General features: G+C 41.5%; 38 protein-coding genes and 1 pseudogene. 17 read left to right on the forward strand and 22 right to left on the reverse strand.

All coding sequences use genetic code 11. The features are described from left to right. Positions 1–146: 146 nt before the first annotated feature. Positions 147–551 carry a hypothetical protein gene (locus tag BLS03_RS13550; RefSeq protein WP_093274879.1) on the reverse strand — a complete coding sequence of 135 codons (405 nt, stop codon included), beginning with the start codon at positions 549–551 and terminating at the stop codon, positions 147–149. Between the two features lie 232 nt (positions 552–783). Between BLS03_RS13550 and BLS03_RS13555 the strand changes: the two genes are divergently transcribed. Together BLS03_RS13555 and BLS03_RS13560 are read left to right on the forward strand one after the other, a co-directional pair. Next, positions 784–1,146 (forward strand): hypothetical protein, encoded by a 363-nt coding sequence (locus tag BLS03_RS13555; protein ID WP_176765590.1) that lies wholly within the window; start codon positions 784–786, stop codon positions 1,144–1,146. A gap of 10 nt (positions 1,147–1,156) precedes the next feature. Continuing rightward, complete coding sequence (locus BLS03_RS13560) at positions 1,157–2,341, forward strand: site-specific integrase (RefSeq protein ID WP_176765591.1); 1,185 nt, start codon at positions 1,157–1,159, stop codon at positions 2,339–2,341. Between the two features lie 40 nt (positions 2,342–2,381). Here BLS03_RS13560 and BLS03_RS13565 read toward each other — a convergent pair whose 3' ends face one another. From BLS03_RS13565 to BLS03_RS13575, 3 genes are all read right to left on the reverse strand, one after another. Continuing rightward, positions 2,382–2,747, reverse strand: a complete 366-nt coding sequence (locus BLS03_RS13565; RefSeq protein ID WP_093274887.1) for a type II toxin-antitoxin system RnlB family antitoxin — start codon at positions 2,745–2,747, stop codon at positions 2,382–2,384. After that, positions 2,748–3,818 carry a type II toxin-antitoxin system RnlA family toxin gene (locus BLS03_RS13570; RefSeq protein ID WP_093274889.1) on the reverse strand — a complete coding sequence of 357 codons (1,071 nt, stop codon included), beginning with the start codon at positions 3,816–3,818 and terminating at the stop codon, positions 2,748–2,750. A gap of 1,106 nt (positions 3,819–4,924) precedes the next feature. After that, a complete protein-coding gene (locus BLS03_RS13575; RefSeq protein ID WP_093274892.1) occupies positions 4,925–6,544 on the reverse strand; it encodes a DUF4942 domain-containing protein in 1,620 nt (539 codons plus the stop codon). 407 nt (positions 6,545–6,951) lie between these two features. Between BLS03_RS13575 and parS the strand changes: the two genes are divergently transcribed. Together parS and BLS03_RS13585 are read left to right on the forward strand one after the other, a co-directional pair. After that, positions 6,952–7,392, forward strand: a complete 441-nt coding sequence (parS, locus tag BLS03_RS13580) for a type II RES/Xre toxin-antitoxin system antitoxin (protein ID WP_093274894.1) — start codon at positions 6,952–6,954, stop codon at positions 7,390–7,392. Beyond that, the gene (locus tag BLS03_RS13585) at positions 7,392–7,865 is read left to right on the forward strand and encodes an RES family NAD+ phosphorylase (RefSeq protein WP_093274897.1); all 474 of its coding nucleotides are present in this window, start codon (positions 7,392–7,394) and stop codon (positions 7,863–7,865) included. The genes parS and BLS03_RS13585 overlap by 1 nt, the downstream gene beginning before the upstream one ends. A 222-nt stretch (positions 7,866–8,087) precedes the next feature. Here the strand turns inward: BLS03_RS13585 and BLS03_RS13590 are convergent, their stop codons facing one another. The 3 genes from BLS03_RS13590 to norR all read right to left on the reverse strand — a co-directional run bounded on the left by BLS03_RS13590 (position 8,088) and on the right by norR (position 11,844). Continuing rightward, the gene (locus tag BLS03_RS13590; RefSeq protein ID WP_093274899.1) at positions 8,088–8,636 is read right to left on the reverse strand and encodes a class I SAM-dependent methyltransferase; all 549 of its coding nucleotides are present in this window, start codon (positions 8,634–8,636) and stop codon (positions 8,088–8,090) included. Positions 8,637–8,771: 135 nt separating this feature from the next. Continuing rightward, a complete protein-coding gene (gene hmpA, locus BLS03_RS13595; RefSeq protein ID WP_218122006.1) occupies positions 8,772–10,082 on the reverse strand; it encodes an NO-inducible flavohemoprotein in 1,311 nt (436 codons plus the stop codon). 211 nt (positions 10,083–10,293) lie between these two features. Further along, on the reverse strand, positions 10,294–11,844 hold the full coding sequence (gene norR / locus BLS03_RS13600; RefSeq protein WP_176765592.1) for a nitric oxide reductase transcriptional regulator NorR: 1,551 nt from the start codon (positions 11,842–11,844) through the stop codon (positions 10,294–10,296). A 219-nt stretch (positions 11,845–12,063) separates the two neighbouring features. Between norR and norV the strand changes: the two genes are divergently transcribed. The 3 genes and pseudogenes from norV to BLS03_RS13615 all read left to right on the forward strand — a co-directional run bounded on the left by norV (position 12,064) and on the right by BLS03_RS13615 (position 15,108). Next, positions 12,064–13,563, forward strand: a complete 1,500-nt coding sequence (gene norV / locus BLS03_RS13605; RefSeq protein ID WP_093274903.1) for an anaerobic nitric oxide reductase flavorubredoxin — start codon at positions 12,064–12,066, stop codon at positions 13,561–13,563. Positions 13,564–13,573: 10 nt separating this feature from the next. Continuing rightward, positions 13,574–14,716: an NADH:flavorubredoxin reductase NorW gene (norW, locus tag BLS03_RS13610; protein WP_093274905.1), complete on the forward strand. Its 1,143-nt coding sequence runs from the start codon at positions 13,574–13,576 to the stop codon at positions 14,714–14,716. 57 nt (positions 14,717–14,773) lie between these two features. Further along, a pseudogene (locus BLS03_RS13615) lies at positions 14,774–15,108 on the forward strand (TehB family protein). 572 nt (positions 15,109–15,680) lie between these two features. Here the strand turns inward: BLS03_RS13615 and BLS03_RS13620 are convergent. From BLS03_RS13620 to BLS03_RS13630, 3 genes are all read right to left on the reverse strand, one after another. After that, on the reverse strand, positions 15,681–16,271 hold the full coding sequence (locus BLS03_RS13620; protein ID WP_093274907.1) for a hypothetical protein: 591 nt from the start codon (positions 16,269–16,271) through the stop codon (positions 15,681–15,683). A gap of 30 nt (positions 16,272–16,301) precedes the next feature. Beyond that, positions 16,302–17,753, reverse strand: coding sequence for a phosphoadenosine phosphosulfate reductase domain-containing protein (locus BLS03_RS13625; RefSeq protein WP_093274910.1), 1,452 nt, complete (start codon positions 17,751–17,753; stop codon positions 16,302–16,304). Between the two features lie 294 nt (positions 17,754–18,047). Further along, the gene (locus BLS03_RS13630) at positions 18,048–18,230 is read right to left on the reverse strand and encodes a hypothetical protein (protein ID WP_093274913.1); all 183 of its coding nucleotides are present in this window, start codon (positions 18,228–18,230) and stop codon (positions 18,048–18,050) included. 658 nt (positions 18,231–18,888) lie between these two features. Between BLS03_RS13630 and BLS03_RS13640 the strand changes: the two genes are divergently transcribed. Continuing rightward, a complete protein-coding gene (locus tag BLS03_RS13640) occupies positions 18,889–19,254 on the forward strand; it encodes a hypothetical protein (protein WP_093274919.1) in 366 nt (121 codons plus the stop codon). A 73-nt stretch (positions 19,255–19,327) separates the two neighbouring features. On the opposite strand, the gene BLS03_RS13645 is transcribed toward BLS03_RS13640, so the two are convergent. Genes BLS03_RS13645 through BLS03_RS13655 form a run of 3 tightly spaced genes read right to left on the reverse strand, consistent with a single transcriptional unit; the run spans position 19,328 to position 21,029 of the window. Continuing rightward, positions 19,328–20,092 (reverse strand): hypothetical protein, encoded by a 765-nt coding sequence (locus tag BLS03_RS13645; RefSeq protein WP_093274921.1) that lies wholly within the window; start codon positions 20,090–20,092, stop codon positions 19,328–19,330. 15 nt (positions 20,093–20,107) lie between these two features. Continuing rightward, positions 20,108–20,362, reverse strand: a complete 255-nt coding sequence (locus BLS03_RS13650) for a DUF4258 domain-containing protein (RefSeq protein WP_093274924.1) — start codon at positions 20,360–20,362, stop codon at positions 20,108–20,110. Then, positions 20,355–21,029 (reverse strand): hypothetical protein, encoded by a 675-nt coding sequence (locus BLS03_RS13655; protein WP_093274926.1) that lies wholly within the window; start codon positions 21,027–21,029, stop codon positions 20,355–20,357. Before BLS03_RS13655 ends, BLS03_RS13650 begins: the two co-directional genes overlap by 8 nt. Before the next feature lie 290 nt (positions 21,030–21,319). On the opposite strand from BLS03_RS13655, the gene BLS03_RS13660 reads away from it, so the two are divergent. Continuing rightward, entirely contained in the window at positions 21,320–21,847 is a 528-nt protein-coding gene (locus BLS03_RS13660) for a hypothetical protein (RefSeq protein WP_093274929.1), read from the forward strand. 328 nt (positions 21,848–22,175) lie between these two features. Then, a complete protein-coding gene (locus BLS03_RS13665) occupies positions 22,176–23,384 on the forward strand; it encodes an IS256 family transposase (RefSeq protein WP_093274931.1) in 1,209 nt (402 codons plus the stop codon). Between the two features lie 57 nt (positions 23,385–23,441). Here the strand turns inward: BLS03_RS13665 and BLS03_RS13670 are convergent, their stop codons facing one another. Then, on the reverse strand, positions 23,442–28,001 hold the full coding sequence (locus BLS03_RS13670) for an AAA family ATPase (RefSeq protein WP_093274933.1): 4,560 nt from the start codon (positions 27,999–28,001) through the stop codon (positions 23,442–23,444). Between the two features lie 828 nt (positions 28,002–28,829). On the opposite strand from BLS03_RS13670, the gene BLS03_RS13680 reads away from it, so the two are divergent. After that, the gene (locus BLS03_RS13680) at positions 28,830–29,756 is read left to right on the forward strand and encodes a glycoside hydrolase family 5 protein (RefSeq protein ID WP_093274936.1); all 927 of its coding nucleotides are present in this window, start codon (positions 28,830–28,832) and stop codon (positions 29,754–29,756) included. Positions 29,757–30,108: 352 nt separating this feature from the next. After that, entirely contained in the window at positions 30,109–31,101 is a 993-nt protein-coding gene (locus BLS03_RS13685) for a hypothetical protein (protein WP_093274939.1), read from the forward strand. A gap of 294 nt (positions 31,102–31,395) precedes the next feature. Here the strand turns inward: BLS03_RS13685 and BLS03_RS13690 are convergent, their stop codons facing one another. After that, the gene (locus BLS03_RS13690; protein ID WP_143015629.1) at positions 31,396–32,100 is read right to left on the reverse strand and encodes a hypothetical protein; all 705 of its coding nucleotides are present in this window, start codon (positions 32,098–32,100) and stop codon (positions 31,396–31,398) included. Between the two features lie 230 nt (positions 32,101–32,330). Here BLS03_RS13690 and BLS03_RS13695 point away from each other — a divergent pair, with 230 nt between their 5' ends. Continuing rightward, entirely contained in the window at positions 32,331–32,891 is a 561-nt protein-coding gene (locus tag BLS03_RS13695; RefSeq protein ID WP_093274944.1) for a hypothetical protein, read from the forward strand. A 102-nt stretch (positions 32,892–32,993) separates the two neighbouring features. On the opposite strand, the gene BLS03_RS13700 is transcribed toward BLS03_RS13695, so the two are convergent. From BLS03_RS13700 to BLS03_RS13720, 5 genes are all read right to left on the reverse strand, one after another. Next, entirely contained in the window at positions 32,994–33,581 is a 588-nt protein-coding gene (locus BLS03_RS13700) for a restriction endonuclease subunit S domain-containing protein (RefSeq protein WP_093274946.1), read from the reverse strand. A 33-nt stretch (positions 33,582–33,614) separates the two neighbouring features. Then, the gene (locus BLS03_RS13705; RefSeq protein ID WP_093274949.1) at positions 33,615–33,821 is read right to left on the reverse strand and encodes a hypothetical protein; all 207 of its coding nucleotides are present in this window, start codon (positions 33,819–33,821) and stop codon (positions 33,615–33,617) included. Positions 33,822–33,928: 107 nt separating this feature from the next. Next, entirely contained in the window at positions 33,929–34,591 is a 663-nt protein-coding gene (locus tag BLS03_RS13710) for a hypothetical protein (protein ID WP_093274952.1), read from the reverse strand. 57 nt (positions 34,592–34,648) lie between these two features. Beyond that, positions 34,649–35,038 (reverse strand): hypothetical protein, encoded by a 390-nt coding sequence (locus BLS03_RS13715; RefSeq protein ID WP_093274955.1) that lies wholly within the window; start codon positions 35,036–35,038, stop codon positions 34,649–34,651. A gap of 880 nt (positions 35,039–35,918) precedes the next feature. After that, complete coding sequence (locus BLS03_RS13720) at positions 35,919–36,920, reverse strand: hypothetical protein (RefSeq protein ID WP_093274956.1); 1,002 nt, start codon at positions 36,918–36,920, stop codon at positions 35,919–35,921. Between the two features lie 451 nt (positions 36,921–37,371). On the opposite strand from BLS03_RS13720, the gene BLS03_RS13725 reads away from it, so the two are divergent. Continuing rightward, the gene (locus tag BLS03_RS13725; RefSeq protein WP_093274959.1) at positions 37,372–39,015 is read left to right on the forward strand and encodes a glycoside hydrolase family 5 protein; all 1,644 of its coding nucleotides are present in this window, start codon (positions 37,372–37,374) and stop codon (positions 39,013–39,015) included. Between the two features lie 179 nt (positions 39,016–39,194). Here the strand turns inward: BLS03_RS13725 and BLS03_RS13730 are convergent, their stop codons facing one another. Further along, positions 39,195–39,791, reverse strand: coding sequence for a tyrosine-type recombinase/integrase (locus tag BLS03_RS13730; protein ID WP_093274961.1), 597 nt, complete (start codon positions 39,789–39,791; stop codon positions 39,195–39,197). A gap of 247 nt (positions 39,792–40,038) precedes the next feature. Next, positions 40,039–40,347, reverse strand: a complete 309-nt coding sequence (locus tag BLS03_RS13735) for an NIPSNAP family protein (RefSeq protein ID WP_093274964.1) — start codon at positions 40,345–40,347, stop codon at positions 40,039–40,041. A 310-nt stretch (positions 40,348–40,657) separates the two neighbouring features. Between BLS03_RS13735 and BLS03_RS13740 the strand changes: the two genes are divergently transcribed. The 3 genes from BLS03_RS13740 to BLS03_RS25655 form a co-directional block, all read left to right on the forward strand. Continuing rightward, positions 40,658–41,350, forward strand: coding sequence for a hypothetical protein (locus BLS03_RS13740; protein WP_093274966.1), 693 nt, complete (start codon positions 40,658–40,660; stop codon positions 41,348–41,350). Continuing rightward, positions 41,343–42,377 (forward strand): hypothetical protein, encoded by a 1,035-nt coding sequence (locus BLS03_RS13745; RefSeq protein ID WP_093274969.1) that lies wholly within the window; start codon positions 41,343–41,345, stop codon positions 42,375–42,377. The genes BLS03_RS13740 and BLS03_RS13745 overlap by 8 nt, the downstream gene beginning before the upstream one ends. Next, a partial coding sequence (locus BLS03_RS25655; protein ID WP_176765593.1) for a hypothetical protein occupies positions 42,361–43,184 on the forward strand: 824 nt, incomplete at its 3' end. The genes BLS03_RS13745 and BLS03_RS25655, both read left to right, overlap by 17 nt.

Consider the following 43,184-nt stretch of genomic DNA (forward strand, 5'->3'; position numbering starts at 1 on the left):
GAAACTACATCATGCAGGAAGTTAGGCAGGATAAGCCTTAGAGAGAGATTACAGGGCCAGTCTGATGTGACCGACCCAGCGATCTAGGATTTTAGATTGGGAAATGTGAGTTGATATTGGGTGGTGGTGAAATGTTCTAAATTTAATTATTTCCCATTAATGCGGCGATTAACAAACGATGCGTTCGTCGCATAGGAAATGGCTATTTGCACATCTGTCTGCCCATTCTTACGGCGTTCACGCATATCATTAAAATCGTGTTGGTTAAAATCTGAGACATTGTCCTGAATCTTAGCAGCTAACTCGTCCATACGACGCTGGTTGTCTTTCATTTCTACCATTGTATCTAGCATAGCTTGAGGATTGTCACCACTATTACGGGCTAAATCTAACGCCATAGATTGTTGAGTCCGTTCATATTGAGCCTGTGTATCACGCATTTGCGCCATCGTACGCTGACTGTAAGTGTTTTGTTCACTTTCTTGTTGCTGCTGATAGCTGGAATCAGAAACACCACTATCGCCACTATTACTACCAAAAATATCACCCATGATTCAATCTCCGATTCAGCCATCAATAACTATAAGAATTTATAAGTAAAAAATAAATTTTAAGTGAATTGAAATTTAATTCACCATTAGAATAGATGTGCCTGTAGTCAGGTGTCAATATATTTTAATGCATTTGTTGCAAGTCACTAGCTAGACCGTGATGCACTAGCCGAATCATAAAGCAAATCAAAAACATATTAACTCTATGATACTGATAATCATGGAGTTTAATATGATTAAGATTACATCTTTAGAAGATTTACCAGCACTACCAATCACCACAACCTTACAAGCACAAGTCAAATCCATCCTCACCGAACCATTTCACGATGCAGCAGAAACCCAACAGGCATGGGATGAACTGCAATGTGAGCTCTGGTTCCTAACATCGAAATCCGAACTCTCTGCTGTCGTCGTCGACGATATCGAAATGCTAAAACGAGCACTGACCTATACCGAATTCGAAGACGAACTAGATTACGGAGCAACACTGACCCTGAGCGTTGTCGAGGACTCTGGTAAGGGTATCTACATGCTGATGCCTAAGACACTACTCACCGAATTACGCCAATATTTCTCCATCGAGAATGACTAAGGAGGCAGCAATGCAATCCCGAAAATTCAAATTCAATAAGCGCCAACTCGACTCACTACCACCGACGCCGACGACGAGCAAAAGTAAGGAAACTGAATACACAGACGAACTCTGTTCTGGCCTCAAGATGATCGTCAACCGCCAAGGCAGGAAGCGTTTCTTGTTCAGGTACACATTCCACGGAACCAAGAAATCTATCCAGCTAGGTGAGTATCCAGCGCTCGACATCAACACTGCTCGTCAGATTGCCAATGACCATAAACGGGAAATTGCTCTAGGTAATGACCCCAAGGCTATTCGTGATGAGAAGCGCAACGTGCTTACTTTCCAGGAGTTCTCTGAGCTGCATTACTTACCCTACGCAATGATGAACAAGCTCACAGCTAAAAGTGACGCAGGTAGTCTCAAGCTTCATTTCTATCCGAAGTGGGGCAAGAAACCTCTCACTGATATCGGTCAGCAGGACATTCAGAAATTGTTGGACGGATTACTAGAAGGTAGGAAGCCTGCAACGGTGAATCGTCTACGTTCCTTAATTCTTCGCATGTTCAGGCTCGCAATGGAATGGGGGTATGTCGATTCTAATCCCGGTCAGTACATCAGGAAGCTTAAGGAAAACAATGTAAGACAGCGGTTCCTATCACGGGCAGAGGTTTCTTCCTTCATCAAGGCATGTAACGAAGAACCCAATCGCACTCAATCTAACGCATTGAAATTCGCACTTCTGACCGGAATGCGCATAGGTGAAATTACCAGTTCGAAATGGGAGTGTCTTACCGTCGACGACGACGGCAATTGGAGCCTATTTCTACCACACACTAAGTCGGGGCTGTCGAGAACGGTCCTACTCAATCATTTAGCTAAAGAGGTCATCCATGATCAACGACGATTTCAACAACCGAAGAACCCCTATATCTTTGCCGGAGATGCACCCGGTAGACCTATCGCTCATCCGAAGAAGGCATTTGCTCGGATCAAGAAAGCATCCGGGATTACTGACAACTTCCGAATTCATGATCTCAGGCATAGCTTCGCATCGATCCTGATCAACAGCGGAAATGCGACTCTCTATAATGTTCAGCACTTGTTGGGGCATCAGTCGCCACAAACTTCGACTCGTTACGCCCATCTCGCTTCTAGTAGGTTGCGAGAGGTAAGCGCTAATGTGGCTGCGTTGGTAGGGGATGTTTTATAGTTCAGATGTAACAGTGTGACTATCTGTCACACTGTTAATATCAAGCAGATTGAAGGCTAAAAAGTTCATCTTGTGTGAATACCGCGTTTTGAGAGTATTCGATGTTACTTATCAACAGGTCGGATTGCTGCTCTAGCAGTTCTTGCGCTAGTTCATCACTATCAATAACTTTTGCACTATTTATTTTAAATAGCCCGTTCTCAAAATCTAAGGACATAAATCTGTTCCACTCGAACCCATTTGAGCACGCAAGGTCAAATAGGACGCGACCGTTAAGAATAGGATCTATCGCTGATTTCAACTCTAACTCAACTTCATTTAGCGCAGACAACGGATTCTCATAGCCGATCGCAGTAACGATAGCCATTAAACCAGTTTTTTTATCTAACACTCTGATATTAAACATTTATATACTATATAGGCTCTTTATTTGTTGCCAAGCTTGAGTTGACTTTGTCATGAGATGTTTCATGTCACTAATCATTCGGCTTGCGTCAACTATTGGCTCCATGTGGAAGAGTCCATGGCGCTCTCTATTGTAAAAATTATAGGCACTTTCTATAACGTTTGTCGTTGCTATATTGGGAAACTTTGCAGCAGATGCAGTGTTTAGCTCCCACTTTCCGTTATTGTGCTCAAAAAACTCACCGAAACCATCTTTACCAACGGTCATGCCAAAGTCTTTCATTTTATCCTTGAGTGCACCCTCTATTGATCTCAGCTCTGGATACAGCAACAAACAGTAATCTGGAAGTTCAGGGGCGGCGAGCTTAACACACAATCCTGATGTGAGCAATTTTTCAACACTCTGATGGATTTTTTCGTATGCATCACCTAAAACAGCTTTCAAATGCGTACGAGCAACTTCTTGTTGAACTATATCTGCTTTTCCATCATCTTGACGGATAAGAACTTTTTCTAGGCCCGCTAAGTCAAGTAGTTCAGAAATATTAAATATAAAAGCTCTGTAGCAAGATAGAGGGCGACCTTGAATATGCAAAGTTCTAGTTGAGTTGTGTAATGTGACAGTTATTTCATCTTGATACTCTTTGGAGAGTATTTTCCAGACCGTTTTTAATTTATCTCTTGAGTGCTCATTAATTTCAATATGTGCTTCCTCACCAGTTACTTCTAGAACAGGAATAAGCATCGTTTCGATAAAGCCTTTTAATACAAGGTTTACTTGTTCAAATTCTGCTGGATTTATTGATTCATACAGATAATCAGCTAACTCTTTACCCAACTCACGATTAGCTCCAGTTAGGTACTTGATGGTTGATACACCTCCTTTGATGAACAAGATATCTACAGTGGCAAAATTTTTTCCTGCATGACCAAACACCACTCGCTTCCCAGCTTGAGTTCCTGGAACATCATCAAACGATTCTAGTGTGTAGCCTCTCTCTGCTATCATTTTTTGTGTTAACTCTTCAATAGCAGCGCGGTCTAGGTTTAAATTTTTATAATTACGTTCCACTAACTTGATTCCCTCAAAAATAAAAAAGTCAATGTATCACATGCAAGTAAATACATATGTGATACGAACTAGCTTCCTTCACCCTCACACCTAAAATCCTAGATCGCTGGGTCGGTCACATCAGACTGGCCCTGTAATCTCTCTCTAAGGCTTATCCTGCCTAACTTCCTGCATGATGTAGTTTCTGTAATTATCGCGACGGCGTCGTCGGTCCGGTCTCTATCCGGTCTTTAGCTGTGATTTTGGCTAGATACCGAGCTGGACACGAACCCTAATGTAAATTTCCTATTTAGGTTTTCCGTCCAGTTTGCCGACGGCGGCGGCAGTAGATATATTTACCCTGTAGTCCTGACAGTTGCGACGGTCATGACAGTGCCGACAATTCTGACAGCCATGGCAGTCCCGACAGTAACCAGCTAGATTCACATCCTATTCGACTAACCCAACTCGACACCCTAACTCATACCAGATTCGCGCTGTAATCCTATGTGCCGTTGGTTTTTCCGGTTCGAGTATGAATACCAGTCCTGTGATTAGCTGCTGTTTCTGGTGCTGTGGTTGAGTGTCGCTTACTGCTGACCTAAATCACTTAAGAGATAACAGACCGATTACCACTGAGGGTAATCGGTCATCATTGATTGCTGTTTTTTCCTGACTGGCTAGTTCTGGGAGCTTTAGGATCATAGGTGTCCTTCCCGCCACTGAACTAGCTATCCATCCCATATCTATATTAATAACTGGACCTAATGGACAGAATGTTGGTTATATTTTTGTTGGTTCCAGCGCGAAGTTTTTCTGGGGTTCGGTTCTGATGTTGAGTGGTATGTATCTGCTCTGATTCGTGTTGTACAGACGAGAGAAGGTTCTGATGGTGGATATCACTCTGAGACAGGAAGTGTGACTCTGTGGTGACTACGTGGCGTGTTTCGGCTGACCGAATGGACCAGAGCTTACCGGAAGTAATCGCAGACCGGATATCGACCGGACCAGAAAAGACAAAGGCCCGTAGATTTCTCTACGAGCCTTATGCAATATGGTGGCCCCTCCCAGACTTGAACTGCGGACCAATCGATTATGAGTCAGTAGTTCTCCAGATGTATTTACGCTTATCGATTTCGTGTGGCTTTCAACATCACGACAGTAACGCTGGTCCCTTCAAACTGGTTTTCAATCGGCTTAGAAAAGCTATATTCAAATCCATCGGGGAGTTCGTAGTTGACTGCGGATGCAGGAAGGATGGCGACTAGGCAACCGGTATAATTGAGCAAGTTTAGTGCTGCAGTGAGGTGGACCAACGCTCGGTTTTCTGAAAACGGTGGGTTCATTGCAATGTTGTCGTATCGATGAGTTGTTTCTTTTGCGTATTTAATGAAGTCATCATTAATCACGTTCTCGAAACCTTTTTCATTGAGGATGCGACAATTGAGCTCGCAGACTTCGACGAGGTGAGAATCTGAAGGTAAGAACTTAGCGATCCCACCTTGACCGGCGCTCGGTTCAAGGGTGAGCTCGTTAGGACCAATATTCAGCATATCAACTGCGGTTTGTGCCAGTTCTTCATTCGTCGGGTAGTACTGGTGAGAGAACTTATCTGGTATTTGACCGGTGCGGATCACTTCGCTGAGTACGTTAGTGATATCGTAGTCATACAGATATGAGCCTGAGCTTTGCTTTTTCCCGCCAATGAGCGTCAGAACTTTATGCATTTCGCGAACGAGATGCTTGTCAACGTCATAGCTATGGAAGTAGTAAGAGTAACCATTTTGCGGCTTGTTCCTACCGCTACTTGGTCTTAGATCGGCCAGCTTTGAGATCACTTCAAGCGGCAGTAAATCCTGGCGCAGTTTAACCTCTTTTGCTTTGCGAACTTTGACTGGTTTGCGGTGTTTTTCTGGGATAGCTGCCCCGTATATTGTTGCAAGTATACTGTTCAGCTGCCAAGCGATATCAGGATGAAACTCGATATGAGCAGTTCCTTTAAGATATCGTCTGATCTTCCACGCGCCACCATCAATTTCATACCATTGTCCATCCTTAGGTACGCGGTTGAGCAATTGGTAGGTATGATGTTCCGTGAAAAACGAAAACTCGCGCTTAGTTAATTGGCAAATTAGATAACGTAAGTCGTGAATGTTCGCTAATCGGCTATCGATGAAAGAGTAATCGTTGTAACTCAACTCAAAGATGCATCGCTTGTAGAAACCTTCTGGTCGGTTCGTTACATGCGCTTTTGACAGGCCAAGAAAACAACCCTCAACTTTTTCAGCGGTGAACTTCCCTTGCTCTTGCAACAAAGCAAATAGAGTAGCTTTGATATTATCTTCGCTAAACTCGATCCAGTCTTTCTGGTTGTTCCATTCGTCTTTGCGCAATTGTGGCATAACATCGTAGATGCCAGTTGTATGCAGGAGACTTTTCCAAGAGCTGATTGTTAGCTGTTTAAGAGCGTCAACTTTGTCTCGAGGATAGAAACGACTCGAGTCGCTTGATACATACTGAAACACTGAGTTGATAATAGACTTTTTGTTGTAGAAAAAATCTATCGCTTCAACACATTGGGTGTAACGCATATGCTCGCGCTCAATTGAAGAACCGTTGATTGCGAGTGAGGTTTTGTTTAATTCATCGTTGCCAAGGTCAAACTTGTAGTTCGCTCTTGCAAGAGATGTTGAGGTAGAAGGTTGAGTTTCATGATCGTTAATAAAATCAACAATATCGATTTGCATGGGTATTTCCTTAGATGTAGTAATGCCGCCGAATTGACGACTGGTAAATGGAGTAGTGCAGGGTATTGCGAGAAAGGAGTGATGCTCAGAGGTTAGTCTGTGACAAATTTATGCATCTAGTTTGTCATGGTGAGCTTGAATCATACATCAAGCCAAGTAGTTTGCAAAAGGAAAACAAGTGCTAAGAGTTGAGTTAGATCGCTTTACTGACCGACGTTGTCGTGTGGCCTCTAGGTCGAGACTTCGCGCCGCGGGTATGTTTGTTTTGCTAATGTAGCCCACATTAAGTGACAATGTCACCTATTCGAGTTGATGATGTTTTGAAGTGCCATTGACTGCATTGATAAAATGGCTCATCTGGTCCATAATGGTAAGGTCATTTGGTCTTATCGAATTAAGGATCGGTTATGAGCACTACCAACATTCCAAGTTTCAAACCAAAACGCACTTCACGAAATAGCTTCTGGACCAGTCTAGGCATTGAAGATAAGTCTCAGGCAGTTCACCAAGGTTTTAACACCACTGTTTATCGAAACATTATCGATAAACTCAACATTTCTCAAAATGAATTCCACAGCATTACACTCATCCCCGTTAGTACGATTAAGCGCCGATTGAAGAACCAAGAAAGGTTCAACGTACAAGAAAGTGACGCGATGTACCGTTTAGCCTTGCTAACCAAGTTGGCAACCGATCTATTCAATGATGAGGACCGAGCACTTGAGTGGATGCGTGAGCGTGTCTATGGGCTTGGTGACAAACGTCCACTCGATATGGTCGCCACATCCGTTGATTTTGAAACAGTGAAAGATTTGATTGGCCGCCTTGAGCATGGGGTATTCTCATAGTGAAGCTGTTTCGTCTTACTCAAAAGAAATTTGGCGCGGCGCCCTTTAACCCGATCGGGGCGAAGTTGTTTGGCGGACGATGGAATTCAAAAGGTACGGAAGCATTGTATTTCGCAGAGTCAGAGTCGCTGTGCTGTCTCGAGGTCTTCGTGCATATCAAGAACGACCCGCAAATCATCGACCAATACGACTTGTATCGAATTGAGCTTCCCGAACGGCTTATCGTTAAACTTGACGAAGAAGACTTGCCAGATTCATGGCGTAACATCCCGGTGAGTGAACAAACGCAAGAAATCGGCGATGAGTTTTTAAATGATTCAGACCCCCAATTCGCCGCACTCCAAGTTCCTTCAGTTATCTCTCCAAGGGATAGAAATTACATCGTCAATGTCCATCATCCCGAAATGAAGGCCATATTTGATGCTCACGAGAAGCTGAGTTTTACGTTTGACCCTAGGATATTTAAGCAGTGAGTTCGACACTAAAATTAGTAATCTCTAGCAAGGTTTTGGACATAAATTTGTTAGAAAATTTTGTCTTTAAAAATTATCTAACAAAATTGCGCCTCCCCATTATGAGTAAAAAAATCAATATCCTAGCATTTTTATTGGTTCATTTTTCCTTGTATTCATTAATTAAAATGAGAAAGTGTTCCCATCCCGACTTCGATCATCATACTTAATTAGATAGCTAGTTCAGGGCTTCAGGCAAGAACTTAAGATATAATGATCGGGACAACCATCTCGATCAAAGTTAACAATTCCAAACCCAGCATCTTTCACTTCTTGTATCGCCATTTCCGGGGTCACACGCGCATTTGACCCTTTAAAATCGACGATCACTACGCGAGCCTCTGGTGTAATTTGTTCTTTCAATTTAGCAAGGAATGTCGCTCTATCTCTGATAAATCGATAGCTATTAGCGAGAAACACGGTGTCCACACCTTCTGGAATATTAGGGTTATCGGCGGTGCATGATCGACAGCTAATTCGAGGCTCTTCGGTAAATCTACTTTCTAAATAAGCAACCATATTAGCTTCGAGATCGATAGCGTATATATGACCAACGTCGGTTCTCGACACAAATTGCTGGCAAAAGTAACCCGTTCCAGCGCCAACATCTGCGATCACCTCATTCTGCTTAATATCCAGTGTTGCCAGAATATGGTCCGTATTTTGCCATTGCTGTCGGTTCTCACCGTCAAATATAAAGGCTAATTTCTCAGGCTCAGCAAAACTTACCATCTTTTTCTCTCTATTCGTGTGTACATACCCAAGCAAATTCAAAGAGTGAAACTCAGGTCTTGAAGTCACTTGGGTCTTTATAATCAATACGGAATTACCCCGGTGTCCCAAGGCTCGGCTGGAAAATCAAATGTACTAAAAACCTCCGGTCCCGAATGTTTCAGCATGTATGTGTTCCTCTTTTACGCCAAGTCCGCGCAGTTCTTCAAAATACCGCTTCATAAACCCTCGAGGGCCACAGATGTAATAATCCATTCGAGTTGGATCCTCAGGCAATAAGTCGTCTAACTTAAACGGCCCTGGTTGTATATCACTTTGAAAATTAGCACTTTCATCGTAAAAATAATTAACTTTCATGCCTCGGCTTGCAAAGTCATCCGTCACATCTTTAAATGCGTGTACGCGTGAATTTTTTGCACTATGTATAAAGTGCGCCTGAGATAGGGCGTTGATTCGATCAAGATGTTCGCTCATCGACATCATCGGGGTGATCCCCACTCCGCCACTGATCATTACAATGGGGCGAGGTAACTGCTCTGCCAAGAAAAAGTCCCCAAATGGTGCAGAGACATCAATGACATCGCCAACTTCAACCTGTGTATGCATCAGGTTAGAAATCACACCTTGAGGCTTATCAGTAGTGTCGGATTCTCTTTTTATCGAGATTCGTAGCGTCTGTTTCCCTGGCGCCTGAGATAAACTGTATTGGCGAGGTTGATATATGCCCTTATCCTCTACATATAATCGCACGGAGACATATTGACCAGGCTTAAAATGAGGAAGGGAACCTTGATCATTGGGCTCCAGATAGAAGGAAGAAATTTCGCTACTTTCTTGTGTTTTTTTCGTTACTTTAAAAGGTCGCCAGCCTGACCAGCCGGCAGCATTTGTTACAGAGTCTTGGTAAAGTCCTGATTCTACGCTGATAAAAATATCAGCCAATTGTTGATATGCAGCAGCCCACGCATCAATGAGTTCATCGCTGGCAGCATCGCCTAATACTTCTTTGATCGAACCTAATAGGTGTTTACCTACAATACTATATTGCTCAGCGCGGATACCAAGACTGGTATGTTTGTGTGCGATACGCTCAACTACGGGCAGTAACACAGAAGGGTCGTTAATATTGTCAGCGTATGCGAGTACAGCCATTGCTAACGCTTGTTGTTGCGCTCCCTGCGCTTGGTTTGCTTGATTGAAAATGTGTTTTAGTTCAGGGTTATGTGTGAGCATGCGATGATAAAAGTGGGAAGTTAAGGCAACCCCACTTTCACGTAAAACGGGAACCGTACTTGAAACTAGCGCCTTTTGCTGGTGGTCCATAATATCTCTCTTTTGATAATTAAAATTACAATCAAACGGTAATTTCTGACTGACTAAGTCCAATTCATTATCTATACCCTGCTCGGATAACAGATAGTTTCTATGATTATTAGAGCCGTTCATCCGCGCCTAGTAGCTTGCATGACGACGGATACTACATAGCATTAGTTATGCCATGTGATTAACTTATTGATTTATAATCAATTAGTCATCGCTAAGAATTTCTAATTATCAAAAAGAGCATATTTCACATACTCATTATGATAATAATATTGTCATAATGAGTATGTGAAAAAAGGGCTGACAACTTTTGGAGAATCCAATTCTCTTGTAGCTATTTCAGGTTCAGGCGTTTCATCAATCGATGTAAGTTGGGAGAATTAACTTTTAACTGCTTGGCGGCGGCACTAAGATTTTTATCGTTTTCCAGATAGGCTCTTTGTACAAATTGGGTCTGAAAACGCTCGACAGCCTCTTTTAGTCCCAACTCTCGGTATTCGGTCATACCACTTTCTGTTTGTGTGTCTGGTTCATAGTCAATTGGCTGTGGAGACGTTGGTTCCCCAGATAAGTAAAAATACTGTGGCAGTAATAATATTTGCTCTGACTGACTGTCAGACTTTGCTATTACAGAAGCCCTGTTTATCGCATGCTCCAGTTCACGTACATTACCAGGCCAGGTGTAAGTCTGGAGAAGACTCAATGTTGCTCCACTCAGGCTGACATTTGTGACACCGAACTTATGTGCGCATCTCTCGGCAAAAAAACCAGCGAGCAGAGTGATATCTTTATCTCGTTCTCTTAATGGCGGAACAAATATGGGGAAGACACTCAAACGGTGATACAGGTCGGCTCTGAAGTGCCCTTTTTTTACTTCTTCGTGCATTACTCGGTTGGTCGCAGCAATAATGCGCACGTTTACCTTAATATTTTTATCATCACCTACTCGTTGTATATCGCCATACTGGAGAGCCCTCAGCAATTTAGCTTGCAACGGCAGTGACAGCTCACCAATTTCATCCAGAAAAAGCGTTCCCTTATCTGCCAGCTCAAACTTACCTTTACGATTACTAATGGCTCCGGTAAAGGCCCCTTTGACATGTCCGAATAATTCACTTTCAGCAACAGACTCCGGAAGCGCGGCACAATTCAGATAAACGAGTGTATTTTCAGAACGTTTGGATTGAGCATGAAGTGCGTTGGCCACAAGTTCTTTTCCCACACCTGTTTCTCCCATAATAAGTACGGAAAGATCGGTATCAGCAACGGCATCAATTTGTGATTTTAAATCCAGCATGGCCGGAGACTGGCCAATGATTTCTCCAAGCTGAATAAATTTTCCCGACGGCCTCGTCTGATTCACATTCACACCTGAAGTTCTTTCCAATTGCTCCATCAACAGTGCGGTATTCAGGCTACTGGCGGCCAATGCACTGATAATACGCAGATCATCATCTTCAAAATTATCAAATTGAGTCGAATCAAATGCATCGATGGTCACTGCACCGAGTAGGCGATCATCAAATAAAAGCGGCAGACCTATACAGGAATGCACTTTGAGTTCTTCTGCATGATTAGGAATAAGGCCATCATAAGGGTCAGGCAAATCACTATCCGAAGGAAAACGAACTATATCACCAGCCCGTGCTATGGCTTCAAGTCTTGGGTGTTGCTCGATGTTAAAGCGACGCCCAAGTACATCAACACTCAATCCGTTTATCGCCAAAGGTACAAACTGTTGATCGCGAAAGAGCAGCAAAGCAGAAGCGTCGCATCTCAATGTATTCCTAATCGTAGAAAGCAACCGATCAAATCTGTCCTGATGAGAAATACCGGAAGTAATATCCAGAGCTACCTGAACCCACTCTTTTCCAACCTGGTCCATAACCATCACTCATTGCACCCCATAACAACTATCTAAGTAAAACTCCAATTTACCATAATGATAATTTATTTGTCAGAATGACAAAAACAAAAGCAGTATCAAAATGATAATTATAGGTAGAAAAAATTCTTATCTAACTGTTATTTAAGCAATAAATAATGTTGGCACGCCTCATGCTCTTTGAAGACAAACATCACATTTAATTTGAGGTAAGAAAGAATGACGATACATGTAAAAAATAACATTCATTGGGTTGGTCAACGTGATTGGGAGGTTCAGGACTTCCACGGTACCGAATACAAAATAACAAAAGGCACCAGTTACAATAGTTACCTTATCCGCGAAGAGAAAACCGTATTGATCGATACTGTGGATCATCGGTTCAGTCAGCAATTTATTCAAAACCTAGAAATGGAAATCGACCTTAAGTCGATAGATTTCATCGTGATTAACCACGCCGAAGAAGACCATTCTGGGGCGTTGTCAGCGTTAATGGAAAAAATACCAACTACTCCCATCTATTGTACCGAAGCGGCCATTGATTCAATTGTTGGTCATCACCATCATCCAGAGTGGGATTTTAAAACTGTAAAAACAGGTGACAATATTGATATTGGTAACGGTAAGCAACTGGTCTTTGTTGAAGCACCGATGCTTCACTGGCCAGACAGTATGATGACTTACCTAACGGGTGATGCCGTATTATTTAGTAACGATGCGTTTGGTCAGCACTACTGCGATGAACGTCTGTTTAACGATGAAGTGGACCAAAATGAGTTAATGGAACAATGCTTACGTTACTATTCAAATATCCTGACACCATTCAGTAGCCTGGTGACAGCGAAAATTAAAGAGGTTCTAAGTTTCAATCTTCCTGTCGATATGATTGCGACGTCTCACGGCATTGTTTGGCGTGATAACCCGGTGCAAATCATTGAGCAGTACCTGGAGTGGGCGGGTGACTATCAAGAAGATCGTATCACCATTTTCTACGATTCTATGTCGAATAATACTCGTATGATGGCGGATGCGATTGCACAGGGTATTCATGATGTGGACCCGGGTGTTGCAGTGAAAGTCTTTAACGTTTCTAAACATGATAAGAACGAAATCCTGGCCAATGTATTCCGCTCAAAAGGTATTTTGGTTGGTTCTTCGACTATGAATAATGTGATGATGCCAAAAATTGCAGGCATGCTGGAAGAAATCACCGGTCTTCGTTTCAAAGCCAAAAAAGCCGCCGCTTTTGGTAGCTATGGCTGGAACGGTGGTGCAGTAGACCGCATTCATGCGCGTTTAACTGATGCAGGATTTGAAACCGCTGTGAGTCTGAAAGCCAAGTGGCGACCAGATGGTAAGGCAATGCGCGAATGCCGTGAGCATGGTCAGAATATAGCTAAGTTATGGGCAAAGAAAACACTGTTAAATTCGGTTGTAGCGCCAGTGCCTGTCGTTGAACAGCCTCAAGTATCTCAACCGGTTGAACAAGTAGTACCAGACGCGGTAGTTAATGTTCAGCCCGGCACTCAAAGCGCACAAGCACACTCTGCTGATTGCCAATGCATGGTATGTACTGTGTGTAACTGGGTATATGATCCTGCGAAAGGTGAGCCAAATCAAGACATTGAGCCAGGAACTGTTTGGAGTGACGTTCCGGACTATTTCCTGTGCCCAGAATGTCACTTGGGTAAAGACGTATTTGTTGAATACAAGGGTTAAGGAGACTGCGATGCAAGCACCAATCGTCATTATTGGTAGTGGTTTTGCTGCTTACCAGTTAGTTAAAACTGTGCGTCGAATGGACGCACATATCCCGATTCAAGTATTTACTGCCGATAACGGAGCGGAATACAACAAACCAGACTTGAGTCATGTGTTCAGTAAAAAACAAACAGCTCTTGATTTAGTCGTAAAATACGGTGAAGAGTTCGCCCAAGAGCAGAATATTGAGCTGTTTGCCAACACTTTAATCGAAAATGTAGATACACGGGCGCAGCAAGTGATGGCAAATGGTCGTTCTTATGAGTATTCAAAATTAGTGTTTGCGACAGGAGCAAAAGCGTTTGTACCCCCTATGTCGGGTAATGCAACTAATGAAGTTATTACGCTGAATTCATTACAAGAGTATCAATTAGCACAAGTAAAAATTAGCAGCGCGAAACGCGTATTAGTTGTAGGAGGTGGTTTGATCGGTGTTGAGATTGTCATGGATCTGGCAAGCGCGGGTAAAGCAGTGACGGTTGTTGAACCAAACCCGCACCTGTTAGCTAATCTCATCCCCGAATTCATTGCGTTACCACTAGAAAATCAGCTTAAACAGCAAGGCATTCAACTGGCGCTGGGTAATAGTGTCGCCGAGTTGAACTGTTCAGAGAACTCGTACGTTGCTACATTGACTAGTGGTCAAGTGATTGAATCAGACGTAGTGATATCTGCTGCCGGCTTACGTACAAATACCCAGTTAGCTATAGAGTCGGGAATTGAAGTAAACAAGGGCATCGCTGTTGATGCTCATCTACAGACCTCAGTTGCCAATGTTTACGCACTGGGCGATTGCGCTGAAATTCAGGGACGCCTGATGCCTTATCTTCAGCCGATCGTGTTAAGCGCCAATGTTCTGGGCAAGCAGCTATTAGGGCAAGATGCACAATTAGCACTTCCGCCTACGATGATAAAAGTGAAAACACCAAGTTATCCCATTCAGCTTGCGGGCAACTTTGACAATATTGTGCTGTGGAATGTGCAGTTTTCTCAGTCTGGCATTGTGGCAAAAGCGGAAAATGAACGTAATCAAATGGCGGGTTTTATCGTAGCTGGCGAACAAATCACTCAAGCATTTTCACTGCTTCGTGAGTTGTCTCAAACGAAATAAAGCCCAGATGCTATAAGTATTAAACTGAATACGATTTAAATCAGAGAGGATATAACTATGTCACATCTACGTATTCCAAAAAATTGGACGATTCAACGCTCAACCCCTTTTTCACTAAAGAGAATGTCCCTCAGGCACTACTTAATCATCACAATACAGCTAAAGGTGTATTTGGTCAGTTATGTGTGATGGAAGGTCAGGTGACTTACTACGGCTTTGCTGATAACACCACTGAACCAGAAGCGGTCGTGGTTATTAACGCAGGACAATTTGCGACCAGCCCACCACAATATTGGCATCGAATTGAACTCAGTGAAGATGCGCAGTTCAACATCAATTTCTGGTCAGAATCGAGTCAAAAACATCAACCCATGTATCACTCAAAATCTTAGTGATTATTGCCGGTTGAGCCTGACAACTAACATAACCCTATCTATGTTTTGAAAATTACGACAACATGATGATTACGCAACGTTGTGCTTGGAATCAGTCTCGCTCTGATAAAAACAGAGTGATTTATTTCTACTTTAGGAACAGAGCAAATTTGATCATTTAATTAATCGAATGTGTATAAGGAAAATGGCTAAAAGCATATTTATTCATTTTGAAAAATATGCTTTATCCTGTTCTAAAGTTTGACACTGGTTGGCTGAATGATTTTGGGGCAAAGGCGTGTTTGCGATAGTTGGTTCGCAACTATCGGTTTGCATCAACTCTGCCAAGTGAACTGACAGAGGAAAAGTGACAAGCTTTATTGTAAATGATCAGACTTTATTGGACTAGAAAGAGATGCGTGAGCTTAAAGAGGTTGGAGATAAAATAAAATCTTTGACAATGAATAATGCGTGTATAGTTATTGGATAATTGCAGTTATCCCAACGCCTAAGCCAGACTAATTAGCCAAAAAAACCGCTAGCATTTCTGCTAACGGTTTCTGGTTTATGATTGGCCACCATCTGGTGGATTAATCTTCAAAGGGTACATGGCTACATTCAACAATTCGAAATCCTGATTTAGCCTTAATTTCTCGTGCATATTTGAAAACACGTAATGCCTCATCTCGAAGTCTCCCCTCAAAATACGCGGTCTGAAATGTTTGGCGCGAAGTTCTTACACCATCAGCGTACTTAGTGCCTTTGATACCGCGGTCAGCATCGCTTCGAGCGGCGACATAGGCGCGTCCATCCGTTTTACTTGTGACATCAGCAATCTCACGCCAGACAACCATTCGTGATTGTGGTGGGAGAGTATTTACTACATAGCAACTCACTACGGTCGTGAATGAGCAACCAAGCAGATCGACTTTGTGGTACGTATAATCGTAGTCTGAGCAGTTACCCACGTTTTCAATGATGAATTTAGAGTCGGTATCGTATTTACCTTTCCCAAAGTTCAAAACTGAGCCGCGAATCAGTCCGCGAGAGACCAGCAATTTTAGAGGCACGTTCGCAGTTTTGCGGTAGATACTGGTTTTCGCACTGATAGAAAACTCTTCATAGATGTTTTCGACTTTATACGTGCATTCTGTTGAAAGATTTAGTTGTGCATTAGACATAGTGTTTTCCTTAGATGTATTTGTAATGGTTTAGCGTGAACAAGCAATGCAGGCGACCGGAGCATCGGTAATATCGATATCGTCCTCAAGCTCGGATTGTGAAGGTTGGTTGTAAGTCATTGAGCTAATGATTCGCCCATACGACTTATCTTGTTCGAGTAGTTTCACCGCCTGTTCCGCGGCCTTTTTAGTGCTAGGGTTGGTAGATTTGAGTTCTTGGTAGAAACCTTCAGTAAGGAGAACTCGTTCGATAACAGCGTTAGTTTTTCGGATTGAATAAAGAGTTTTACGATCATTTTGCCAAGTGTAAATATCTTCTGGGGTTTGCGGGATTTCTTGGTCGAAATCGTCGATTTCCAACTCCAGTATTTGTACTTGCCGGTTTGCGCGTAGTTCTTCTTCGTTGTCGTGGTTCATTTCAAGGGTATGGATACGGTGTAACCAGAAATGCTTTAACGACTTTTTCAGGCCAGCTAGTGATGTCGAGTAGTTAATGATCCGCTCAAAGTAGACAAATGGCTCTTTACACATGCCATAGCAATCACTTTGATACTCATATTCCACAGCAACATAGAGCTTACGGGCTTCGGAGGCGCCGAACAGGTCGAGAACATTATCCTTAACCTTGTTGGTACCGCGTTTTGCTTCGTAAGTCATGGAGACTTCACCTAACCGGCTTGGCCGGTAAAAGCGCATCCAGTTCCTGGCGATGCCCGTAACTTGGCTGACTGTTTTAGGCAGTGCGTTATAGACTTTGACAATGTCTGCAGGAACCTCTTCCATGTTTGCCGCTCGAGTCATCAGCTGTGGGTTTTCATGCCAAGCGGCGATGATTTCACTTCTGCGGGAAAAAATGCAGATCTGGCAACCTGATCGGGACTTTTGCGCATAGTAGCGCGGGAAGCCGATCGCTGCGTCTACAATTTTGTTTACATCCTTTTTTACAAGGCGCAAGGCCTGTAATGGGTAAGATGAAGCAATGTAGTCAGATTGCCAGTCAATACCAGAACGTGTTGGTTCGTCATAACGAAGCCCAACAAACTGGATAAACACAGCATCCTCACCATGCCTTTCTCGCAAAGCGTCATAGAACTTTTTGAAGGGAATAGTTTTAAGTTGTTGAGTGCATGCTCGTTGCCTTTGACTTGGCAGGAAATTACCTGCGTCCTCAATCATCGTAAGCATATCTTTCTTAGGCTTTAGCTTGAGGATTTTACGTCCGGTTAGTCGTTCAAACTGATCTAATGCCTCAGATGTTCCGTTAGCCTCAATACCTGTGTCTGCATGTACGTAAGTTATCGGAATTTCAGGGAAAAGAATTCTCATCACGAGCGCAGTCGCGAAGCTATCGATACCGCCACTAAGTGGACAGATATAGAAAATTTTCTTGTTAGGATCTGGGTGTTTAGGGAGTTGGAAACAGCCTTTATTTAGCAAAGGTTGGATCGTCTGCAAAATAGCAGCAGGTAGCTGATTGGACATAGTAGTTCCTTGGATGTGTATATTAGCCGTGGCTAGATATGAGTAAATTTCGAATGAATCGATAGAAGGAAGTGACGCACCGATAAGCTCGGTTGGCAAAGTATTGCGTCGAATTGCCGAAGGAAATTTGATGTTACCGTATGATGGCTTTTGTTGGTACTACTTTACGAGAAAAGTATTCGGTTTTGTGGTTTGATGAGTTAATGGTGTATACAAACTGTAGCCAGTTGAATACAAAGTTTTGTTATATTGGAATCTTCAAAAAATGTGAAAGCCCCTAATTGGGGCTTCAATCTACTCATCGGCGATTCCAAGAGCAGATGCTACAACGTTTGACACATACTGATGCAAAGGTAACTGTTCTCCATACCACTCATATTTACCGTCAGAATCAAACGTATCATTTAGAATAGGATCGGGTGCACCTTGTATCTGAATCTTGATGTCAACTTTTTGGTGGGGTGTTTGTTTTTTCATTATCTGTATCCAACTTTATAAGCAATTCACTGATATATCTAGATAACTCCTGAGGCTAATTTAATTAAGGCTCAATATCTAGTTCGAATCCCTATAAGTACTGTCTTCACGAATCAGATGCAATTTGCTTATGAGATGATTTTGCAATGTTTTGATTTTGCGCAATTTCCTAATCTTTGTCCTTGCGTCTAGTTTCAGATCTTGGCGATGTTTAACTTTACTTCACATAGTTCGAGTCATCCATCAGCATGCCGCCAAGGTAAAACCTCAACATACAGCATAACGTTGATACGTTTTGTAGCATGTGCCAGTGATAAGCAACTGACTAATTCAGTTGTTTATTAAAGCCCTGAATGTCCCAGGGTGGTTATGTAAATCAGAAGGTTTAGCAATGAACGATAAAGAATTTGAGTGCAATGAAGTCGAACAGGACGGATATGAGTCTAATGAGCAGTTCGACGACAACATACCGCTCGATGGTACCGAGTGTGAATACTGTGAAAGGCCTGCGACATACACTTCCACTGGTCAAGCAACATGCGATGAACACTACGAACCACAATCATTTGATTAACCGTCAATTTAACAAGGCTGCTTATGCAGCCTTGAATAACAATATCCCGCGCCAACCGCTAGCAACCGTTACTGGAGACATTATTTGAATGGCAATAAGAGTGCGTCACGTAGCGCCGAAGTGAAATATGTGGTGTCGCCTGAAGAGTACGAAGGTTACTTTTGCCCGGTACCCGACACACCATCTGTCTTTGAATTTCAGGCAATAGATTGTACAAACGACGAGTTTGCCGAGTGGTATATCTTGAAGCTTGGTATGCACAGTAAAGACTGCGTTGATTACCAATTAACAGCAAGTGGACGCGGCGAGATTAAGCTTTGGGGTGTCGAGCACGGCTTAGCTGTGGGTGAGATAGTGGTGATCACGACTAGTGAAGCTTTTGACGGATGGCGAGACAAAATGGAGCATGATGTGAGACAAGAACTTAACCGTTTATGTCTGTCAAAGTAATCGGAATAGCCCCCAGACAATACCTAGAAAGATACTATCTGGGATGCTGATTATCTTGGAATAATGCGGGCCGTTATGCGGCTTTGATTTTTGTAATTAGAGAGGCCTTTGCTGAATCGAGTTTTTCAGGGTTCGTCTTGATGCTCAAATCTGATTTTGCTTTATTACCTAAGAAATACGCGATCCGCTCTGCGTTGGCCCCGCTTGGGTGGGGTAAACCACTGATCAATTGTTCCGCTCGCAATATTCCTTCGCTTACTAAGTACTCCAGCGCCTCATTAACAGCTGGCCCCAATGGAATCCACAAGCAGTCAGTTCCCAATTCTTTAATTTCCGCGGCTAGATACTCATGCAGCATGCCGCGTAGATATGGGTGTTTGTGCGCTTTAGGGGTACCGTTGTAACCTTTACCGTCAGCTTGTACTACTGGATAGCGCAATGCGCTTGTGTAGTGCACCAGACCTGCATGAGTCGTAAAAAGCTGATCGCATGAATCGATACCAAGTTTTTTGTTCAAACCCACCACATCGAGCATTTCACTTAATGGTTTTCGAAAGCCCTTAAAGCTTGCGGCTTGCTTGGCTTTGGCTTGAACGTCAGGGATGGAAGAACCCGCGACAACACCAGATTTTGCAATGCTCAATGATTCTGTTGCTTGTGTTGCGCCTGGGGTTATACCACACAGCACAACTTTTGCTTTTTTATTGATGTGCTCAAATGGCGCGTAATAGACCGATAAGCGGTCGTCTTTAAACATTTGTAATGACACATCCCATGGTTTGGCAGGGTTGCAATGGGTAACTTCATAGGTGTACTGAGTAAGATTGTTCTTTTCCATTATTTTTCCTACTGATTAGTGATATTTGTGGGCTGCAGTAATGACTTCACCGGTATGGCTGATCACCGTATAAATATTTTTCTCTACAGCTTGTTTGGCTTTATTCAACTTGTTCAACAATTGTTTCTTATCCCTTTTTGAAATCATCAGTTTTTCGGCTTCGTTGTCTTCATTAATCTCGATACCGAAAAGCATTAAGATATCGATGACGGTTGGATCGATGCCGCGTTGCTGGCAGCGCGTTTTGGCATGTTTCGTTAGGTTAGGCATGAGTCACCCCTTTTGTTGGGATGTAATTTCTTGTTCTTGGTAAGCGTTTACGTGCTTCATCTACGGAAATTAATAGGGTTTTGCCAACTTTGGTGGCTTTAAGGGGATCAGTCTTACTGCTGATCTCGTTACGCACGGCACCATGAGATGAGAAGCCGGCAAGGAGGGCATATTCCACCGTGGTGAGTTCAGTATCATGGGCCATTGGAAAGAGACAGAAAGCGCCTGTTACGTCTTCCATATCCCAATTGAAATCGAGCTTCAGTCTTGCCATAAACTTGTAAAGTATAATTGTCCCAGCATAACTGACAGAGCGGCTCTCGAGTCCAAAATCACCATCGTGTAAGAGAACAACCTCGGCAAGTCCTGCGTATTTGTACAGGCCAGAAATAAGGTCAGAGGCCTGAACTTGCGTGATTTCGTCTGCATGTAATCCTTTTTCCGCATATTCCCAGACAAACTTAAATTCTTGCCAAAGGTGTGAATTCAGGACCAACTCACGACCATCTTCATCCATATGGTCACAATATCGGTCTGGAGATATACCCGTTCTTCCTACCTGAGATAGATAATCACAGTGATAGAGGACGTAATACACGTATTCCATTACTTCATCTTCCGTCAAAGGACGTAGAGGTATTTGTTTGCCAATATTCAGATAAGCCATAATTCTTTCCATTACGTTTCAAACATAATGAACAGTACAGCGTACCTTTTGTGTGGTCAATAAAATATGATGTTTCAAACGTCATCAAGATGATCTTTGTGATCAGCGACAACTTTTGTTCAACGGAAGTATTACGGTCTTACTAAACCAAAGGGACCTGAGGATAGGATGTTTTGGGGATTTCAGAGCGGCGCCGAGAACATGCTAAATGGAGAATGATAAAATCAAGGGCAGTGATCGGTTGGTGGCAAACTTAACGAGTTGATAATAATTGAGAAGGTAGGAGTTCTATGGGCATCGCAATATCTAAGAATATCGTAGATTTCGGGTTATATACTTACGGCAAAGACTATTACGATGCAGCAAAAGTTTTAAAAGGGCAGGTATCTAGCTCCATTCCATACCATATAATGCTGGCTTTAGCAGTTGAATGCTTTCTGAAGAGCATAAGAACAGAGGTCGAGTGGCATAGCCGAGTGGCCAATAAAGTTCGTCATACTAAACGTGAACATGACCACGCGAAGATATTTCATAAGCTTGAGGTTAATTTCCCGGATGATGCGGCATTCTTAGAAACTAAGTATGCGGAGACATATTATCGATCATTTAAAGAGGACTTGAAACTTAACAAAGATGTTTTCTCGCTACGCCGCTACCCATACTCCGCAAAAGGCGAGATACCGAGAATGCCAATTCCAGAAACAGCTGAAGAACTGTTGTTTGGCATGCAGTATAAAAATGATATAGCAGTTTATGAAACCCAGTTAGAAGATGTTGCCGAATTTCTTCACAGTATCCTTGGGCCATACTTTTCCTAACCCAAAGGACCACCTCTGCCCTCATATGGTTATGATTTACCCGCGCTACACCGGGACTTGGTGTGGCACTTTTTACCGCAATTCGAGCTACGAATTGAGGCCTGACCAAAACTGTTGGAGGACAATAAATTTGATCGGGAACGTGCCTCTTCGAGCGATTAGTAGGCTATAAAAAGCTAAAGTTTGATTAATCTCTAACAAGGTTTTGGACATAAACAAGTTAGAGCCAAAGGTCTAACTTGTGTTGTTCGGATTATGAAAATTAGAGACTGTCCTGATTTCTGTGTAATTGTCTAAGCTTAAGCCTTAAAAGGCTAAGGATAGACAAATGGATAAAAAAGCACTTGAAGCTTTTGCTCGTGAAGCAGCCAAGTCAATCAAGACAGAATCCGATCTTGATGACTTCCGTAAAATGTTAACCAAGGTGACCGTTGAAACCGCGCTCAATGTTGAACTTGATGAGCACCTTGGTTATGAAAAACACGCTACTAAACCCAGCTCGAATTCCCGTAATGGCTACTCATCTAAGTCGATCATCACTGATGATGGAGAAGTTCCGATTGAGGTACCTCGCGACCGAGAAGCAAGCTTTGAACCTCAGTTAGTTCGTAAGCACCAAACTCGATTCCAATCCATGGATGACAAGATTTTAAGTCTGTATGCGAAAGGCATGACTACCCGAGAGATCGTCGCGACGTTCAAAGAAATGTACGATGCGGATGTCTCCTCCACCTTGGTATCTAAGGTCACTGACGCCGTTCTGGAGCAAGTTATCGAGTGGCAATCTCGTCCTCTGGATGAAGTGTATCCCATTGTTTACCTTGACTGTATCGTGGTCAAAATCCGCCAGGACAAGCAAGTCATCAACAAGTCGGTTTATCTAGCACTCGGCGTCAACATGGAAGGTCAGAAAGAGCTACTCGGCATGTGGTTATCTGAAAACGAAGGGGCTAAGTTCTGGCTGAATGTACTTACGGAGTTACAAAACCGAGGCGTCAAAGACATCCTCATCGCTTGTGTTGATGGACTAAAAGGGTTCCCTGACGCTATCAATACCGCTTTCCCAAATACTCAAATCCAGCTCTGTATTGTCCATATGGTGCGAAACTCGATGAAATACGTGCCGTGGAAAGACTACAAGGTGGTCGCTGTAGATCTGAAGGCCATCTACCAATCGAAAACCGAAGATGAAGCCTTGCTAGCGTTAGAGAAGTTCGCTAATAAATGGGACGCGAAGTACCCTCAAATTAGCCGCTCTTGGACAACCCACTGGACTAACCTCAATACACTATTTAACTATCCTGAGGACATCAGGAAGGCCATTTACACGACTAACGCCATCGAGTCGTTGAACAGTGTGCTCAGAAAAGCCATCAAAAAACGTAAGCTGTTCCCAACGGATGAATCAGCAAGGAAGGTCATCTTCTTAGCGATTCAGGAAGCATCCAAGAGGTGGACAATGCCCATCAGAAACTGGCGACAGGCCCTGAACCGCTTTATGATTATGTTCGAAGACAGACTGAGTGATTACATGTAACCCTGACAGTTACACAGAATTATTTACAGTCTCGAAAATTAAGGTAAACCTTTTTATTTATGGCCGTTCAGCAGCCTTGAGCCAATCATTCACTCCAATAACTCCTAAAGCTAAAAGTGTATCTTGCAGTATGACCACACGCTGCAACATAGCTCTGCTGTCAGACTCTTCCAGTTCTTCAGCCTGTGCGAATAGGCGGGTTAGTAGCTGTGTTAGGCTATTCTCATAGTCATGAACATAGGCTTTAGTTCGACGCACGAAATCTAAGTAAATTTCAAAAATTTCTAATGCATACATTGGCTCGTGAACAGAAATCGCGTTCAACCAAGTATCAATACCAAAAATATCATCTCGTTTAGAATCTATTTCTGATTCAAGCAGGTTGAAATAACGCTGAAATAGCTCAATTGGTACAGTAAACAATGATGTAGATTCTCGGAAGAGGCTAGTAAACTCATGCGCGATAATAATAGCATGCAGGTTTCCTGCACTTAATCCAGCCTCCAGTCCCACAAAACACTGCTCTTTGTATCTTTGAATATTGCTATGGTGTGTCCATACACTCGCTGCGCCTCTCCATGCATCGGCTGTTTCTACCGCGTTGAGTTCCTCAATAAAAGTAGAAAAGTCTATGTGTTTCAAAAAAGCTGCTAGTGCAGAAATACGTCCCCAAGCCTCATAGTCTTTGCCGTAACCTTCACGATAAAGCTGGGCTAATCTAGGTGCAATAATTTTGAATTTTTGATGGTATGCGTTATATAAGCATGGTTCAGCTATAGCCCAAAGTCCTTCTGCACTTTCTTTTAACGCAAGATCAAATAGTTCCCAGCCAAGCTCAGGACAACGATCCTGTAAGTACGGCATTCGCCTAAGCATAACGGCACGAATTGCAGGGTGCTTGTCACCAGCATACAGGCGTAATGCAGCAGGCAATGAGTCCGGCCAATGTACACCACTCGCCTCAAGCTGGTTGGCTAAAATGATCAATGCTTCTGCTATGTTTCCTCGTCTCATGTTGATGCCATAAGTAAGCAGATCAACAGAGTCTCCCGAGATTGTACTTTCTTCCATTAATGACGCAAAACTCATTGCTAAATTGACTAGCCGAGCTGCATCTTGAGTTTTTTTGATTATATGTGCACAGTTTTCTATCGCTTTGGATGCTGACTGGTTGTGGTGCCAGTGATCTTGATGTTGTTCCAAGTTTTCGAGAATATTCAAGGCTAGCTTTTCTGCGTCGGGTTTCTCTATGTATGACCAATTATTACGAGGCTGTAGGCTTCCGTATTGGTGCTCTAGATATGTAGTAACTCCCTCCAAGATATCATCACGAAAACGTTCAGAGATCTGCTCCCAGTAATCTGTCAGAAAAGCCATGAAACGTGAAGATTGACGAGAAGCTGCTTCACGTAGCTGCCGGCCAACCTCTCTTTCTCCCCCCACCAGAAAATCAGTAAATGAATCTCTATCATACCCATTGTAGTGTTTAAGCAGGCATAGCACTCCGTTATTACTTATATTCAGAAATACCTCGGAAGAGAACGGAGCGCTGACAGTCCCTCCTCGCGAGTAGATATATGGTTGTCGAATCAACGGCCATACTAGTTTTTCACATTCATGCAATACAGCTTGTGAGTTCGTTGAACGTAAATGGCACGGAATAGCGGTGATTAACAGAGCTTGCTTTTTTATCATCCAAGATCTTGCTTGTGGGTCAGTAGCGTTTTCTTGGTCGATAGTTAGAATGTTTTCTTGTATTGAAATTTGTGTTGAGGGGGGGAGAAATATGTACGCTTTGTTTATCAATTCTTCCAATTCATATGACAAATCAGATTTTAATAATACTTTCTCACACAGCATACGCCCAATTACATCTATATTTGAAGTCGGATTTTCGGTAACAGCAAGGATAGAAAAGTATCGTAATGACTCTTCAGTATTGAAACAGAGCCGTTCTCGGTTGTTTCGCCACCATGAGGTTTGTGAGTTAGCGTGATGTTTGATAGCAGCTTCAATAGAATCCATCAAGAAGCGTTCACTATCTCTATGTCTATGGTCGCTCTGTGTATGCGTATCTTTATAAGACGTTTGGCGCAAGAAACTCCAATGATATCCATGACGTGTTCCTTTGATTTGGCTCCATTGTTCGATCGAATCGATAGCCAAATCGAGCAAAATAGTGGAATTCCGCATTCTTTCTGCTAGAAATTTATCATTTGCGCCACCAAACTCATATGGTTGACAATGCAATTTGTTGTTAAAGCGATAGGAAAGCTCATCTTCTTCGCTTATCTCGCCTGTGATATAGCTCCACAGGACAGTATCGTCCACTAGGCCGCTTTTTAAGAATAGAGCAAGCGAATGGCCAAGAAAACTGCGGCCATGCCTTGGCAAATTGAGTAACTGGAGGAGCAAATTTACATAAATGTTCCGATTATCTGCATGTATTTTCGCTAATTCATGTGCCATTGAATTGACTAACTGGATTTTATTGTCCAATTCCAATGACAACATTTCTGTCCAGTATGTGGAAACCCCGACTGGATCTTCATTTTTCCATAGCGATATGCGGTGTGCATGAGCTGTGAGCCCTTCAATATTGCAGGTGTCTTTTAATATAGGTACTAAATTTTTCATCCAAAGGTGGTGCCACTCTACTCGTCTAGCCCTATTATATATAACCTGAAACACCTCTCGATGTTGGTTACGTAGATCGCGTAGTAGCATCCAGTCATCATCTTGAGGAACTTGCTCTGCAAAGGTTTCTGCTACGAGCCGTCGGATATGAAAAGCATTATTACCTGTTAAAACAGTACGTAATTGCGCTCGAAACTTACGTCGTTCACCTACTGCTAATTGTTCAACAAAGCTTCTAATGCTGGGGCGAACAAATGGTACTGGTGGTAGATTTTGAATGAATTCGTTTAGAGTCACTGATTGCCTGATAGCTCCACTAATTACTAAGACATCTAACAAAGTTTGGTGGCCAAATGTCAGGTTCCCATCCTGTGTTTTGTGTAATACGCCAGTACTTAGGAGTGTTCTTTGGACTTCTTCGGACGCTATAAATCGCTGATGTGGCACAACAAGGCTGCGTGATTTCAGCATATCAGAGGCGATGGATTCTATGGCTTGCATAGTTGTGTTTCCAAGAAATCTGTTAGCTTCTATGGTAGTTTCTAAGTATCGCTGAGCTAAAGCTTGGCTGGTTACAACATTGAAGCTGCCTTGTTGTTGCGCCAATTCAACAAATAAAGCTAGCTCACGAGGATTTCGTATCAGTTCGCGCGTTGTTGAATCGGTGTTCGACGCGTCTATACCGATTTTGACGAGGATTGGTTCAATTTCACTATGCCAGTCTAATGGTTCGCAAATAATTTCCTCTTCCCAACTTCGCTGGGCAATGCGCCTATCATATTTACTATCAAATTCTCGGCAAGCAGTGACAACGGTAATATTGGGAACCAAAAGTAAACGATCTATTTGGGCGAGAAAATACGTCAAGACACTGTGCTCTCTAGCAATAGAAAGTACATCCAACGAGTCTATCATTACAACCACATGTGCATCTTCTGCCATGCGAGCCGCCCTTTCTACCCACTGTGCTGGCAATCCTTGTGCCTGACGATCTTGCTCTGTGTTAATGTCGGCAAATTCTCGCGATTGAATAAATAACGGTAGTAAGTCAGTACAATTTTGGGCGACTTGTTCTAGCTTTTCTTGTACGGCCAGCATCACACAAGTTTTGCCCGAGCCAGGCGCTCCAGTAAGCAAAATTGAACGATACTTTGCTTTAATACCTTCTAAGAGTTTCTTGGCAGCAGAGTTTGCAATATGTTCGTTACCAATATCTTTACGCCATGAGCGGCCAATTGCTGAAGTGCTTTTGAATGAAGCTCGAATCTCCCTTATATCCATAGGGGGAGAAAGTAATGATCCTGCATGGCTCAATAAGAATTTCAGATCGCTTTTGGTCAATCTATGCTGTGTGACTCTATTCTGACTACCGCCTTCCTCTCGCATACTGAGTTGACCAAGACGAGTCCATAAAGAACTGTACGCTGCTGAATAGTTACTTACAATATTACGTAATCTTTCTTGCAGCAGTATATCCATTCGATCCAGTTCTGGGCTTATTTCAAATTTCGTGCGTTGCAAAAAATCATAAGTAGAAAGATTTGAGCCTTGGTCGGAGAGTAGATTAGCTAGTTTGGAATTTGTTTCTCGATTGACTTTACCTAAGTCCGCTCGGTAAGTTGCTTCATCAGGATAGTTGGAACTGAATTCTTTCAGTGCAGCGAGATCACCAAAGGCGCTACGCGAATAAAAGCGAACGAGTGTTTTGGGATCGTTTGTCAACACATTGACTGCTTTTCGCAATTCATCTTCGAGATCAGAAAAAGACCAAGCTTTATGTTGCGACTGGTTCTTTTTACACTGGCAGCATATTTTGGTGCCGTCAGCTTTACCAATAACAACGTCGTCCACCGACCATATTACAGAGTCAATTTCAAGCCACTGGTAGTCTGAATCTGAAAGAACCGTTAACGCCCAATCAAAAGCGACCAATGTCTGGTAACCATCCCCGCGATTTGACTGAATTCCTGCTTTGCTCATTTATTTACTCTGGATAGTAACCAACTTAATAGACATATAGATGCACAGTACAATCATTAGGAAAATTTAGTCAAATAAGAAACAGTAGAACTGTTACGAGCAACAACTCTAAATGGGAAAGGGGTACTTTTGAGTTAGAAAGTGCCATGGGTTAAAAATCAGACTACAACGGCTCTGGACATTTCTGAGTTACAGCTCTTACTAAATTAGATTGTTATGGATTAGTTTTAGTATCGTAAATAGTACTTAGGATCGACACGAAATAATCTTTGATTCATTTGTCTCCGAAATCTAGAGCGGGTCAAAAGGTAGGAGTAGTTCAAAATTTAGGGTTCACTAACTTGAACCTCTTAAGAGGAGGTATTACTTAATTTATGAGTTGCTTAAGTTGCTTACGCTAACCAAGAATAATCAACAGTGTCAGTGATTGCGGTATAGCTGGCATCAGAGTAATCCACGGTGACTTCGTAAAAACCATCTTGATGAAGACCTAACTCATCTACATGTTCAATTTCTGTGGCCGTAACATTCTCAATATCACCGGTGAAGTCAATATCAGCATAGACAACAACGCGCGGAGCGTCCTCAGTGCCATTATTTTCAAGTATCTCTTCATTGAGTGTTATAACTTTCGAAACTTAATTTTTCAAAAAGTTTATTTTAATTTGGTTGCTGATAAAATTTTAAATAATTGGTCAGAGATTTATATAATGGAATGATGGGTTTCTTATATTTAATACATTTCAATTTATAAAGTTAGCTATATTTTTAGTTGACTAATGTTAGTCAATAGTTTTGATAATTATGTAGAATAATAAGGAGCTTACTATGACAGCTATTGCTGACGCAATGAACGAGGCGTTATCTATAGGCATTAATATAGAGTTGTCTTCAGAGTTAGTTGATGGTGAACATGCATTCCTGACTAACGGAAATGTAGAAGCCGTTGCCGCTGCTGGATTCAAATCAATTCGGCTTCCTACCTTCTTTGCAACACACTCAGATGATGCGGGGGGACTTGGCCCAGAATTTTTGAGTCGAGTGGATGCAGCTGTGCAGCGTGTTCTAGATCTTGGTATGGTAGCGGTTCTAGATATGCATGGTTATTCTGAGATAATGAGTGACCCGGAAGGTAATCTAGATAAATTTCTAACGATGTGGGATCGCATTGCAAGCCGATATCAGTCCTGGTCAGATAATTTGGTTTTCGAGATACTAAATGAACCTAATGGCGAACTAAACCCAACATTATGGAATGACTATTGTGCACAAGCTTTAGCCGTAATACGTCAATATAATAGCGAACGGGTAGTTCTAATCGATGTTGGTGAATACGCAAACTACGCATATTTAGGCGACTTAGATCTGGATATGATCAAATCCGACCCCGCTGCTATTGTAACAGTTCACTTCTATTATCCTGAATTATTCACTATGTGGGGGCAACCTGGATTTGAAAATGGGAGTGATTGGACAGGAAATGAAAATGAGCTTCCATACATTATTACTCGGCTCGATGATATCTCTTCATTTGCTGAGACTACGGGTATCCCAATATGTATTGGTGAGTTTGGATGCTGTAAACTGTCTTCTCCAGAAGAACATCGATTAACATGGGTTGATTTTGTTAATGGGGAGTTCAGAGATCGAGGGTTCTCTCGGTTGTACTGGGAATTATACCGAGATTTTGGTATTTATAATCCAGATACTGGAGAGTGGACAGACGGTATCCTAGAGGTACTAATAGAAGACTAAAAACAACATTGACATTATAATTTATCTTAATGAACTAGTTGTTTAGTTAAGTAGACTTTTTGATAGACTTGTATATTAAAATGCCATAATAAAGTTGTCTATTCAGAGGGTGATTGAATTTTCCCCCATTTATCCAATTACCCTTTGTGAACAGTATTATATTTATCCTAAATTCCTTATTTTAGGTACTAGAAAAAATCAACCCTTTAAAAATGCCAGTTAAATATCGCTATTTTCTTTCCTTAAATATCATTCATTAGTTCTGTTTATATTCGTCTTCAAAATCAACCACGAAAAAAAAACATGTTGCATATAATCTACGTATCTTTTGTAAACAACAGAGAAACGAGTTATGAGCATTATTTATGGAACGACCAATACCAAAGGCACTGGTGGTGCATCAAACTTAACCACAGAAAATGGTACAGAGATTGATTTAAGTGCCATTGATGTAAGCAGCGTAGGCAGTGGTGAATGGACTATAGATAGTGGCCTTGTCACCGTCGATTCCTACAATGATGGCAGTCGCGTTCATACCCAATACACGACGATCGCCAATACTGGCGAATGGAATGACGATGGGGTGAAAGAACTTTATATCGATTCTGACAACATTGACGCTATTGATACCGACTACCACAACATAACGATTGAAAACTTCGTTGATGTCAGTATTCATCTTGATACAGAAGTCCAAGATGAATTTATCGACGGTGGCCCTACAAGCAACAACATCACGGTCGTTGATGCGAAACGTGGTGATATTGATTTAGGTGACCACGCAACATATAACGACTTGACCATCATTTCACACAGTAATGGTGACAGTTGGAGCAACCTATTTACCGTTAATGGCAGTGACAGCATCTCTGATAAAGTTACCTTTACAACTGAAGGATCTGCTTATGAAGATACCGGCTCTGAATATACAGAGTTTGTTGTTGATTTGAACGGTGGTAACGATATCTTCACTTATGCCATTGATGCGGCGGTCAGTGACGATATGACTCGTAGCGTGGATGGTGGTGATGGCACAGATACTTTAGTATTAGACGCCGACTCGTCGGACTTAAACTTTTCTAATTTTGAAGTGATTACCTCCGACAGTGATGATGAATTCACCGTCACGCTTAGCGAAGATATCCTTGTAAGTAATAGTAGCAGTGATGATCCGCTGACTATCACCAACCTAAATATTGATTTTGCCGATGATTATCAAAGTATATCTGCAACTCAGAATGTTGATGACGATTCAAGCGAGCTTTATACCGTAACCGTCGAATATGATGATGGCAGTTATACGTTTATTACTGACAACATCGATCAAGATTGGATTACCAGTTAAAGCACGAAGCCATACATAGCGAACACCATAAAAACGTAACAACAATATGACCTCTATTTGGCGAGCTTGAAGTAAGCTCGCTTTTTTTAGTTGGCTAAAGCAACACTCTGAAAGTCAGTTTACTTCGGATAACTTCTCGTTGGGATAATCGTGAGTAGAAAAATTGAAAGAGTTATTAGTCTAAATAACTTTGGGGCAAAGGCGTGTGTGCTATAGTCGGTCCGCATCAATTCTGCCAAGTGAACTGACAGAGGAAAAGTGACAAACTATATTGTCTTCCGGGCCTTTTCCGTATCATTTGCTTTGTTTAAAGCCATCAATTGTTTGATTCACCGAACGCGCAAGGTTGATTAGTCGCACGACTTCATCAACATATGCAACGTTTTCAGGGAGCTTGATAGGGCAATGAATCATGTGTTTTTTCACAAGTTCAGTAACGAATTCTTCGCTGCTAGCTTCTGGCGGGTGTAAAAAGTCTTCCCAATCGCCACTGCGACTGTCAAAGCCTGATGCATATTTTTGCTTTGGTAGCATGCTCAGTAAAAGAGCTTCGACGTTGCCTAGCGTAACGTCATATAGACGCTTGAGTTGGACTGGGTCTGTTCTCGCATCCCGCAAAAGATCCGTAAGATAGCTACTGACCAACCGCTCTTCTGCTAATTCATCACCACGGTAGTAGTAAAGTAGTGAGAGTTCGGTAGCTACGTTTACTGGAATGCTCTTCACCACTTTATTGATGGTCCGCTCGTTCACCGTCTTAACGTTTGCTTCCTCACGTTCGGCTTTCTTTTGGGCGCGAATATGTTTTTCTTTCGAATGCTTCACTTTTTCTTTAAAGCTAAGAAGTACCTGGACGCTTTGGCGCAACAACTCTTGCTCTTCATTTGTGAATTGCTCGCGCATACTTCTAACATTGAGCAATTCTTTTTGAATTGTATTGGCCGCGCTTGTCAGCTTCTTTTGCGTATTACGAAGATTATCTTCTTTGCTCTTTAACATACCCACTGGTACCCATCGGCGCTGCGCCATTAACAGACGACACAGCAAAAATTCATTTTCCAATAGTGTAACGCGATGATTTTGTTTTGGAATAGTAAACAACAAGTTGAGTTAAGTAATTTTGGAGATAATTAAATTATTAAAATGAATAAAAGCAGTTGATCATATTAAAAATACATTGATATACTGTATAAGGAAACAGTAATACATAATAAGAAGAGTAAACCTCCATGCGTAACAATTTATCTATCAGTGCTTCCGTTTCTATCGTTGAAATGGTTGCTCACATCACATTGGTTATTTGGGTAATCTTTCCTGCTTTAAAAAATAGCCAGACCGAACTCGCCATTTTCTACGGTGTATCGTATTTCTTTTTTGCCATTGCACAGTTTTTTTGTGCTGCGTATTTCGACTCGAAAGTATGGTTCAAACCTGAATCGTTACCTTTTCAATTGTTGATCGATGCGTTTCTATCTGCAGCTACGCTAGTTATTCCGTTGGCAGCAGCAGGTCTCGCTCATTTAATAAAGAATGGGTTACAAAGTGATATGACCTTGGCTCAGCAGGCGGGAAAAGTACGAACAGATGGTTCAGACTTAATTGCAACGCTTCAATCTGATATGCAGCCAGTGATTGAGTACACCCAAACTGCTAGCGACACTATTCACAATGCATTTATACAAGCTCCGGTGGCACTATTTGGTACCAACTTGATCGTATTCGCTATAGTGTTCCACCTCGTGACGCGTGTATTAGGTGTTTCTTTGTATGCATGGGCGCAAAAGAACTGATTGTAAGTTCAGAGGTTTATGCCTAGCCAAAAAAAAAGCCCATCAAATAAATGATGGGCTTTCTTATTTACGTTTATTGTTGTGTCCACCAGCTGGTGGAGGCTAGTACTCAGAGGTACCAAGCCACGCGCCGGTTTCAGAGAATGCTGACCATTCGTTCCCGGCAACGTTATGGCCAGATGTGGCCAAATCAAAAAGTTCTATCGCAGTACCAAACCAAACCGGTTCGATATCATCTAGCTCTTTATCAGAGATATAAGCATAAATTTTAACGATGGATGTTTTCGGTATGAAATTAAAGAATTTATATGGCCGTACATTCCCTTGAGAGTACTGCACCACGCTTTCTAGCAGCGAAGACATTTGATTTTTTGATAGGCTATCTTTTGCTGCGTTAAGTCGCTCGCGATGCTCTGACAGTTCTTCGATTTGAGCATCAAGTTTGGTTAATGCTTTATTGATGCTTTTTTCAAATTGCTCAGGCGCCTCTTGGTAAGGCACCTTTTTACACGACTCTGAAGTATTCAGTGTAGGTACTTCCGTCACTACATCACACATGTATTGCCCAGTCGCCGGTACGTAATATGGGCGATCTACATAAACGCCGATTTTACGTTTAAGGTTGGGGTATTCGCAGGTTTTAAGCGATTCGAGTTCGTCACGAATGATTGCTTTAGAGTTCAAACTCATAGTATTTCCTTAGATGTGGTATTAGTAAATTGCTTAACGAAAAACGGTAGGTTTTTCGATGACTTTGAAGATCAGTTGATCAGTGGTCAGTACTGTTTTGACGTAGTTGCCAAAACGTGTTTTGACACTCACATAGACATAGTTGAAATCGAGACGTTCAAGGATATATCCAGTGCGAGATGACAGAACGCCACACATGACCGTGAATGGCTCCAGTTTAGTAATAGCTTTGATTTTCATGCTAGTCCTTTGAAATTATTTCGGCTTGGCTTAAGTGGTTCGAAAGAACTCGATCTTACATCCGCCAAGGTGCGGCAGATGTAAGACGTTGCTTAGTTCGGTGTCGGCTACTTTGCGATTGCAAGTAAGCTCTTAAGTTGGGTACCAACGCGGTTCACACAATCACGTACTGCTCGTGTTTCACGTTGCGCAGAAGACTGCACTTCATCGTTTTCAAACGATTCGTCATACCAAACGTCCTTGTCGCTTGCGCAACTTAGAAGCTCAATATCACCACTTTTAATCGTCAAACCAATCCACTCTGCAAGTAACTTGCTTAGTGGTTCGCTTTCGTGGACGAAGTTAAGACCAACGTAATAGGAGTCAAAATCAAATTTGTTGCTATTAAGTTGTTTCTCAAAATCTTCTTCATTAAAGATTAATGCTTCAGCGGGTAAGTCCTTTAACATGTCATCTTTCGAAAAGTAGAGTTGGCCAACACTGAACGCGTCTTTAGGAACAGAGTTCGGGCAGATGGTCCAGTAGGTCGTTTGGGTTGTAATAACCGATTGCTCTTTCACAGCTTCGTTGATCAACGAATGTGCACTTTCAATCAGGTTCAAAACCACTTCGTTGAGTTCAGACTCAAATTGTTCGGTTTTATGTCCATCAATCCAATCTAGTTTCGGCTCACTGTTATCTTGTTGTGCAATTTCCATAGGGAATTGCTCGTAAAGGAATAGGCCAGATGCTGAAATTAGGTTTTGGGTTTCAAGAGTTAGCTTTTGCATGGGATAGCTCCAAATAGAAATAGGGAAACGTTGTATCAAGAATGGTTTAACGAGTGACTAAGCCGCTTGCATGCGGGCGATGCCAAGGTTTAACCATGAAGTTTGTGTGTAAGACTGTCGCGAGATATAGCCCAATGATTCGGCCCGGCTAAGGACCTTGATTTCTTCAGGCGTGAGGTAGAGCGGAGTGAAATCTTTCATCGCTACAACCAGTACGACAAATTCAGCATCGGTGAGGTCATGAGCGTTTAGCTCGACATTGATTGACCCTGGCCAATCTTTATTGAGAGATTCGAATCGAGCGAATGAATCATTGAGTGAGGTACAGCGGTAACGTAGAACACCGCCAGAATTGTTGCGAAAGTAGCAATCAAAACCGACTTGAATTTGTTCAACGCAAACACGACTGCCATCGAAGTTCGATGCCTTGTGGAGATGAGTAATCATATTTTTCCTTAGATGTAATAAAAAGCGGTGTGCTTCAATTTGTCACTTGGATTAAGTAACGAAGCACACCGCTCAAGATTTTCCATAAATGTAGTAAATGAAGCGCGCCGCTTCAGTTAGTTACCTTAGATGTAGTAAAGGGAGCCAAAAGGCTCGTGATGTTCCTTAGATGTAGTAAAAGGAAGCGGCGCGTTTCGGGTGGTTGCCTTAGATGTAGTAAAGGAGCCATAGGGCTCAAGAATTTCCTTAAATGTTGTAAAGGAAGCAGTATGCTTCAGATGTAGAAAATCCTTCCAATGGGAGGAATGATATGGTTAGACCAGAATGATGGGAAATTGCCTAGAAAAGCATGGAATGGAATGGTGCGGCTATTAGAATAGCTTGACAACTAATGTGCACCTAGTTGTCTATTTGAGAGGCTAGAGTAATGCCATAGGTTACCAGTGTCAAGACCAGAACGATTATCGTATAGTACTACAATATGGGTAAATCTTATCAAAAGGCAGTGCGGGAAAATCTGATAAATGCTGATATCGTTTTTGACCATTTTCAGTCGTTCAACAAACAAACACTAGCACCCACGCTTTATTTACAAGTTCTGGGCTTGATGATAAAAACTACCTGATACTACACGTCCTTTTTGCACTATTGACAAATCTCACTGAAAAACAACTGGACAGTTCTGAGTTATGGCACTTACTAAATTAGATTATGATGGATTAGTTTTAGTATCGTATATAGCACTGAGAACCGACACGAAACCATCTTTGATTCGTTTTGTATCGAAATCTCAAGCGGGTAAAAAGGTAGGAGTGGTTCAAAATTAGAGGTTCACAGGAGTGAACCTCTTAAAAGGGGTATTGTTTAATTGACGAGATGCTTACACTAACCAATCTTGATCAATATGGTCAGTGATAACGGTATAACTTGCATCGTCATAATTAACTGTTACGTCGTAATAATTATTACCGTAGTCAGATTCCGTGGCAGAAATACTTTCAATATCACCAGTAAATTCAACTGCAGCATTTTCAACAATCAGCGGAGCATCCTCACTGCCATTATGAGTAAGAACATTTTCGTTTAGAGTGACAGTGGCGAGTGAATCACCACTAGATCCATGGATTCTTTCAAAGTTAACAAATTCTATACCTAGCTCTTCTATATCACCAGTGATGGTCAGTGTATCAAACCCCTCGCCGCCATCAACAAAACGCGTAGTCACACTGGAATTGGCTGCTGCAACATCAACCGAAAAAGTATCCCTGCCAGCACCTAGGTCTACTGAAAACTCAGTGTATTGGGTACTTGAATCACCTGAGATAGAAAAATGATCGCTATTTTCACTACCGGTGATTTCAAAGGTGTTATCCCAGTGATCGCCATTACTGTGAGCAATGATATCTAGGTCGTTACTATTAGTTTTATCTGTTGAATCTGAGAAATCGATCGTACCGCGTTTTGCACCTTCGATGACGTAAGTTACACCAGTCCAAGAACCGGTATCAGTAGCATGAAGATTCACATCCACAAAGTTTTCAATCGTAATCGAAGCTGATCCTGCACCGTTCAGATAATGGGCTGCGTCATCAGTATCGACAGAAAGTTCTTTCTGGCCGTCATCATTCCACTCACCAGTATTTTCGATTGTGATATCAATATCGTGAAGGCCATTTCCAGCTTCGTCTTCGCTGGTTGTTATTGTGGTATCACCATCAGTAAGATGTGCATCAGTATCATACGGGTTAGGATCATCAATTACCCATCCCTGCTCTAAATCGATTTCGTGGCCATTTTCTACGGTTAAATTTTCCGCACCGCCCGTGCCATCGGTATTGCTTGAACCGGTAATTAAACTTGTTGTGATTATTTCGATACTCATTGTCAGTTTCTCTGTAATTTTCTAAAGATATATGAATATTATATGGTTTATGAATCCTGTCGAGTTTACAAAGTATTAAAATTTGGTAATTAAATTAAATTTATTAATTACGCGACAAAAATCTGTAGGTAATTTCCGGCATTTAAACCGTTTATATTAATTACGGATCTATTAGATAAATAAACCTAGATTAACCATTTACCATTAATAATTTATATAAATACCTAATGGTTTATTAATAGATTTATCATAATTTTATTTTATGCGGACTTTGTCACATTTTGAATTAATTTTTGATTATATTGTTTTTAGAAAATAATCATAGATACTATTTGTAAATAATGTCTAACTAACAGACCGTCGTAATTAATTTAATTATGTGAATAATTAAAAAATATCTATTTATTGTTGCGATTTATTTATTTAAATAACATGGAGTGTACGTATAACAATGAAATTAAAAAATATTGAACCAAACAAAATTAATATCCGTGCCGATGATCTTACTCCAGCTCAGATCCGTAACAGTGCCATGGGGCAAGGTATTAATTTAGATCACCCATCAGATAATGTCATTGATGACCATTATTTCAATATTATTAAAGAGGCTGGTTTTTCTAATGTGCGTTTGGCTATCGAGTGGCAATCTTACTGGAATGGTTCAGATTTTGGCAAATTGGAAACAACTGCTATTGATATAGTCAAAGATGCCATTAACAGTGGTCTGTATGTGATTGTCGATCTCCATCATTTCATAGGTGACGTAGAGACTTTTATTACCATATGGTCAGCTATTCAAACTCTGTTTGTCGATTATCCAGATGTTATGTTTGAGCCGCTAAATGAACCAAGACCTTATGATGAGTTTACCGATGGTCAAAGCTGGGCTTATTATCTTGAGGCATTTTACTCGCTGATTCGTGATCGTGAAGCAGAGCGTATTATTATTGCGGGAACCTTGAACTGGAACCAAGCTAGCGGTTTAGATGATCTACCTGACATTGTCAATAATGATGAATACACCATTGTCAGTCTACATCAATATGCGCCACAAACGTTTACGCACCAAGGTACTGATTCTCAATATGATAACACCCTTGGTTCAACATGGTCGGCTACAGAAACTCAACGTGGTGTCGTTGATGGTGTTATTGACGAAATAAAGGAATATATAGAATTGTATCCAAATATGCCTATCAATATTGGAGAATTTGGAGTTTATCATAAAGTCCACGACGGGTTTGAACCTTATAATGCGACTCCAGAATATTCACGCCGTCGTTGGGTGGAATATAATGCATTGTGTTTTAAAAATAATAACTTCTCTTCATGCTACTGGGAGTTCGAAAAAGGTTTTGGTATTTATAATCCAAATGCCGGAGTACTTGATGAAGTAATGGTAGATGCTATTTTGTACCCTCAAGAAATTCCTTTAGTTCCGACCATTACCACAAATATTGACGAGGTTGATTATGCGATTATTAATTCTAAATATTCAGTTAGTCTGACCGCAGAAAATGCCGATGAATTCCAGCTTCAGCAATATGATTCGGAAACGGGTAGTTGGAATACGCTCACCAATTATAATCAGACGATTACAGAAAATGAAGATGGAACGGTGACAGTAAGATTCCAAACCTCCTCGATTGCGAGTTCATCATGGGCCAGTCCGAGTGCGTTTCGTATTTTAGCCACTAACAGTGAAACCGGAGAAACGATTGAATCGAATGTGATGGTGCGGAAAGTAGTATCTGAAATCCCAGCGCCATCCGTTGTGAATGATTTGCCCGAAACCAGTACGGTTGAGCTCGGTAGGAAATACTCTCTCAGCGCTTCTTTTTCCGATGCAGTTTCGGCGAGAATATTTAGTGTAAAAGACGATACGTCAACCGATTCAACCAAAAGCTATAAATTTACTGAATATACGATTGACGGTATCTACTATGTCGAATTTGAGTCTTACAATGAAGCTGAAGAAAGCTGGAGTTCGCCATTAACGTTCTATATCGAAGCTACGGGCTATGATGGAACTACGGTTCAAACGTCTCCAACAGTGCGTACCGTCGTAGGTGTAGAGGAAGCGTTAATGGTATAGAATTCTGAACGCCCTCCTCAAATTAGTGTCAGCGGCTTTCCCCTAAGAAGGCTGCTTTTATCTATGGTATTAGTATTACTAATAGCGTTAGCTCCTCAAAATGAAAGCAGTAAGTATCGTTATTCACGTCTCTTGGGTTACAGGCTTTTCAACGACAGAAAAGCCTGCATCAATGTTAGCTAACACTCCGTTTGTTCTGAAAGTTTAAGGGCATCTTCCAGTTCAACACCCAAATATCGGATAGTATTATCTAACTTGGTGTGGCCCAATAGTATCTGTACGGCTCTGATGTTTTTCGTACGATCATAGATTAACGTCGCTTTAGTGCGGCGCATGGAATGTGTTCCATAATAATCCGCGTTCAGTCCTAACTTTGCCGCCCAACTCCGAATTATTGAACGATAAAATGAATAGCTGATTGGTTGCCCTTTCTTACGCACACTTGGAAATAAGAAACTGCTCGCTTGTAGAGAAGCACTGTATATCCATCTGCTGATACTTTGTTGCGTTCTTGGCGTTATCTCATAATTAACATCGGTTCCTGTTTTCTGCTGAATACAATGGCCCCTCTCAGATATCATTCCTTGAGAAGAAATGTCGTGAACATGAAGCTTAAGTAAATCACTGGCCCTTAATTTGCTATCAATAGCTAAGTTGAGCAATGCAAGCTGCATAATATCATTTTCCAACTCAAGTCGAGTTCTTATACGCCAAACTTCTTCAAGTTTGAATGGCTTCTTAATACCACTTGATGTTGTTGAATATAACTTTTTCATGTTGACCTCCTTTCTGTTGCGTTTGGTCAACATAAAGTTTGGATCACCAATGACGGATTACTATCTTTATTGGCGCAGTAACATCAAGCGTACGCATGAATCATATTTAGTGACATTACATTAATTAAGCCAAAGTACGAGCTGTATGTGTATTAGTAGTGATTGCTCTAACGCGAAAAGGGGCATAAATGAGGCAGCTCACTGTTGGCTGACATCAATGATGTCAGTATCGCTGCTGACACAAAAATCATTCGGTAAGAATTGGACGGAAAAAGCTACGTTCATAACTCACTACGCAATCCGTTTCTTCTGCATACTTGAATGCAGCTTTACAGTTTTCGTTTGATGCCGATTCATGACGGTATTTTTCATATTCGGATAAGGATGGAAATGAAAACAACGCCATTGCAATATTATTCGCTCCTTCCGACGGTAAAAAATACCCATGATGTATACCACCAAACTGTTCAACGAGTGGAATCCACATACGGGCATAATGTTCAAATTCAGGGATTTTCTTAGGGTCAATAACGTATCTAACGTAACAGGTGATCACTAACAGCTCCTTCTATTTTTATAGGCCAATCACATCCTGAGTATTAGATAAATTTGGTCAAAGAATCTGGAATTCAAGTTAAGTAAATGGAGTTAGTAACACCGAATGGGCATTTATGTTCTAGAAGTGTCCGCGATGAAGGTTATTGACAACTGCAGGTATGGAAAGTCAGTTAACATGCTGTCCAGTATTGATGGTGCTGAGCAGTTACTCAACAGAACGTAACACAGGTGGTCTATATTAATTAATTTCACACTTGGAAGATCTCACTAACTTTGTCTAAGTTTAAAACAAAAATGGATTTTTGCTTATGACTCCAAGAAGCATCTGTGCTTTTTATATAATCTCACTCTCGTGCTTAACCTCGGTTTCAGCGCAAACTGTTTTAGAAGTTTCCAGTACCGATTTTTATGAAAGTTACGCAGATAACGTAAAAGTCAGTGGTTCAGTATTAGCAGCCTCATATGTCCCTGGCAGTTTTAGTCACGCATCTCCAGAGCAGTTATATTTGTATATTCCTTCACACAAACCTCTTGTGAATGTTGTACTTACGAGCATAGACGGAAAATATAGTGCAGATGCCGCCATAAAGCTGAATAAAGATCAAACTGGCTGGATTCAGATAAAATTGCCCACCGCATATCAAAAAGAGTATGTAAAGTATCTTCCCGATCAACTCGTTGCATTCGTTTTTGTTGATAGTGAAGACATGTTTGGAGATTATATTCAGGAAGTATTTCCCAGTTCATGGGGTGCACCTACATCTAATGCAATTCATTTTTCAATGAACAGTGGCGGTGGTAATCCAAATATAACATTTAAAAACAAAAGTGGTAATGTTATTACTCTTGATTGTCGGATTATAAAACTCAACTACACCCGGGCGTTTAACCACATTTGTGACCTTGGCAATCACACAATTGATGCAGGAACAATTATCACTTTTAGTCCTGAATATAATAGTAATGGCAAAGACTATATAATTTGGGCATCAAATGAGTGAAGAAAATTTGTTTTCTATTGATATTAAAAAGCTGCTATCAAAACTAAACACCGAAAACCTTGTTACACCTACAGTAACTCTGTTAGTTATCGCTGTATCTGCTTCGATAACGTTCGTTGTCATATTAATTCATGCGATTTTTACTAAGCTAGACTCCAATACAGAATACTCAATTCATGTCTCGACACAAGTCGTAGGTTATAAGCCAAACGATTCATCTATCCCAAATGTAACTCTCCATGAGTTTAGATTACTTAAAGATTATTCTGATTGCCCCGGTCTAACCAAAGGGAAGTGGTATGACCAAGGAGAGCTGACCTTTTACAAAAACAGTAGCGTGACTCTACGGTTAAATACATTAAACCTCATTCAGATCAATATTGATTCAGAACAGAAAAATACACGACTAGCACAGCTAATTACACGTAAAGGCCGGTGTGTTATTCAAGATAAATTTACTGTGGAAATCAAACTTACAGAAAGTTCACCTGATTTCATAATGTTCCTCGTTGGTGACATGACATTGGGAAAAACATTGAGTTACGATACACACTCAATGCCAGCATTCTTGGTAGATGGTGAAATTGAAGTAAAAGATTCAAGTTTTTGGTTTGAAGATAAAATTTCGTTACCCTCAATTTCTCTTAGTGCTGGAGATACTGTGTTAATTCCATCCGATAATGAAAGTGCAGCGACTGGCTTATTGACAGTTAGCTTTAACGAAAAGGAAATAAAAGGTGTTTTTAATAAAAAAGGAGGGGAAATACGTATTATAAAACCATTTTCATCTAATGAAGGAAACCCTATAAGCATAAGCTTTTTCGAAAGATTATACAGTGACAATGCGCTCACCATTGCTCTTAGTATCAGCTTTATCGTTATTCAAGTTTTGATGTTTATGATTACAACATTGATAAGATTAACCTATATTCCTATAAATACCGATAACTCACAGGTTCAGGACGCGACCTATATAACTAAAATTAATTCTGGCAAAAAGGTTCCTAAAAATGAAACTGATGACTAATTGTCTTGTAGCTTTAATTTTATCTGGATTTACAGGTTCAAGTTTAGCATCGGATGCTTTTGTGAAAACTCCGCATCAGGAAGGGCAGGGAATATTAAGGCCGATTGGCGAAAGCTGCTTTCTTTATACTCCCTCCCATGTTGTAACTCTTGCTCAAGGTATATTGATAGAAACGCGTTTACGAAAAAAACTCAAAGGAGAGTTAATCAACACGTATCCACAAGATTTAGCTCTGGTGAAATTGAAAGACGTATCGGCATGCGAAGAAAGTAGCTGGAATGGTGGAGGAGAGCGGGTCGAAGCAATCCTGAGCGTTATAACAAGCGGTAGATTAAATTACAGACACCAGCAAGGCCGCCTAGAAGTATTTGATATTGAAATAACCAATAAAGCGGTTGATACAACTTTTAATATCAAACTAAAAAACAGCAAGAAGTTTAGACAAGGTATGAGTGGATCAATTATCACCGTGGGCGATTACCCTATAGGCATGTTGGTATCAGTAGAGGGAAACACAGGGACTGTCTTAAGAATGGATATGATGGCAGATATATCTCGAAGAGTCATTCTCAGATATGCCACGGATTTGGAAAAAATTGAAATGGGTGATTTGTCAAAAGAGGAGAGCGCTGATGAAAATAAAGTGGTTTCCACTCCCCCAGGTAAACCTGTTATAAAAATAAAGCAATATAATGAATCAGAAAAACCTTCTTTCGAGGGGCGTTTATCAGAAGGGGAGACTAAAGACTATAAAATATTGGCAAGAGGCAATACCGCCTATCGGATTATCAGTGAGCCTCAACGTGA

The organism is Vibrio xiamenensis, from assembly GCF_900100015.1.
GTDB lineage: Bacteria > Pseudomonadota > Gammaproteobacteria > Enterobacterales > Vibrionaceae > Vibrio > Vibrio xiamenensis.

Excerpts from the sequence above, each read along its gene's own strand:
- BLS03_RS13620 (WP_093274907.1), bottom strand. The coding sequence starts at position 16,271 with ATGTCTAATGCACAACTAAATCTTTCAACAGAATGCACGTATAAAGTC.
- BLS03_RS13680 (WP_093274936.1), top strand. The coding sequence starts at position 28,830 with ATGACAGCTATTGCTGACGCAATGAACGAGGCGTTATCTATAGGCATT.
- norV (WP_093274903.1), top strand. The coding sequence starts at position 12,064 with ATGACGATACATGTAAAAAATAACATTCATTGGGTTGGTCAACGTGAT.
- BLS03_RS13705 (WP_093274949.1), bottom strand. The coding sequence starts at position 33,821 with ATGAAAATCAAAGCTATTACTAAACTGGAGCCATTCACGGTCATGTGT.
- hmpA (WP_218122006.1), bottom strand. The coding sequence starts at position 10,082 with ATGAACGGCTCTAATAATCATAGAAACTATCTGTTATCCGAGCAGGGT.
- BLS03_RS13565 (WP_093274887.1), bottom strand. The coding sequence starts at position 2,747 with ATGTTTAATATCAGAGTGTTAGATAAAAAAACTGGTTTAATGGCTATC.
- BLS03_RS13730 (WP_093274961.1), bottom strand. The coding sequence starts at position 39,791 with ATGAAAAAGTTATATTCAACAACATCAAGTGGTATTAAGAAGCCATTC.
- BLS03_RS13725 (WP_093274959.1), top strand. The coding sequence starts at position 37,372 with ATGAAATTAAAAAATATTGAACCAAACAAAATTAATATCCGTGCCGAT.
- BLS03_RS13660 (WP_093274929.1), top strand. The coding sequence starts at position 21,320 with ATGGGCATCGCAATATCTAAGAATATCGTAGATTTCGGGTTATATACT.
- BLS03_RS13630 (WP_093274913.1), bottom strand. The coding sequence starts at position 18,230 with ATGAAAAAACAAACACCCCACCAAAAAGTTGACATCAAGATTCAGATA.
- BLS03_RS13590 (WP_093274899.1), bottom strand. The coding sequence starts at position 8,636 with ATGGTAAGTTTTGCTGAGCCTGAGAAATTAGCCTTTATATTTGACGGT.
- BLS03_RS13710 (WP_093274952.1), bottom strand. The coding sequence starts at position 34,591 with ATGCAAAAGCTAACTCTTGAAACCCAAAACCTAATTTCAGCATCTGGC.
- norR (WP_176765592.1), bottom strand. The coding sequence starts at position 11,844 with ATGGACCAGGTTGGAAAAGAGTGGGTTCAGGTAGCTCTGGATATTACT.
- parS (WP_093274894.1), top strand. The coding sequence starts at position 6,952 with ATGAGCACTACCAACATTCCAAGTTTCAAACCAAAACGCACTTCACGA.
- BLS03_RS13690 (WP_143015629.1), bottom strand. The coding sequence starts at position 32,100 with ATGTTAAAGAGCAAAGAAGATAATCTTCGTAATACGCAAAAGAAGCTG.
- BLS03_RS13715 (WP_093274955.1), bottom strand. The coding sequence starts at position 35,038 with ATGATTACTCATCTCCACAAGGCATCGAACTTCGATGGCAGTCGTGTT.
- BLS03_RS13625 (WP_093274910.1), bottom strand. The coding sequence starts at position 17,753 with ATGTCCAATCAGCTACCTGCTGCTATTTTGCAGACGATCCAACCTTTG.
- BLS03_RS13695 (WP_093274944.1), top strand. The coding sequence starts at position 32,331 with ATGCGTAACAATTTATCTATCAGTGCTTCCGTTTCTATCGTTGAAATG.
- BLS03_RS13575 (WP_093274892.1), bottom strand. The coding sequence starts at position 6,544 with ATGCAAATCGATATTGTTGATTTTATTAACGATCATGAAACTCAACCT.
- BLS03_RS13655 (WP_093274926.1), bottom strand. The coding sequence starts at position 21,029 with ATGGCTTATCTGAATATTGGCAAACAAATACCTCTACGTCCTTTGACG.
- BLS03_RS13555 (WP_176765590.1), top strand. The coding sequence starts at position 784 with ATGATTAAGATTACATCTTTAGAAGATTTACCAGCACTACCAATCACC.
- BLS03_RS13645 (WP_093274921.1), bottom strand. The coding sequence starts at position 20,092 with ATGGAAAAGAACAATCTTACTCAGTACACCTATGAAGTTACCCATTGC.
- BLS03_RS13720 (WP_093274956.1), bottom strand. The coding sequence starts at position 36,920 with ATGAGTATCGAAATAATCACAACAAGTTTAATTACCGGTTCAAGCAAT.
- norW (WP_093274905.1), top strand. The coding sequence starts at position 13,574 with ATGCAAGCACCAATCGTCATTATTGGTAGTGGTTTTGCTGCTTACCAG.
- BLS03_RS13670 (WP_093274933.1), bottom strand. The coding sequence starts at position 28,001 with ATGAGCAAAGCAGGAATTCAGTCAAATCGCGGGGATGGTTACCAGACA.
- BLS03_RS13745 (WP_093274969.1), top strand. The coding sequence starts at position 41,343 with ATGAGTGAAGAAAATTTGTTTTCTATTGATATTAAAAAGCTGCTATCA.
- BLS03_RS13665 (WP_093274931.1), top strand. The coding sequence starts at position 22,176 with ATGGATAAAAAAGCACTTGAAGCTTTTGCTCGTGAAGCAGCCAAGTCA.
- BLS03_RS13685 (WP_093274939.1), top strand. The coding sequence starts at position 30,109 with ATGAGCATTATTTATGGAACGACCAATACCAAAGGCACTGGTGGTGCA.
- BLS03_RS13650 (WP_093274924.1), bottom strand. The coding sequence starts at position 20,362 with ATGCCTAACCTAACGAAACATGCCAAAACGCGCTGCCAGCAACGCGGC.
- BLS03_RS13560 (WP_176765591.1), top strand. The coding sequence starts at position 1,157 with ATGCAATCCCGAAAATTCAAATTCAATAAGCGCCAACTCGACTCACTA.
- BLS03_RS13740 (WP_093274966.1), top strand. The coding sequence starts at position 40,658 with ATGACTCCAAGAAGCATCTGTGCTTTTTATATAATCTCACTCTCGTGC.
- BLS03_RS13700 (WP_093274946.1), bottom strand. The coding sequence starts at position 33,581 with ATGAGTTTGAACTCTAAAGCAATCATTCGTGACGAACTCGAATCGCTT.
- BLS03_RS13550 (WP_093274879.1), bottom strand. The coding sequence starts at position 551 with ATGGGTGATATTTTTGGTAGTAATAGTGGCGATAGTGGTGTTTCTGAT.